We start from the raw sequence: 47299 nt of genomic DNA on the forward strand, positions 1-47299 counted from the left end.
ATTTAGGTTCTGGCGCCGAGAGGTGTGAGAGTTCAAGTCTCTCCGACCGCACCATCATTAAATAGAACCCAGCTTTTTAGCTGGGTTTTGTTTTATCTGGAATATGCAAATCTGCTAGCCAAGTCACCAAGTATTCTCTTCTATAACCTCACTTTTAATACGATTTTATAAGACAATGTCAGCTCCATTTTCTAATTGAGTATGACTAGCCTATGAAAGCCCTCCCCTTAACGATCGGTTGCTACACAGATACGCCAAGTAAAAGCCAAGGTGTTTATCAAACTCAGTTAGATCTAGAAACAGGAAAACTATTACCTCTAGAGCTGATCATCAAATGTACTAACCCCTCTTTTGTTACTGTAACAAAGACTGGGATCTATACTGCATCGGAAGTTGACCAGCAAAAACAGCCCCAGCTCATTCATATACCTAATGTTGATTCACAGCTAACGCCCAATGCGAGCCTCATCTCGGGAGATCACCCTTGTCACGTCGCGATAGATCCACACAATAAGTTTGCTATCACGTCGCAATACTCATCAGGCACATTCGATATTTTTAGCTTAAGTATCAATGGCAGCATCGATAAGCGACTCAAAACAATCAAGATGGTTGGATCCGGGCCGAACAAAGAGAGACAAACAAGCCCACACGCCCATCAATGTCTGTTCCTACAAAACTCACCACAGTTTGTGACTGTCGATCTCGGCACCGATCGCATCAACTTCTATTGCTTTGATGAAGAGCAAGAAGAGTTCCTTGATGAGCCAATGCAGTCTATTAAGGTGCCCGCCGGCAATGGACCTCGTCATTTAATCTTTAACAGAGCTGAAGACAGAGCCTATGTGGTCTGTGAACTCTCTGAAACGTTACTGATTTTGGAAAAGGTTTTAGGCATTTGGAATGTAGTGGAAGAGATTGATGCATTGCCTAATATGGAGAAGGGAGAAGCCGCAGCAGCGATTAAGCTATCCCCTGATGAGCAATTCCTTTATGTGTCATGTCGACACCAATCAAGAATCAGCAGCTTCAAAGTCGACTCTGAGACTCACAGGCTGACTTTCATTGAAAGCTACGACACTGAAGGCAAATTCCCAAGAGACTTCCATATAACGAACGATGGAAAATGGCTTATAGCCGCCAACCAGCACTCCAACAACATCACCTCATTCAAGCGAGATAATGAGGACGGTTCTTTGGTTTATACAGGCTACTCGTTAGAGCTAGATGCGCCTGTTTGTGTGACGCAACAGCGATAGTAATCACCAGATACAAAAAAGGAGAGCATCAGCTCTCCTCTTCTTTTGCAACCAATTAAACTAGCTACTTAAAGACCCAAGGCGTATTTCAATACTTGAGTTTTAATCGGCCCAGAGTTCTCTGCGAGTTTTAGTGCGGCATTACGCACAAACTTGAGCGGACCAATGTCGTTGCTGAATGTCTTGTAGAAGAAATCCATGCCACTCTGCATCATTAGGTTGTCGCCTCTTCTCATCACTTCATAGCGTCTTGCTACAGACTGATTCAATTCACCCTTTTCTTTGGTGACATTCAACAGTACTGATACATCTTTGAAGCCTAAGTTAACACCCTGTCCAGCCAAAGGGTTGATCGTATGCGCAGAGTCCCCGACTAAAATACAGTTATTCTTCGAGTATGATTGAGCATGACGTCGTGTCAGAGGAAAAGAACCCGAATTCAAGACTTTGATATCACCTAACTCTTTAGGAAAGTGAGTAAGTACTTCGTTGCGTAGTTTTTCAGGAGTCATTGCTGACAGTTGCTTAATACGCAGTGGAGAGTCATACCAAACTAACGAGCCTTGCCCGACTTCTTGACCGTCAGAGGTTAGAGAACACAAAGGCAAAAATGAACGAGGACCACTTGGTAGAAATTGCTGCCAAGTAATATCTTGCTGAGGTTGTTCTGTTTCTACATTGATAAGCATACAGTGTTGTCGATAATCCCAAGCCGTAATGCCAATTCCAGCTTGTTGACGAACGGCTGAATTCGCACCATCAGCACCAACCACCCACTTCGCAGATAACTCAACCCCAGATTGAAGCTTAACGATATTGGTTTCACCAAACTCAATCACATCGAGCTTTTCTGGACATAACAGTTCGAGATTGTCGTAGGCATCAAATTGAGACCATAAACCTAATTGAATGAGTCTGTTCTCAACGATATAGCCCAAACGAGGAAGGTCTAGTGATGCAGCATCAAACCGAGTACGACACTCTGGATGCTCCCACGTCTCTAAACGCTTATAAGAACACACTCGCATCGCTGCAATACTTTGCCATGCACCAAGATCTTCAAGCAAATCGACCGATGCTTGAGAAATCGCTGACACACGAATGTCCATCGCTTGTGACTCATCAAAAGCTTGTGGGGCAAAACCTTCGATCACCGCAACACTCAGACCTTGCTTTGCAAAACCGATTGCTGTTGCTGCGCCAACCATGCCGCCACCGACTACTACAATATCGTAACTGTTCATATTTTGTACTTATCAGTTTGATTCTTTGACTGTTTTTGATTGTACTTTTTCATAACTAACTTGTAACCAAAAACCTTATTCGAAAAAAGGGTTATCCCTTATGGCATATGGCGTTAACGATAATAAAAACCACTACATAAGAGATTTGTTCAGACTACTAGTCAGTCGGTTTTGAAACCAGTACAATACGCCGCTTGCCGCTAGAGCCTGTCATAAAATTGAATACCGAATTATGACAAACGGGGCTAGCGGATGAATAATGGGCGATTTGCTCCCTTAAATTAAACTAACGATCGAGCGAACATATAATGAGTAAGAAACTGCTAATTAAAACTTGGGGCTGTCAGATGAATGAATATGATTCATCAAAAATGGCCGACCTGCTTAACGCTGCAAATGGCTATGAGCTAACTGAAGTACCTGAGGAAGCAGACGTACTACTATTGAATACTTGTTCTATCCGCGAAAAAGCGCAAGAAAAAGTATTCCACCAGCTTGGTCGTTGGAAAACGCTTAAAGATAAAAAAGAAGGTGTGGTGATCGGTGTGGGTGGCTGCGTAGCGACTCAAGAAGGTGATCACATTCGTCAACGTGCACCTTACGTAGACGTTATCTTTGGCCCACAAACATTACACCGTTTGCCTGAGATGATTAAGTCATCACTGTCTAACGAAAAGCCAGTAATGGACATCTCTTTCCCAGAGATCGAAAAGTTCGATAACCTGCCCGAGCCAAAAGCTGAAGGCGCGACGGCGTTCGTTTCTATCATGGAAGGTTGTTCTAAATACTGTACTTACTGCGTTGTACCATACACACGTGGTGAAGAAGTTAGCCGTCCAATGGATGATGTCCTTTTCGAAGTTGCTCAACTTGCCGAGCAAGGCGTGCGTGAAGTTAACCTGCTAGGTCAAAACGTAAACGCATACCGCGGTCCAACTCACGAAGGTGATATCTGTTCATTCGCAGAACTGCTTCGTCTTGTTGCTTCTATCGACGGTATCGACCGTATTCGTTTCACAACAAGCCACCCGCTTGAGTTTGGTGACGACATCATTGAAGTTTACAAAGACACACCAGAATTAGTGAGCTTCCTTCACCTACCAGTACAAAGTGGTAGTGACCGTATTCTTACGATGATGAAGCGTCCACATACGGCTATCGAGTACAAATCTATTATCCGTAAACTGCGTAAAGCTCGTCCTGACATTCAAATCAGCTCTGACTTTATTGTTGGTTTCCCTGGTGAGTCTAAGCAAGACTTCCAAGATACAATGAAGCTAATTAAAGAAGTTGATTTCGATATGAGCTTCAGCTTTGTTTTCTCTCCTCGTCCAGGTACGCCAGCGGCAGATTACCCATGTGATGTACCAGCACAAGAGAAGAAAGATCGTCTATACGAACTGCAACAAACGGTAAACACACAAGCTATGCGCTTCTCTCGTCTAATGTTAGGCACAGAGCAACGTATCCTTGTTGAAGGCCCATCAAGAAAGAACCTAATGGAACTTCGCGGCCGTACAGAAAACAGCCGTGTTGTGAACTTCGAAGGTTCTGCAGACCTAATCGGTCAATTCGTAGATGTGAAGATCACTGAGGTTTACACCAACTCACTACGTGGTGAGCTAGTTCGCACAGAAAAAGACATGGGTCTACGCGTTGTTATGACTCCAGCAGAAATGATGGAAAAAACAAAACGTGAAGACGAGCTAGGTGTAGCAACATTTACACCATAGGCAATACAACTGTTTGAGCACAAAGCGCAAACACAAAGCTTGAAATTACCTAACTAAGTGACCATCTTAGAAATAGGGATATCACCATCAGAAGCCCGGTCTAAATCGGGCTTTTTGCTCTTTGTTTTATTTAAGAGTGAGTGGCACAAAATGAGAGGCTAATTTGAGCAATAAAATCGTTACCTTAGAGATAAATCTAGAGCCAGCAGACAACAAGCGCTTGGCAAGTTTATGCGGACCATTTGACGACAACATCAAGCACCTTGAGCGTCGTCTGGGCGTTGAGATTAATTACCGTAGCAACTTTTTCACGATTGTCGGTAAGCCTCACACTACAGCCGCAGCTTTAGACATCATCAAACACCTCTATGTTGAAACGGCTCCAGTTAAAGGCAACATAATCGATATCGAACCAGAGCAAATACATCTGGCGATCACCGAGTCAGGCATTTTGGAGCAACACGTCGAGTCTGAAATTGACTACGGCAAAGAAGTGACCATTAAGACTAAAAAAGGCGTTATCAAACCTCGAACGCCAAACCAAGCACAATACCTAATGAACATGGTGACTCATGACATCACCTTTGGTATTGGGCCAGCAGGTACAGGTAAAACCTATTTAGCCGTTGCTGCAGCAGTTGATGCACTTGAACGCCAAGAGGTTCGCCGAATCCTACTGACTCGCCCTGCTGTTGAAGCTGGTGAGAAGCTTGGTTTCCTACCGGGTGATTTAAGCCAGAAAGTCGACCCATATTTACGTCCACTTTACGATGCGCTGTTTGAGATGCTTGGCTTTGAACGAGTTGAGAAGCTGATTGAACGTAACGTAATTGAAGTTGCGCCACTGGCTTACATGCGTGGTCGTACATTGAATGATGCGTTTATCATTCTTGATGAGAGTCAAAACACCACGGTAGAACAGATGAAGATGTTCTTAACCCGTATCGGTTTTAACTCACGCGCTGTGATCACTGGTGATATTACGCAAATCGATTTACCTCGTGGTGCAAAGTCAGGCTTACGCCATGCGACTGAAGTCCTCAATGAAGTCGATGACATTAGTTTTAACTTCTTCATGTCTGAAGACGTCGTTCGTCACCCTGTGGTTGCTCGTATCGTCAACGCATACGAGAAGTGGGAAGCAAAAGACCAGAAAGAGCGCAAAGAGTTTGAAAAGCGTAAACGTGAAGAGCGTGAAGCCAAACTTCTTGAGGCTCAGCAGTCAGTTACGACACAATTAGCAACACAAAATAGTTCTGTAATTGCAGAACAAGGTGATAAATAGATGTCTATTGAACTAGACCTGCAATTAGCGGTCGAAAATGAGCAAGGTCTTCCAACTGAGCAAGATATTCAGCTTTGGTTGGACAAGACCATTCCTCAGTTTCAAGAGAATGCTGAGTTGACGGTTCGTATCGTTGATACGCAAGAAAGCCACCAGCTCAATCATGAATATCGTGGAAAAGACAAGCCAACTAACGTGTTGTCTTTTCCATTCGAGGCTCCTCCAGGGATCGAGTTAGATTTACTGGGCGACCTCATTATCTGCCGCCAAGTTGTCGAAAAAGAAGCAGAAGAGCAAAGTAAGCCTCTGCTAGCACACTGGGCTCATATGGTTGTACATGGCAGTCTGCATCTGCTAGGTTATGATCATATCGAAGATGATGAAGCTGAAGAGATGGAGTCACTCGAGACAGAAATCATGCAATCTATGGGGTTTGAAGACCCTTACATTCTAGAAAAGTAAATTGATTCTAGTAAAGTAGGTTGCAGAGAAACAATAACTCATCGAACCTGTGATTTTCGCAGGAATCTGAGTTGTAACGTGTGCTATCACACTTCTGATAGCGTTATTTTTTGAGAAATCATGAACGAAGGTAACCCCCCCACTTCTGAGGGAAGTAAAAAATCTGAAGGTCCGAGTAGAAAGTCCTTCTTTGAACGCCTAGGCCAACTATTTCAAGGTGAAGTAAAAGATCGCCAAGAGCTCGTAGATGTAATCCGCGACTCAGAAATTAATGACCTAATTGACCACGACACACGCGACATGCTCGAGGGTGTTATGGAAATTTCAGAGATGCGAGTACGCGATATCATGCTGCCTCGCTCTCAAATGGTTACAGTTGAACGCACCGATGATCTAGATACATTGATTGCGCTCATTACTGATGCTCAACACTCTCGCTACCCAGTGATCAGTGAAGATAAAGACCATGTTGAAGGCATTCTATTAGCGAAGGACCTACTTAAGTATTTGGGTTCAGAAAGTGCCCCATTTGATATCGAACAAGTGATTCGCCCTGTCGTAGTTGTTCCTGAAAGTAAGCGAGTTGATCGCCTGCTTAAGGAATTCCAAGAAGAGCGTTACCACATGTCTATCGTTGTCGATGAGTTTGGCGGAGTTTCTGGCCTGGTAACCATTGAAGATATCCTCGAAGAAATCGTTGGTGAAATTGAAGACGAGTTCGACGATGAAGAAGAGCTAGATATTCGTAAGCTGAGTAAGCATACCTTCTCTGTAAAAGCTTTAACCACTATTGAAGAGTTCAACGATACGTTTAACACTGCCTTTAGTGACGATGAAGTGGATACGGTAGGCGGCATGGTTATGACAGCACTCGGTCACCTGCCGGTTCGTGGCGAAATTGTAGAAATCGAAAACTACCATTTCAAAATAACATCAGCAGATAACCGTCGTGTGATTCAGCTACAGGTAACCATTCCTGACGAACAGCCTCTTCCGACTATCGAAGAATAACAACTTCTCTCTAAAGAGATGACAGAAATTAGATGACTAAGACATTTATTCATCGCCTATTACGGCCGCTTGCGGCCGTTTTTGTTGGCGCTATAACCACCCTTTCATTCGCTCCATACTCTATATGGCCTCTTGCTATTCTCAGCCCAGCTTTGTTGCTGTTACTGATCCACAATCGCTCTCCTAAAAGTGCGCTTTGGATTGGCTACGCATGGGGTTTAGGTCAATTCACCACAGGTATCAGTTGGGTATACGTCAGCATCGATCACTTTGGCGGCATGCCACTGGCAGCCAACCTGTTTTTGATGGCACTGCTCATTGGCTACCTAGCGGTTTATTCCGGCCTATTTGCCTGGAGTTTGAACAAGTTCTTCCCTGCCAATAATCTAAGCCGATTTTTCCTTGCAGCTCCTGCATTGTGGTTAATCAGTGATTGGCTGCGTGGCTGGGTAATGACGGGCTTCCCTTGGCTTTGGCTTGGCTACAGCCAAATCGATTCGCCATTGGGGTCATTTGCACCGATTGGCGGTGTCGAGTTAATTACTCTAGTGATCATTGTTTCAGCCTCTGCATTCGCTTATGCGATTGTTAACCGGGCCTGGAGTATCGCTATCATTCCCGCCGTCGTATTTAGCGCAGGTTTTGGTATTCGAAATATCGATTGGGTCACGCCTAACCCTGAAAAAACAACATCAGTGGTATTGATTCAAGGTAATGTCGATCAAGATAGCAAATGGCTGCCGAGTCATCGCTGGCCGACCATGATGAAGTACACCGATTTAAGCAGAGAAAATTGGGACGCGGATATCATCATCTGGCCTGAAGCCGCTATCCCTGCGTTTGAGGTAGAGATTCCTTCTTTCCTACGTAACTTAGATAGCGCAGCGAAGATGAATGACAGCTCGATCATCACTGGTGTGCTTAATCAGTCTGAAGATAAGAAATACTACAACAGTATTCTTTCTCTCGGTGTGAATCCATACGGTGAATACAGCTACGATCCAGACGAACGCTACCATAAACATCACCTATTGCCGTTTGGTGAGTTTGTGCCGTTTGAAGATATCTTGCGCCCATTAGCACCTTTCTTTAACTTGCCAATGTCATCATTCAGCCGTGGCGATTTTGTTCAACCCAACATAGTGGCAAATGGTCGTCACTTAGCGCCTGCGTTGTGTTATGAGATAGTCTTTAATGATCAAGTTAGACAGAACGTAACCGACGAGACTGACTTTATTTTAACGCTCTCTAACGATGCGTGGTTTGGTCGTTCGATTGGCCCTCTGCAACATATGGAAATTGCACAGATGCGTGCTCTGGAGCTTGGTAAGCCGGTTATTCGCTCGACCAACAACGGTGTGACGGCAGTTACTGATTACAAAGGCAATATAATCAAGCAAGTGCCTCAGTTTGAAACGGCAGTGTTAAAAGCTGAACTCATTTCAACGGATGGTCAAACGCCTTATCACACAGTAGGTACTTGGCCACTGTATATCTGGGCGATGCTCAGCTTGGTGATTGGTTGGGTAATTAGAAAGCCAAAAAGCTAGATTCGACGAAAAGTGATTTGAGGGTTGACTGATTGGGTCAACCCTTTTTCATTGCTGTGGTTTTACGTTGATACGCTATGGTTCAGAAGCTTACGGTTTAAGGGCTTTACGACTAAACCCTTTAGAACCACATTTAATACATGGGATGATATTAGTTGGGTGGTTATATTCGGTTTGATGACCACACTCGTCACATACTAAGGTTCCCAAGCCAATGACTTCACCCGCTTGATACAAGCCTTGGTGTTCTAAGTCTTGGAACAGTTCAACCCATTCCACCTTAGTACGATCAGTAATATCCAACAGCCCTTGCCAAATAGAGTCCGCAATCATCAAATAGAATGGACCGCTTTTACTCTCTTCATAGCTTTCGGAAAACTCTTTTAAGTCCGACTTCACGTAGGCTGAGATCAATGAAAGCTCATCTTTAGTCATATCATTAGCTGCTTTCGCAAACTTGCCCGACGTTTCGATTTTGTTGTTGAGCTCTTCAGGACTATGCTTCAGCGTTTCAATCACCTCTTCGACGACTTCTTCATAGAGCGCTTTTTTCTTCGGCATAACAACCTCCTTAAGATAACCAACCTTTTAGTGAGCAAACGGATGCGCTGCAATGCACTCCCGCTTACAAACAAATGCAATTCATACTCTTAAGTATAGCTGTCCTTAGTAATTCGGTTGAATTTACGCAATCAACCACGCTGCAACTGCAAGTATGAAGGGTATAACTATTGTTGTACTCAGCTCCTTTAGGTATTCTATGACGATCTGTAAGATTCTGTTCTAACCGAACTCACAAATTCCAAGATAACCGGATACCATCGATGCAAGAACAATATAACCCGCAAGAGATTGAACAAAAGGTTCAACAACACTGGGATAACAGCGAAACTTTCGTTGTAAGTGAAGACCCAAACAAAGAAAAATTCTACTGTCTTTCTATGTTCCCTTACCCAAGTGGCCGACTGCACATGGGTCACGTGCGTAACTACACCATCGGTGATGTGGTATCTCGTTTCCAACGTCTACAAGGCAAAAACGTAATGCAACCAATCGGTTGGGATGCATTCGGCCTACCAGCAGAAAACGCGGCTGTAAAAAACAACACAGCGCCTGCACCATGGACTTACGAAAACATTGAGTACATGAAAAACCAGCTTAAGCTTCTTGGCTTTGGTTACGACTGGAACCGTGAATTCGCGACGTGTACTCCAGAGTACTACCGTTGGGAACAAGAGTTCTTCACTAAGCTTTACGAGAAAGGCCTGGTTTACAAGAAGACCTCTTCTGTTAACTGGTGTCCAAACGACCAAACTGTACTAGCAAACGAGCAAGTAGAAGACGGTTGCTGTTGGCGTTGTGACACTCCAGTAGAACAAAAGAAGATTCCACAGTGGTTCATTAAGATTACTGAGTACGCTCAAGAGCTGCTAGACGACCTAGACAACCTTGAAGGTTGGCCTGAAATGGTTAAGACCATGCAGCGCAACTGGATTGGCCGCTCAGAAGGTGTTGAGTTATCTTTCGCTGTTAACGGCGAAGAAGCACCACTAGAAGTGTACACAACACGTCCTGATACACTAATGGGTGTTTCTTACGTTGGTATCGCTGCAGGTCACCCTCTTGCAGAGAAAGCATCGAAGAACAACCCAGAGCTTGCTGCATTCGTTGAAGAGTGTCGTAACACTAAAGTTGCTGAAGCTGAACTAGCAACGATGGAAAAGAAAGGTATGGATACAGGCCTAACGGCTATCCACCCTCTTAACGGTCGTGTTGTTCCTGTATACGTAGCAAACTTCGTACTTATGGATTACGGCACAGGTGCGGTAATGGCGGTTCCTGCTCACGATCAACGTGACTACGAGTTCGCAACTAAGTACGGCATCGATATCATCCCAGTAATCAAGCCTGAAGACGGTTCTGAGTTAGATGTGTCTGAAGCGGCTTACACTGAGAAGGGTGTACTGTTCGATTCTGGTGAATTCGATGGTCTTGCTTTCCAAGAAGCATTCGATGCAATCGCTGCGAAGCTTGAAGCAGAAGGCAAAGGTAAGAAGACAGTAAACTTCCGTCTACGCGACTGGGGTGTATCTCGTCAGCGTTACTGGGGTGCTCCAATCCCAATGGTAACCACTGAAGACGGTGAAGTTCACCCAGTACCAGCAGACCAACTGCCTGTTATTCTTCCAGAAGACGTAGTTATGGATGGCGTAACGAGCCCAATCAAGGCCGACAAGTCTTGGGCTGAGACAACATTCAACGGTGAGCCTGCTCTACGTGAGACAGACACATTCGATACGTTTATGGAATCTTCTTGGTACTACGCACGTTACTGTTCTCCACAAGCAGACGACATTCTAGACCCAGAGAAAGCAAACTACTGGCTACCAGTTGACCAATACGTTGGTGGTATCGAGCACGCTTGTATGCACCTCCTTTACTCTCGTTTCTTCCATAAGCTTCTACGTGATGCTGGTTACGTGACGTCTGACGAACCGTTCAAGCAACTACTGTGTCAAGGCATGGTTCTGGCTGACGCGTTCTATCACGAAAACGAAAAAGGCACCAAAGAGTGGATTGCACCGACTGACGTAACGGTTGAACGTGACGGTAAAGGTCGCATCGAAAAAGCAGTCGACGATCAAGGTCGTGAAGTTGAACACTCAGGCATGATCAAAATGTCTAAGTCTAAGAACAACGGTATCGACCCACAAGAGATGGTAGACAAGTACGGCGCTGATACAGTACGTCTATTCATGATGTTTGCATCACCTGCAGACATGACGCTTGAGTGGCAAGAGTCTGGCGTTGAAGGTGCTAACCGCTTCCTTAAACGTGTTTGGAAATTGGTTCACGCTCACTCTTCTAAGGGTGCTGCTGAGTCTGTTGATGCTTCTGCGCTATCTGGCGACCAAAAAGCACTTCGTCGTGATATCCACAAGACTATCGCCAAAGTAACGGACGATATTGGCCGCCGCCAAACGTTCAACACGGCAATCGCTGCAATCATGGAACTGATGAACAAGCTGGCGAAAGCTCCTCAAGAATCTGTACAAGATCGTGCAATCCTTGATGAAGCGCTAAAAGCGGTAGTACGCATGCTTTACCCAATGACTCCGCACATCTCTTACGAAATGTGGATTGCACTTGGTGAATCAAACGTAGACTCAGCAACATGGCCAACTTTCGATGAGAAAGCGCTAGTTGAAGACGAGAAAACTATCGTTGTCATGATCAACGGTAAGCTACGTGCGAAACTAACAGTTGCAGCTGATGCAACAGAAGAGCAAGTTCGTGAACTTGGTCTAAACGATGAGAACGCTAAGAAGTTCCTAGATGGCTTAACTATCCGTAAAGTTATCTTCGTACCAGGTAAGCTTCTAAACATCGTTGCTAACTAATTTCGTTAGCACAATGCAATTGCTAAAGAATTAACGAACTTAATTCATCAAAAGCAGTCTGTAGACAGGGTAACTAATTACCCTGTCTACTTATTTAAGCGCTTTAGACTCGAGCCTAACAACTAGAACGAATTAAAGCCTTTAAATAAGTATTCTACCTTCATGAGAGCCATCAAATAATGCGCCTGATTTCACTATCTTCATTGAAAGTTACTGTTGTTGTTTTAACCGTCAGCCTATTAAGTGCGTGTGGTTTCCACCTGCGTGGTGATTACTCCGTACCAGAAGAACTCAACAAGATCTCCGTAACCAGTTACGACCAATACAGTACGTTTACACGTATGATGAAAGGTCAACTGCGTATGAATGATGTAGAAATTGTACCACCGGCTGAGAATACCCCTAACCTGCACATTATTAGTGAGAGCGTAGGTGAGCGAACTCTGTCTCTATACCAAAACACTCGTGCAGCAGAGAAAGAACTGACATTCCGCGCTTCATACCGCGTAACTGTCCCGGATCTAGGCTCAAAGACGTTCTCAACCAGCGTAACCCGTAGTTACCTAGATAACCCGCTAACTGCACTTGCGAAGTCGGTTGAACGAGACATGATCGAAGATGAGATGCGTAAGTTGGCAACAAGCCAAATCCTTCGTCAGATGGCTCGACTAAAAGCGAACATTGCAGCTGATAGCATGGATCTAGATGCACTAGAACACGTTCAAGTGAAAGAGCTTGAAAAGCAATACAACATCAAGAATGTTGAAATTGACGACGTTGAGATCGTACCTGCTTCAGAAGAACAACCAACACTTAGCGATTCGGCTGAGTAATAGGTTTATTTGATGCGTATTTTTGCTGACCGCTTATCAGAGCAACTGGCTAAACAGTTGAGTAATGTTTACCTAATTTTTGGTAACGAACCTCTACTGCTGCAAGAGAGCCGAGAAGCGATTCAAAAGGCTGCAAAACAACAAGGCTTTGAAGAACGTCACCGCTTTGCGATTGATAGCAGTCTCGACTGGAATCAAGTCTACGACTGCACTCAAGCACTGAGCCTATTCTCTAGCCGTCAGGTCATCGAGCTTGAACTGCCAGAGTCAGGCGTCAATGCCGCAATAGCGAAAGAGCTACTCGCAATCTCCGAGCATATCCACAGTGACATCTTGTTAATCTTGGTAGGCACTAAGCTAACCAAAGCTCAAGAAAGCGCTAAGTGGTTTAAGGCACTTTCGAATCAGGGTCACTGGGTCAGCTGCCTAACGCCAGATGTCAGCCGATTACCTCAGTTTGTCCAAGCACGCTGCCGTCAAATCGGTTTAACACCAGATCCTGAAGCGATTCAAATGCTGGCGCAATGGCATGAGGGTAATCTATTTGCTCTGACCCAAAGCCTAGAAAAACTGGCTCTCCAATACCCAGATGGAAAGCTCACATTAGTACGCTTAGAAGAATCGCTGAGTCGTCACAACCATTTTACTCCATTCCATTGGAGTGATGCGTTATTAGCAGGCAAAGGCAACCGAGCACAACGAATCCTGCGTCAGCTAGAAGCCGAAGGTGTCGAACCCGTCATTTTATTGCGTAGCATACAACGTGAGCTTGCTCTGCTGTTACAGATGCAGCAACAAATGAAGCAGATGCCGATTGGTCAGGTCTTCGAGAAACACCGTATCTGGCAATCTAAAAAACCTCTTTATAACGCCGCGCTAACAAGAGTTTCGATTTCTCAATTACACTCTTTATTCGCGTTGCTCACTCAAGCTGAATTGATGACAAAAACTCAATATGAGCAGTCGCCTTGGCCACTAATTCATCAGTTAAGCGTAGAGTTTTGTATCCCTTCAGCTTCAATACCATTTCACGCATAAAAGCGTGGTATATTCTAGGGTCGACAGCCCCTAAAAAGCTAAATTCAGATTAAAGGAACACCCCGTGTTACGTGAAGAACTAAAAGATTTTCTTGCAGACAAAGCCGACGACATGAAAGCCGAATCGATTGTAACTATCGATGTAGAAGGCAAATCAAGTGTTACTGATTACATGATTGTTTGTACTGGCACCTCTAAGCGCCATGTTGCTTCTATTGCACAGCATGTTGCTGATGAAGTACGTAAAGCAGGTATGCAGCCACTAGGCATGGACGGCCAGCAAGAAGGTGAATGGGTTGTTCTAGATATGGGCACAAGCATGCTTCACGTTATGCAAGAAGAACACCGTGAACTGTACCAACTAGAAAAACTTTGGGGCTAAGCTTTGAAGATCCAATTAATCGCAGTTGGCACAAAAATGCCGAAGTGGGTTGAAGAAGGCTTTAAAGAATATAAACGCCGCTTCCCTCATGATATGCCATTAGAGCTCATTGAAATTACTGCGGGAAAGCGCGGTAAAAATGCAGATATTGCACGCATTCTTCAAAAAGAAGGCGAAGCAATGTTGGCAGCAGTTCCAAAAGGCAACCGCATTGTCACGCTTGATATCCCGGGAAAAAAGTGGGACACCCCACAACTGGCAGAGCAATTGGAAAGTTGGAAGTTGGATGGACGCGACGTTTCTATCCTTATCGGCGGGCCTGAAGGATTAGCACCTGCATGTAAAGCGGCTGCAGACCAAAGTTGGTCTCTGTCTGCGCTTACTCTCCCTCACCCATTAGTACGCGTTATCATGGCTGAAAGCTTGTATCGAGCTTGGAGCATCACTGCTAACCACCCTTATCATCGAGAATAAGCGTTAATGTTACGTAAACGTAGCCAAATCCGTGATTACAAAGCAGAAGCACGACTATTTACTAATCGTGCTTTTGTTGCGTTTGCGGGGATCATAGTCATGATATCGATGTTGGTTGTTAACCTGTACAACATTCAGGTCAATCAATATCAAGACTATAAAACCCGCTCTAACGATAACCGCATCAAGGTCGTTCCAATCGCCCCTAACCGTGGTTTGATTTACGATCGCAACGGTGTACTTCTTGCCGAAAATCGCCCGGTTTTCAACCTAGAAATCACACCAGAAAAAATCAAAGATATGGATGACACGCTCGTCCGTCTACAAGAATTAATCGAGATCCCGCCAGAGCGTATTGAACGATTTGATCGTGAACGTCGCAATTCACGACGCTTCAAGTCAGTACCTATTCTGAATCAACTTACCGAAGAACAGGTTGCGATCTTCTCTGTAAATCAGCATAAGTTCCCAGGTGTTGAAGTTACAGGTACGCTAAAACGTTTCTACCCTTATGGTGATGTGTTAACTCACGTGATTGGCTACGTATCGCGCATCAATGACCGTGATATGCAGCGCTTGGTTCGTGAAGAGAAAGACGCCAATTACCAAGCCACTCGCGACATCGGTAAACTTGGTATTGAGCGCTACTACGAAGACATGCTTCACGGTACCGCTGGCTATCAAGAAGTTGAAGTAAACAGCCGTGGACGAGTGATACGTACCCTTAAGTTTGTACCTTCGGTTCCGGGTAAAGATATCGTGCTCAACTTGGATATCAAGCTACAACTATACGTACATAAGTTACTGGATGGCCGCCGTGGTTCAGCTATCGTTCTCGACCCGAAAGACAATGGCGTGTTAGCTATGGTATCTAGCCCAAGTTACGACCCAAATGCATTCGTACATGGTATTTCGTCTAAAGGTTATAACGCCCTACTTCAAGACAAAGACCGCCCTTTGGTTAACCGTGCAACGCTAGGTATTTATCCACCAGCATCGACGATCAAGCCATTCATTGCTGTTGCGGCTCTGCAAGAAGGTGTGATTACACCCAATACAACGCGTAATGACCCAGGTTATTGGAAGATCCCTAATTCAAAAACAAGACCATTCCGAGACTGGTTACGTTGGGGACACGGCGTCGTTGATATAGAGAAAGCGATTGAAGAGTCAGTGGATACTTTCTTTTACCAAATTGCTTATGATCTCGGCATTGATCGCATATCTAAATGGATGATGATGTTCGGCTTCGGTGATTATACTGGCATCGATATTTATGAAGAGAGCAAAGCTAATATGCCAACTCGTGATTGGAAGATGGCAAGACACCGTGTGCCTTGGTACCAAGGTGACACCATCCCAGTTGGCATTGGCCAAGGCTACTGGACTGCAACACCCATGCAGATTGCAAAAGCCACATCAGTTTTGGTCAATGAAGGTGAAGTAACCGCACCTCACCTACTTCGTTCAACCATTGATAACGGCCGTCCATTCGATGAGCAAGTAATGTCGGACATTGAAACTTACCCACCTCTAACCGGGGTTAAGAAGAAATATTGGGATATCGCTCAGGAAGGTATGAGGCTGGCTAACCACGGTAAGAAAGGTACGGCAAGACGTTCATTCCAGAAAATGTCTTACCAAACCGCTGGTAAATCGGGTACCGCGCAGGTATTCGGCTTAAAAGAAGATGAAGAGTACAACGCGGATGAAATCGCAGAGCACTTACGCGATCACGCCCTCTTTACGGGTTACGCGCCTTTTGAAGATCCTGAAGCCGTCGTGACTATCGTTCTAGAGAACGCAGGTGGCGGTTCGTCTAACGGCGGCCCGGTAGTAAGAAGGATTTTAGACCATATTATCCTTGCAGAAGATTATCAAAGTGAGCCAATTAAATAATGAAACTTGATCCTTCAACTGGACGAAATAGAGCCCTATTCGAAAGGCTGCATATCGACCTGCCGCTTTTGCTTGGCATTCTGGTTTTAATGGGCTTTGCCCTGCTGATCATGTACAGCGCAAGCGGACAAAGCCTTGCGATGATGGACCGCCAGGCGATGCGCATGGCTCTGTCTTTAGGTGTGATGATCTTCCTAGCGCAAATCTCACCTCGCACTTATGAAACCTTGGCACCACTGCTGTTTGCAGGTGGTGTCATCTTGCTATTAGGCGTGTTGTTCTTTGGTGAAGCCTCTAAAGGTGCCCAGCGTTGGTTAAACTTCGGCTTTGTTCGATTCCAACCCTCAGAGCTATTAAAGCTCGCGGTGCCTTTGATGCTGGCACGATTTATCGGTAAGCGCTCACTTCCACCAACATTCCAAACATTAGCGATCTCGCTAGTGATGGTGTTTGTACCGACGATTCTAATCGCAAAGCAACCTGACCTAGGTACATCTATCCTTATCGCCGCATCTGGTATCTTCGTGATATTCCTGGCAGGTATCAGTTGGAAAATCATTGCTAGCGCGGCAATCGCGTTGGGGGCATTTATCCCAATCTTATGGTTCTTCCTGATGCGTGAATATCAAAAAGTACGTGTAAGAACCCTTTTTGATCCTGAATCAGATCCATTAGGTGCGGGTTACCACATCATTCAAAGTAAGATTGCGATAGGTTCGGGTGGTATATCTGGAAAAGGTTGGCTGCAAGGCACTCAATCTCAACTGGAGTTCATCCCAGAGCGTCATACCGACTTCATTTTTGCGGTCATTGCCGAAGAATGGGGGATGATTGGTATATTGTTCTTGCTTGCTATCTACCTGTTTATTATTGGACGTGGCTTGGTGCTTGCGAGCCAAGCTCAAACCGCATTCGGTCGAATGATGGGGGGCAGTATTGTACTGAGCTTCTTCGTTTATATTTTTGTAAACATTGGCATGGTAAGTGGCATTCTACCTGTGGTTGGTGTTCCTCTTCCTCTAGTCAGTTATGGCGGTACTTCAATGGTAACCCTTATGGCTGGTTTTGGTATTTTAATGTCGATCCATACACACAGAAAAGCATTCTCAAAGGCGACCTAATCGATGTCTATTACAACGTTTCCAAAAAAAGCATCCTTGGTTGAAGAGCTGCCAATCAAAAAAATAGTCTCTATCTTAGGGCTAGCGATTTTAATCAATGGTTGTTCTTCAAAACAGCCAACAGGCCGCTACGATATTGATTCAGATATTGCACCAGATGCACCGATCTCAGTAGAGCATCTCGAGGATGCTCATCCTCAGTATGAACCTTATAGTTTAGGTGGTAACACGGATTACACTTTGCGTGGCGAAGACTACAAGATCGTAAAGAAGACCGAAGGGTTTACTGAGAAAGGCAAAGCCTCTTGGTACGGTAAAAAATTTCATGGTCACTTAACGTCTAATGGCGAGATCTACGACATGTATTCGATGTCTGCAGCGCACAAAACATTGCCAATTCCAAGTTATGTAAAAGTGACGAATACCGACAATAACAAAACGACGATTGTTCGTATCAATGACCGCGGCCCATTCCATGAAGGCCGAATCATTGACCTTAGTTATGCGGCAGCTTACAAGCTCGATGTGTTGAGAACCGGCACGGCAAATGTTGAGATTGAAGTCATTACTGTGGCTATGCCAACCGACGCAAATAAAAAGGCTGCTTTACCGCAATTTATTATTCAAGTCGCGACATCTCCACATGAAGATAGAACAGAGAAGTTAGCGAAAGATCTAGCCGAAAAGCTAGAAGTAGCAACGTTCTTGCAGCCAAATGATGACAACTACCGTCTGATGATTGGGCCATTTCATGACTATGCTCTGACTCAAGAGAAATTAGAACAAGTTAAGCTAATGGGTTACCCGTCAGCTTATATAAAAAAACACACCCTAACTCGCTAATTAATCTAACAGTTACTTCTGGTAATCAGCGCTCTGGTGTGACAGAGTGATTCTGTTAATATATGAATAGTTCACCAAATAATTGCATTCAAAATGATTAAATCTAATAAACTTGTTAAATCGATTTTTGCTACTTCTGTTGCTCTTTCTGCAACGATAGCTACATCGTCATTCGCCGCTCCTATTGTTGTTCCTGATGCACCTCAAATCGCCGCTAAAGGTTTTGTTCTGATGGATTACCATTCAGGCAAAGTACTAGCAGAGAAAGAGATGAATACTCAGCTTTCTCCAGCAAGTTTAACCAAGATGATGACGAGCTACGTGATCGGCCAAGAGCTCGATCGTGGCAACATCAACCTAAACGACGATGTTGTAATCAGTGAAAATGCTTGGGCTAAAAACTTCCCAGATTCATCTAAGATGTTTGTTGAAGTTGGCACTACGGTTAAAGTTGAAGAACTGAACCGCGGTATCATCATTCAATCAGGTAACGATGCATGTGTTGCTATGGCTGAACACATCGCTGGCTCTGAAGATGCATTCGTTGACCTAATGAACGCTTGGGCAAGCTCTATCGGCATGAAAGACACGCACTTTGCTAACGTGCACGGTCTAGACAACCCGAACCTATACTCAACGCCTTACGATATGGCGCTACTTGGTCAGGCACTGATTCGCGACGTACCAGACGAGTACCGTATCTACTCACAGAAGAAATTTACATACAACGGCATCACCCAATACAACCGTAACGGTCTGTTATGGGATAAGAGCATGAACGTTGATGGCATCAAAACGGGTCACACAAGCAATGCAGGTTACAGCCTAGTAAGCTCAGCGACAGAAGGCAAAATGCGCCTAGTTGCTGTAGTTATGGGCACCAAGAATGCGAATGCTCGTAAAACAGAAAGCAAAAAACTGCTTAGCTACGGCTTCCGCTTCTTTGAAACAGTGGCACCACACACAGCCGGTGAAACTTTCGTAGAAGAGAAGATCTGGATGGGTAGCAAGGACACAGTTGCACTAGGTGTAGACGAAGATACGTTCGTGACGCTTCCTCGTGGTCAAGCTAAGAACCTGAAGGCAAGCTTTGTTCTTGAGAAAGAGCTAGAAGCGCCAATCAGCAAAGGGGATGTGGTTGGTAAACTATTCTACCAAGTAGACGGTGAAGACGTTGCTGAATACCCACTACTAGCACTTGAAGATGTAGACCAAGGCAGCCTATTTAGCCGTCTATGGGACTACCTAGTTCTTCTGTTCAAGGGTTTATTCTAAACAAGCCAAAGGTTTGTTCTAGGTAAAACCTAAGCTTGTTGTATAGCTAAACTAATGAGTAAGTTCATGATTTACTCATTAGCGAACCAAAAGCCGCCATGTGCGGCTTTTGTTGATCTTGAGTTCGGTGATATTTACACGTAATATTCCGCCTTATTACTCGTGTCTGTTGACCGAACACGCTTTTTATCGACATTTCGCCAATTTGCGAGAGTCTAGCCTTTTGGAGCTAATCATGAACATCAATTCTGATGCAAAACTAAAAGACCTCTTAGAGTTCCCTTGTTCATTCACTTACAAAGTAATGGGCCACGCTAAGCCAGAACTGACTGAGCTAGTACTAGAAGTGATCCAGCGTCATGCTCCTGGTGACTACAGCCCAACGCTAAAACCGAGTGCGAAAGGTAACTACCACTCTGTTTCTATCAATATTACTGCGACTTCAATTGAACAAGTAGAAACTCTTTATAAAGAACTGGGCGAGATCGAAATCGTTCGTATGGTTCTGTAGTAATCTCCGATTACACATGAAAAACAGCGGCTTATTGCCGCTGTTTTTGTTTAAAGCACCCTATCTAGCTCAAATTCATTCAACTTAATTTTCAATAAATACAAAGAAAGTTGAAAAACCTTGCAGTCCGTCTGTAGTTAGAATCATGTTTCGCGTTTATAATGCGTTCACTTTATTAATCCTTGAGGGAGTGCAGCTTTGCAAAATAAGCTAATCGTAAAAAAATTAGGCCGTCAGGATTACGAACCTGTATGGAAAGCCATGCATAAGTTCACAGACGAACGCACGGAAGAAGACGTAGACCAAGTTTGGTTGGTTGAACACAACCCTGTCTTCACTCAAGGACAAGCAGGTAAAGCTGAGCATGTATTAAATGCCGGTGATATCCCTGTAATACAAAGCGATCGCGGTGGCCAAGTGACTTATCACGGCCCAGGCCAATTAGTGGCTTACTTTCTGATTAACATCCGCCGCAAGAAATTCGGAGTGCGTGATTTGGTTACTCATATCGAGAACCTCGTAATCAATACTCTGAAAGCTTACAATATAGATTCAGCTGCCCGACCTGACGCTCCTGGTGTTTATGTCGATGGCAAGAAAATCTGTTCACTCGGATTACGTATTCGACGTGGCTGCTCGTTCCACGGGCTAGCACTCAACGTCGATATGGACCTGTCTCCATTCCTACGTATTAACCCATGTGGTTACCAAGGTATGGAAATGGCGCAGGTAAGCCAACTCGGCGGACCAAGTGAACTAGAAAACGTTGAGCAACAGTTAATACAAGAGCTCGTAGAGCTACTCGGCTATGACCAAGTAGACATTCAAGCCACCAGTAACATTACAGCAGAAGCATAAAATCATGAGCAAACCAATCCAAATGGAAAAAGGCGTTAAATATCGTGACGCTGACAAAATGGCATTAATTCCCGTAAAGAATATGCCTGCTGAACAGAAAGAAGTTCTACGTAAACCTGAATGGATGAAGATTAAACTTCCTTCAGACAGCCATCGTATTCAAGAAATCAAATCAGCAATGCGCAAAAACAACCTGCACTCAGTTTGTGAAGAAGCGTCTTGCCCTAACCTAGCCGAGTGTTTCAACCACGGTACGGCAACGTTTATGATTCTTGGCGCTATCTGTACTCGTCGCTGCCCGTTCTGTGATGTTGCCCATGGTCGTCCTGTTGCTCCTGAAGCTGAAGAGCCGAAGAAACTGGCTAAGACGATTAAAGACATGAAACTGAAGTACGTTGTAATCACTTCAGTTGACCGTGATGACTTGCGTGACGGCGGTGCTCAGCACTTTGCTGACTGTAACCGTGAGATTCGCGAACTAAACCCAAATATTCGTATCGAAACTCTGGTTCCAGACTTCCGCGGTCGTATGGACGTTGCACTTGATCTAATGAAAGACAACCCGCCAGATGTTTTCAACCACAACCTAGAGACAGCGCCACGTCTATACCGTAAAGCGCGTCCAGGTGCGAACTACAAGTGGTCTCTTGATCTACTGAAGAAATTCAAAGAGCAGCACCCTGATATCCCAACAAAATCAGGTGTGATGATGGGTCTTGGTGAGACAAAAGAAGAGATCGTTCAAGTACTGAAAGACCTTCGTGAACATGGTGTGACGATGCTGACACTAGGCCAATACCTAGCACCAAGCCGTCACCACTTACCAGTAGAACGCTACGTGCCGCCTTCTGAGTTCGATGAGCTGAAAGAGATTGCTCTAGAGCTAGGCTTCACTCACGCAGCGTGTGGCCCGTTTGTACGTTCTTCTTACCATGCAGACTTGCAAGCTCAAGGTATGGAAATCAAGTAATCACGATTGCTGAACGAATACTACAAAGGCGCTGAATATTATGTTCAGCGCCTTTTTTCTATCTTGTTCGTGCTGCTATAGCTTTATATTAAAACAACAAAGCCACTCTTATGAGTGGCCTTGTGCTTAATATTTCAAGTTCTGAGGAGGTAATTTCAAAAAGCCCTGAAAGGGTTCTGCATTAACCGAAAGAAGCCCAGATAACCGTTGCCACCAATATTGGGCACACAAACTTCACATACATTGGCCAAACCTTGCCAAACCAGCCCAACTGGAAATCAGGACAGCCTTGCTCAAGCTCTTTCACTTTTGAAGCTCGGCTCCATACCCAACCACCAAACACACAGAACATCAGTGCAGCGACTGGTTGAAGATACTGAGTTGCAATCATCGCTACCATGCCAAACATCGCAGCAAAGTTGTAAACAATCACCACACTAAACAGCGCGATAGCACCACCAATCACCCAGCTTGTTGGCGTTCGTCTAGTATTGAAACGCTCACTCACTAGCGCAACCGGGCCTTCAAGCATCGAAATCGAAGAAGTCAGTGCAGCAATCGTTAGTAGTAAGAAGAACACAATCGCAAAGATCTGACCAAGCACACCTAAACTATCAAACATCAACGGCAGAACCGTGAATACTAGAGTGTCAGAGCTTAATAGTGAGCCGTCTTCAGCGTAGATTTGAACGCCTTTTTGCATCGCAACAAACATTGCTGGCATCACCACTAATCCAGCAATAAAAGCGACAGCGGTATCCACCAGAGTCACGTTCATCGCCATTTTTGGTAGGTTCTCTTTCTTGCTTAAGTAAGAGCCATAAACCAACATCGAGCAACCACCAATGGTGAGTGAGAAGAAACCCTGCCCCATTGCCGCCAGAATCAGTTTTCTATCCCACACTTTCTCAAAGTCTGGGACTAGGTAATGTTTTAGACCTTCCATCGCGCCAGATTGCGTCATGATGTAAATAAACAATAAGCCAAATAAAACAAACAGCGCAGGCATCAAACGAGTCGACCATTTCTCAATGCCTTGCTTAACACCGCCCTGCACAATCAATATAGTCAGTACATAAAATGCGACGGTACCAAATACGTTGCGCTCAACACTGAAGCCTTTAAACCAATCAGCAATCGCTTCTAGGCCGATAAGATCAGCGACTGCACCAATTAGGAAGCAGATCAACCAACCACCAACAATACTGTAAAACGCCAACACAGCGCTTGGTACACTCAGTCCAATCCAACCGACAAACTCACCGACTTTCTTACCTAGCGGATTAGTCGTTAGTGAACGCATACTATCAACGGGGTTGGCTTGACCATGACGACCAATCGCCATTTCAACCACCAGCATCGGGAACGCAACCACGAAGATCATGATCAAATAGACTAAAAGGAAAGCGCCACCACCATTGCTGGCAACTTGAGTCGGGAAACCCCAAATATTACCCAAGCCAACCGCTGCACCAGCCGCTGCTAAAATAAAACCTAAACGAGAGCTAAAGTGCTCTCTTGAAGAGGAAGATTGTTGGTCCATATCGCCCGCATTAAAAATCAGTGAACTAGTTGAGAAGTACAGTAATAAAAAGCAATGATAGGCACAACCAATAAATGAACAATTCTCTGATTTTTACAATCAATGCGCTATTTGGAACCACAAAATTAACAAACAACCAGTCTTATCGTTCAATTATAAGAAACAAAACGAAGTAGTAGGCTTAAGAAGAAAATGGATTGAGATAAATACTCGCCGTGTGGTTCCATTTATACAAACAAAAAGAGCACCAACCGGTGCTCTTGCTATCCATCACTAGACTCGAATTAAATTGTGAATACTTGATAGTCTTTTAGGTTCGGAATGATTTCATGCAACTCTTGTTCTTGTTCCGCCATCTCATCAAGAGAATCACAAAACTCACTCGCTTCTTCTTGTACTTGTTGAGAGTGTTCTTTCATTCGCTCTTCAACTTTCAGCTTTAATTCAGCCATGCTGTCAGCCAATTCAGTCAGGTTTAGGCCACCGTCTTGTTTCATTTTTTCTGACATCGCATTAAAAGCGCTAGAGATAAATTCTTGGTTAAAGATTTCTTTCGCCTTCTCGAAATCTTCAGACCAGCCATTGGCCATCGAATCAAAGCTTTCTGCTGGTAACACTAACTCGCCATCTTTGTAGTAACGCGCTTCCAGTTCTGCAAAGTAGGTTTTCATTGATTCTTTTACGTTATCAAATGACTCAGGTGAATCCAGGCTAGCCGCGATATCATCAATCACGTCATTAGCTAGCGCTAAGCTATCGTTCGCCATTTGTTTCGCTCGAGGTAAGTACTCACTCATGTTTTCGCGATATTTCTCAATCGCCGCTTGTTGGTCGGCATCAAGCTCAACCTTCTCACCATGAATATAGAGGTCGTTGTTATCATCAAAAACGGCCGTATCACCATTCACTTGATGGATTTCGACTTTTTGGTCATCGATTCGTAGCTCATTTTTCAAATCAACTCGACACTGAGCAGCAAACGTTGGCAGGCTCACAACTGCGATAACCGCTGTTAGTGATGCAATTAATACATTGTTTTTCATAACATCCTCTCATCAATCTGACAAATTACTATACCCTTGGATTATGCTTCTTTGTCAGAGAAACGTTTTATATCTATTAGTCAGTTAGTCGATAGAGATAACTTCGTAGCAAAACTGTTTATCTGCGACCTTAAATTCAATCTCATCGCCAACTTCTTTACCCATTAGAGCCTGACCGAAAGGTGCATTTGCCGTCACAATAGCTACTTCCTTGTCATTCCACGTGACAGAAAGTCCGCCGACTCTCGGCCCCATAAAGAAATGTTTATATTGATCATGCTCGTCAATGACCACAACGTAGCTGCTCACCGTAATTCGCTCACTGTCGCGCAACACTAAGTTACGATAACACTGAATGTCGTCTTCACACTCTTGCACCCTCACCGCTTGACCATGGGCGAGATACGAAGCTTCTAGTGCCAATGTATCGTACTTATGCTCAGGCACTGTCTCTTCATCTGTCGCAGCGTCAATCGCGCGTTGAGTCGCAGATTGTGCGATACGTAATCGGGATTCGAGTTGCTCTATGATTATTTGGCGAAGCTCAGACTTATTCATACTATTGGGGTGCTTTTCTATAGGAGCTACAGAATAGAATTAGGTACAATCAGGTGCAAGACATTTGATTCATCAAGCGACGCTATCATGAATAGGCGCCCGCTTTAGCATCAATACGACACTTAATAACTCAGGTAGAACATAAATGATTGAGCAGAAGCTAAAACAAGTATTCGGATTCGACTCACTGCGTAATGGGCAAAAGCAAGTCATTAATAACGTTCTATCTGGTCACTCGACTGCCGCGATATTCCCGACAGGCTCAGGTAAATCTCTGTGCTATCAATTACCAGCATTAGAGTTGCCGCACTTAACCTTGGTGATATCGCCACTGTTAGCTTTAATGAAAGACCAACTCGCTTTCCTGCATAGCAAAGGTATTAGCGCAGCCGCAATCGAATCAAGCCAAGACAGACAAACCACACAACAGGTTATGCAGTCGGTACGTAACGGTGACACCAAGATACTGATGATCTCCGTTGAGCGCTTGAAGAACGAACGCTTTCGTCAGTTTATCTCTCAAGTGCCGATCTCGTTACTGGTGGTAGATGAAGCGCACTGTATTTCAGAATGGGGACACAACTTCAGACCCGATTACCTGAAGCTTCCTCAATACCAAAAACAGCTCAATATTCCTCAGGTTCTGCTACTGACAGCCACCGCGACGACATCTGTTATCCAAGATATGAAGTCAAAGTTTGAAATTGATGAAGAGCGCGTTGTGGTTACGGGCTTCTATCGTCAAAACCTCGATCTGTCGATTCAACCTTGTGAACAAACCAGCAAGCTAGAAACCTTGTGCAATGTGGTTAACCAAGCTTCTCTCGCTCCGACTATTGTTTATGTCACCCTTCAACAAACAGCTGAGATGGTGGCTCAGCAGCTTCGAAACGCTGGCGTTAATGCTGTGGCTTACCATGCCGGTCTTAAGCCTGAAAATAGAGATGCTATTCAACATCAATTCATGAATGATGAAGTGAGCTGTATCGTGGCAACCATTGCGTTTGGTATGGGCGTAGATAAATCTAACATCCGCCGAGTAATTCACTTTGACCTACCAAAATCGATCGAAAACTACTCGCAAGAGATCGGCAGAGCTGGCCGAGATGGGCAAGCGTCTGAATGTATTTTACTGGCTAACAAACATGGTTTGAGCACACTCGAGAACTTCGTTTTTGGTGATACGCCAGACAACATATCGATCCAAGCGGTATTAAAAGAGATTTACGAAAATCAAAACATTGGCGCTTCTGGCTCGAATCAATGGGAGATCATGCTTAACCAACTATCACGTGAATCCAACATTCGTCAGTTACCGCTAAAAACTCTGCTGGTGTATCTCGAAATTGAAGGCGTGATCGAGCCTAAGTACAGTTACTTCGCAGACTACAAATTTAAGTTCATTCGCCCGAAACAACAAATCACCGAACAGTTCCAAAGTGAACGTCGTCAATTTGTCGAAGCGATCTTCCAATGTTCACCTCAAGCTAGAGTGTGGTGCCAAGTCGACTTCGATGCGCTTTGGACACACTTCCAAGCCGATCGTCAGCGTGTGATTGCGGCTATCGACTACTTCAATGAACAAGGTTGGATTGAACTAGAAAGCAAGCAGATCACCGATGTCTACGCGATCCACAATACTTCTGAAGATATGATGCAACTGTCAGAGCGTCTAACTGAGTTGTTTAAAGCAAAAGAAAACAGCGAGATAAACCGCCTTAACCAGATGCTGAACTTCTTTGAGGCGGATACTTGCCTAAGCTCACGCCTTGCGAGTTATTTTGCCGATGATAAAGCACCAACAACCTGCGGCCATTGCTCTGTATGTCGAGGAGAAGTGGCAATCTTACCAACCGTTGATGTTGAACCTGTTGATGATGAGACGGTGATGACATGGATACATGAGTTCATTTCCAACAGCCAACAACTGATTACCGACGAGGCAATTACTCGCTTCTTATGTGGAATTGCCACCCCGCTTTCAACCAAACTCAAAGCCAGTAAAATGGTCGGTTACGGTAAGCTAGAGCAGCAACCGTTCAGTGATACCTTAGCGCTAGTTAAACAACTTCCTAGGTAAACTAATTTCCTTGTTTAGAAAAAACCGGCTAGGCTGTGAAGTCTAGTCGGTATTTAAACACCAACACTTCAAGTAGCACCTCTAAGACTAAACTCTCAGCGCCTTTCCCTAAAAGAAACTCAACTGACGCATTTGGTCTTTGGGTTGCAGCATTACGCTTAAACCAAGCAGGCGTATTTCTCGCCCCTTTTGTCTTTTCAGTATTTCACTTAGAAGTTCTTTGAAGTGTTCACGATCGAGAGAGGCGTGGATGTGCTCAATCGTGGTTTGTTGAAAATCGGCGAACTTGAGCTTAATACCCTGTTTGATGATCGCTTTGCTTGGGCTAGCTTTTTCTAAGCGAGTTTCGAGTTCAGGAAACAGCTTATCTTCGATTACCTGCCAACATTCTGCGTAGGTTGAAATGTTTTGGGTGAAGGTGCGCTCTACACCTACCGATTTTCGCTCGCGCTCGATGATAACTTCTCGATCATCAATGCCATGACTGCGCTTCCAGAGTGATGCACCTTGACGGCCAAACTTGAGTAGCAGGTCTCGATAGTCAGACTCTTTGATATCCTTACAAGTAAAGAAACCTGCTTGATGCAGCTTTTCTATGCTCACTTTGCCGACACCGGGAATCTTTTCAAGTGGTAGCTCATCGATCACTGATTGCACGTCTTGTGGAGGGATAACAAACTGACCATTGGGCTTATTCAGATCCGAGGCTACTTTGGCCAAGAATTTAATCGGCGCAATTCCTGCAGAAGCGGTCAGGTTAAGCTCATTCCAGATATCACGGCGAATCGACTCGGCAATAAGTGTTGCTGAACCGTGGCACTGCTTAGAATCGGTGACATCAAGGAAAGCTTCATCCAAGGAAAGAGGCTCAATGATTGATGTGTATCGAGAGAAGATTTCGCGGATTTTTTTAGATATCTCAACATAGACCGACATTCTTCCCGGCACAACCAACAGATTAGGACAAAGCTGTAGGGCTTTTCCTGTCGGCATTGCAGAGCGAACACCAAACTTGCGGGCTTCATAATTACAGGTACTCAAAACACCGCGTTGCTTTTCATGCCCACCAACAGCTAACGGGCGATTTCGGTAAGCAGGGTTATCACGCATTTCTACAGCCGCGTAAAAACAATCCATATCGACATGAATTATTTTTCTTACTTTCTCTTCACCCGCGCTACACATCTAGGAATTACTCGACCTTACAACTGTATCTATAAACAGTATAATCCAATTATTATCAGATTTAAAACGATCTCGAGTCCAGCTAAAGAGGTTTCGCTTCAATAGCCATGAGCTCTTCTGATACTATTGTTAACGAGTATTTAGTCTATAAGTAGGGATCGCTTGTGAGTGAAAAAATACTAGTGGTGGAAGATAGCCGAGCATTTCGCAACTACCTTTACCAACAGCTGAAAAATAGCGGTTATGAGGTAGCAGTTGCTGAATCGATTGCAGAAGCAAAGAACATCTTGGAACAAGAGACGGATTTCTTGTGTGCCGTATTGGATTACTGCTTACCTGACGGGCAAGACGGTGAGATCATAGATCTCGTCTTAGGCTATCAACAGAAAATAATTGTTCTGACCGGGATGTTCGACAATCAACTGCGAGAGCAAGTCCTAGCCAAAGGCGTTATCGATTACATACTTAAAGACAGTATGTCATCAGTAAGCTACCTACTCCCTCTGGTTCAAAGAATTTCGAATAATCGCCACCACAAAGCATTGGTAGTCGATGATTCAGCGGTCGTTCGCCGTTACATAGCTCAACTTCTAGAACACCAATATATCCAAACAATCCAAGCCGAAGATGGCGAACAAGCATTAAAGCTTCTTCATAACGACCCCGATATTACATTCGTTGTTACAGACCATGATATGCCGAAGAAAGACGGTATAGCGATGATCCGTGAGATTCGACGCGATCACGACAGAAACCAGTTGGCTATTCTAGGATTATCGGGTAGTGATGATCGTACTATGACAGCGCGATTCCTTAAAGCCGGTGCCAACGATTTCCTTTACAAGCCTTTTAACCAAGAAGAGTTTTTCTGTCGAATCCATCAACTGCTTGATATGAAAGAAGCGGCCAATGAGCTGTTTCGACATGCCAACGAGGATGCTCTTACAGGCTTATGGAATCGTCGCTACCTGTTCAATCATCCTTGTAAAGGCTGCGATCAACGAAACATCGCGATGATGGATATCGACTTCTTTAAGAAAGTGAATGATACCTTTGGCCACGATGGTGGTGATGCCGTGCTGATCGATGTAGGGAAAATTATCAAAGATCATTTCAAAGACGATGTCGCTGTGCGCTTTGGTGGCGAAGAGTTTTGTATTCAGTCATGCGGTGCATTTGAGAGCTTTGTTGACAACTTAGAGTCCATGAGAGAAGCAATTGAAAGCCACGTTGTTGAGCATGACTCTCAAAAAATCAAGGTAAGTATCAGTATCGGCGTAACCGATTTAGACGCGAAGTTAGATGAACAGATCAAAGCCGCTGATGAGCTTCTTTATACGGCAAAAGAGCAAGGTAGAAACCAACTAGTGTTTGCGCGCAACAGCATGCAAATCGAACAATAGTCATTCGGTTTTGTTTCCATCGTTAATCAGCCAAGGTAAATGACTAAGCCTTAAAACCAAAAAAGCTCAAGACGATAATCTTGAGCTTTTCAATTTAAGGGCATAGATAACTCTACCCCTTATGACTGTCACCAATTAAGCGATACGGTCTTTACTCCAAGCCGCTTCTTTTTGTTGACGCTCAGCCAGCTTCTCTTCACGGTAAGCTTCACGTGCTTCACGCTTCTTACGCGCGTCACAAGGTTCAGGGCAGTTACATACTTTATCAATACCAACAGCACCCAAACCGCCACAGCTACCTTTCACAACTTTCTTTTGGATAATGTAGCCAATTGACATCGCTGCGATTACTGCAAGAAAAACACCAAATGTAATCAGAAATGTATTCATAATTATCTCGCTTACCTTATTTACCTAAGTATGGCTTAAATGCTTCAGAAGCAATTTCTTTAAAGCCATCTGCTGTTTTTACCACCATGAACACTGGGATGTTATGTTGGTTTGCGACTTCCATTCCTTTTTCCTCACCTAAGACCATAAGGCCCGTAGATAAGCCGTCTGCAGTCATTGAAGACGGGTTTAAAACAGTCACAGAAACCACTTTATGATGAAGAGGCTTTCCTGTTTCTGGGTTGATAATGTGTGAGTAACGAACACCATCACGCTCAAAATAGTTGCGGTAGTCACCAGACGTTGCGATCGCCATATCGCCAGGTTCGATGATCTCTTGAATGTTGCGCTCGTCAATACTTGGCTTTTCGATGGCAATACGCCAACCTACACTTTCGCGGTTAAGACCTTTCAAACGGATTTCACCGCCTACTTCTACCATGTAGTTGTGAATACCAATTGAATCAAGGTAATCAGCAACAACATCAACGCCCCAACCTTTTGCAATGGTTGACAGGTCGACGTACAAATTAGGCAAATCTTTAGTTAGCTTGTTGCCTTCAACGCTCAAGTGGTGAATACCGACTTTAGCTTTACGAGCAGCAAGCTCTTCATCTGATGGAACTACTTCCGGACGCGCTTCAGGACCAAAACCCCAAAGATTAACTAATGGACCAACCGTAACGTCCAACGCTCCTTCAGTAAGACCGTTCAAACGAATGGCTTCTTTCACAACAATAGCGGTTTGTTCAGATACTTCGAATGCGTCCGCACCTTTGTGTTGGTTGAAACGGCTCAGCTCTGAATCTTCACGGTAAGTCGACATTTGATCATTCACTTCTTCAAGTAGACGATCGATCTCAGTATGAACTTCATTAGACTCGGGAAATTCATCACTATTGATGTATTTAATATTGTAACTGGTGCCCATAGTCGGGCCACTTAAATGCACTTGCTCTCTTGCCTGCTCACAGCCCGCAAGAAAAATCAAAGAAGTTAATGCAACAAGCCAAATTCTCACTTGCTTACTCCTGTCTAATGTTGAGGATTTATATAAGGAAAAATAAGAGTAAAAAATAGGTATTTTGAATGCCTTACTCTTTCTTATATAAGCCAGTATGTTGTCAAAAATAGTCTTAGAAAAACAAATGGCTGACTCGTGAGAGTCAGCCATAATATCAATCACTTAAATGGATTAACCACCGAAGTCATCTAGTAGGATGTTTTCATCTTCTACACCAAGATCTTTCAGCATGCCGATAACAGCCGCGTTCATCATTGGTGGACCACACATGTAGTACTCACAGTCTTCAGGAGCTTCGTGATCCTTCAGGTAGTTTTCGTACAGTACGTTGTGGATGAAACCTGTGTAACCGTCCCAGTTGTCCTCTGGTTGAGGATCAGACAGAGCACAGTGCCACACGAAGTTCTCGTTTGCAGCCGCTAGGCCATCGAAATCTTCAATGTAGAACATCTCACGCTTAGAACGTGCACCGTACCAGTAAGACATCTTACGAGTAGAGTTAAGACGCTTAAGTTGGTCGAAGATATGTGAACGCATTGGCGCCATACCTGCACCACCACCGATGAATACCATTTCATTGTCTGTGTCTTTAGCAAAGAACTCACCAAATGGACCAGAAATAGTACATTTGTCGCCTTCTTTAAGAGACCAGATGTATGAAGACATCACACCAGGAGCTACGTCAGGGTTGTTTGGCGGCGGAGTTGCGATACGCACGTTAAGCTTGATGATGCCTTTCTCTTCTGGGTATGAAGCCATAGAGTAAGCACGGATCGAATGCTCTTTAACGATAGACTCGTAACGGAACAAGTTGAACTTATCCCAGTCACCACGGTATTCCTCAGGAATATCGTAATCTGCGTATTTCACGTGATGTGGTTCAGCTTCAATCTGAATGTAACCACCCGCGCGGAACGGAACTTCTTCGCCTTCAGGGATCGCTAGAGCAAGTTCTTTGATGAAAGTAGCTTCGTTGTTATTCGAGATAACAGTACATTCCCACTTTTTAACACCAAAGATATCTTCGTCTAGTTCAATCTCCATGTCAGTTTTCATAGCAACTTGACATGCAAGACGTTCGCCTTCGCGAGCTTCACCTTTTGTGATGTGATCAAGTTCAGTCGGAAGGATGTCGCCACCGCCAGACTTAACTTTCACACGACACTGACCACAAGAGCCACCGCCGCCACAAGCAGAAGATACGAAGATACCAGCGCCAGCTAGGGCACCAAGTAGCTTGCTACCAGGTTGAGTAACGATCGCCTTTTCAGGGTCGCCGTTTACAGCAATAGTGATGTCACCTGATGGTACTAGCTTAGACTTAGCGAAAAGAATCACTAGTACTAGAGCCAATACAATAATGGTAAACATCGCTACGCCAAGAATAATGCTTTGCATTTGTTATTCCTTATTACTGGGTGCTTACCCTACAGTTGAACACCAGAGAAAGACATAAAGCCTAACGCCATCAGACCAACAGTAATGAACGTGATACCAAGGCCACGAAGACCTGGAGGTACGTCAGAGTACTTCATCTTCTCACGGATACCCGCAAGAGCAACGATAGCTAACATCCAACCCACACCAGAACCGAAGCCGTAAACAACAGATTCAGCAAAGTTGTAGTCACGAGTTACCATGAAAGATACACCACCAAAGATTGCACAGTTAACTGTGATCAGTGGGAGGAAGATACCTAGTGCGTTGTACAAAGGTGGGAAGAAACGGTCTAGAACCATCTCTAGGATTTGTACAAGTGCCGCGATAACACCGATGAATGCGATGAAGTTAAGGAAACTTAAATCGACACCTTCAACAAGCGCATTTTCTTTCAGGATGTGCGTGTAAACAAGGTTGTTTACAGGAACAGCGATTGTAAGTACTACAACTACCGCAACACCAAGACCAAAAGAAGTTTTAACTTTCTTAGATACCGCTAGGAATGTACACATACCTAGGAAGAAAGAAAGCGCCATGTTTTCGATGAAAATCGATTTAACTAGCAGACTAATATAATGTTCCATGACTACCTTACCCCTTCGCTTCTACTTGTTCTGGTTTGAACACACGAATTGCCCAAATCAAGAAACCAATTAGGAAGAATGCAGAAGGTGCTAGAAGCATCAAGCCGTTTGGCTGATACCAACCACCGTTGCTCACTAGAGGTAGTACTTCCATACCAAATAGTTTGCCAGAGCCTAGAAGCTCACGGAAGAAACCAACAGTGATAAGAACGAAACCGTAACCAAGACCGTTACCAAGACCATCGATTAGAGATGGGATTGGCGCAGACTTCATTGCGAATGCTTCAGCACGACCCATTACAATACAGTTAGTAATGATTAGGCCTACGAATACAGATAGCTGCTTAGAGATATCGTATAGGTATGCTTTAAGCACTTGGTCTACCACGATTACTAATGATGCGATAATTGCCATCTGAACGATGATACGCACACTGTTAGGAATGTGGTTACGGATCAAAGAAACGAAGAAGTTAGACAGAGCAGTAACGAACATTACCGCGATAGTCATAACAAATGCTGTTTCTAGCTTAGTGGTTACCGCAAGAGCAGAACACACACCAAGAACCTGTAGCGCGATTGGGTTGTTGTCCAACACCGGCGCTAAGATGCTCTTTTTAATTTCTTTTGCACTAGACATTAGTTCAGACCTCCGTCACGAACTTTTGCTAGGAACGGACCAAAGCCCATATCACCTAACCAGAAGTCAAATGTATGTTGAACACCAACGCTAGTCAGTGTTGCACCAGAAAGGCCATCTACACCGTGCTCAGAACCTTGAGGAGCGCCACCTTTAACAACCTGAATAGCAGGTTTGTGGTTTTCGTCGAATAATTTCTTACCAACGAATTGAGCGCGCCAAGTTGGGTTCTCAACTTCACCACCAAGTCCAGGAGTTTCACCTTGCTCGTAGTAAGTGATACCAGAAACAGTGTTGCCATCAGTTTCTACCGCAACGAATGCATACATCATTGACCATAGACCGTTACCGTGAACAGGGATGATAACTTTAGAAGTTTCAGCGCCATCTTTCACAAGGTATACAGTACCCGTGTTAGCACGACGAAGGATCTTAGCGATGTCATCTTCAGCTGAAAGCTTGATTGACTGAGCTGGATCTTTTGCCGCTTTACGTTGGTCGTATGCAGCAGCATCGCCGTCAACGAAATCGCCAGTAGCGAAATCAACTAGACGAGGTTCAATGTTCTCTGCGTACAGTTCAGGGATATTACCCGCAAGTTCAATGCCCGCAACTTCAAGGATCTTAGTTTGCTGATCCAGAACCGCGTTAGCTTGTTGCTTAGGTTTAAGAACAACTGCAGCTGTTGAAACGATGATTGAGCACACTAGGCTCAATGCGATAACAACAAACAGCGTCTTTTTAATGCTATCGTTATTACTTGCCATAGCGCGCTAGTCTCCGCTTAATGTTCTTCTCGATTACAACGTGGTCAAACAGAGGAGCAAATAGGTTTGCGAATAGAATCGCAAGCATCATGCCTTCTGGGTATGCAGGGTTAACTACACGAATCATTACACACATTGCGCCGATTAGGATGCCGTACCACCACTTACCTTTGTTGGTAAATGAAGCTGATACTGGGTCAGTCGCCATGAAGAACATACCGAATGCGAAGCCACCTAGAACTAGGTGCCAGTGCCAAGGCATGCTGAACATTGCGTTAGTATCAGAACCGATCACGTTAAACAGCGTAGACACAGCAATCATACCGATCATTACACCAGCAATGATGCGCCATGAAGCGATACGCATGTAAACGATCATCGCTGCACCAATCATAAGTGCTAGAGTCGATACTTCACCGATAGAACCTGGGATGTTACCAATGAATGCGTCCATCCAAGTGATTGCTTCACCAGATGTTACGTTCATTAGTGCGCTACCGCCGCCTTGAGCCCATTGGCTAAGAGCAGTTGCACCAGAGAAACCATCTGCAGCAGTCCAAACTACGTCACCTGAAATCTGTGCAGGATATGCAAAGAATAGGAACGCACGACCAGCAAGTGCAGGGTTCAGGAAGTTACGACCCGTACCACCGAAGATCTCTTTAGCGACTACAACACCGAAGGTAATACCTAGTGCTGCTTGCCATAGAGGAAGTGTTGGCGGAACGATAAGCGCGAATAAGATAGAAGTAACAAAGAAACCTTCGTTTACTTCGTGCTTACGCACCATACAGAACAGAACTTCCCAGAAACCACCAACGATGAATACCGTTGCGTAGATAGGTAGGAAGTATGTCGCACCAAGTAGCATCTTGCTGCCAACACCTGCATCGGCTCCTAAGGAGGCTCCAAGCATTTCGGTTAGCCAGTAGTGCCAGTTACCACTGATAACAGATGCTAGTTCAGCGCCTGCGTACATATGGTTAAGTGCTGCGATAGCTTGGCCACCCGCGTTGTACATACCCCAGAACATTGCTGGGAATACCGCGAACCAAACCATGATCATGATACGTTTTAAATCAACGCTATCACGAACGTGCGAGCTTTTCTTTGTAATAAGACCTGGCGTGTAGAACACTGTCGCTGCTGCTTCGTAAAGCGCAAACCACTTCTCGTGTTTACCACCTGGCTCAAAATGATGCTCGATGTCTTCAAGAAACTTTTTAAGGCCCATGAAAATTACCCTTCCTTCTCAATCGTATCTAGGCATTCACGAAGTAGTTGACCGTACTCGTACTTACCTGGACATACAAAGGTACACAATGCTACATCTTCTTCGTCTAGCTCTAGCGCACCTAGTGCTTGAGCACTATCAATGTCGCCTGCACATAGATCACGAAGCAGCAATGTAGGTTCCATATCTAGAGGCATTACGCGCTCGTAGTTACCAATTGGAACCATTGAGCGGTCACTACCGTTTGTCGTCGTTGTCATGTTGAACAACTGACCTTTAAACAGGTGACCAAGGAATGAACGAGTAACAGAGAACTTGTTCTTACCAGGCATAGCCCAGCCGAATAGCTCTTTATCACGACCTTCACGTAGAACAGAAACTTGCTGATGGTAACGACCAAGGAAAGCATGTGGACCTGTTGCTTCAGTACCCGTAAGTACAGAACCAGAAATCACACGAACTTCGCCTGGCATTAACTCGCTGTCTGTCAACTCTTCAAGGCTAGCACCAATTTGAGTACGAACTAGACGTGGGTTGTTCACCACTGGACCAGCCAGAGAAACAACACGCTCAGAGTAAATCTCACCAGTAAGGAAAAGCTTACCGAATGCGATAACATCTTGGTAGTTAATGCTCCACGCTACATTTTGTGCATTTACCGGATATAGGTAATGCATATGCGTGCCTGCAAGACCTGCAGGGTGTGGGCCATCAAAAACATGTTCTTCAACGTTAGACTGAGCTGAACGAGGTAAGCTAGTACCTTTTTTACAAACGTACACTTTACCGTTAGTCAGAGTTGAAAGAAGATCTAAACCAGCAACGAAAGCATCAGACTGCTCGTTAATGATTAATTCTGGCTCAGCTGCTAGCGGATTAGTATCCATAGCAGTAACGAAAATAGCCTGAGTTTCAGAATCAACTGCTGGAACCTTGCTGAACGGACGAGTTCGCAAAGCGGTCCATGCGCCAGACTCAACTAACTGAGCTTTAACCGTATCACGGTCAAGGCCTACTAGTTGGTTAGCTTCATAGCTATTGAACGTGATTTGCTCATTGCCTGCTACTTCAATCACTACTGATTGAAGAACACGCTTAGCACCACGGTTCACTTCAATAACTTTACCGCTTGCTGGAGAAGTAAATACAACACCTGGGTTCTTTTTATCTGCAAAAAGAACTTGGCCTTTCTTCACTTCATCACCAACGCGAGCATGCATCGTAGGACGCATACCAACGTACTCTTCGCCAAGCAAGGCGACTTTAGTGATGGACTTACCATCATTAATCACCTGGGATGGAGTTCCTGCGATAGGAAGATCCAAACCCTTCTTTATTGTAATCATACGCACTTGCACTACTTTATCGGGAAAAAGATTCTTTTAATTGCGTAAATTCGGGACGTTTTAAAATCGCCCTTAGACACGACATTACAGTGTCCGGTTTTGGTAAATTTGAGATACCAAAATCGCAACATTACATTAATAAACTCATCACAAAGATTATGTGAGATTTATCAGGTGCCGTATTCTAGCATTTTTTGACAACTTGATGCCATGACCAATAACTTGAATACGGCCTTTATTTGGTGAGATTTGAAGCATATGGACTCTCAAATATGTATAAATTTGACGAGCCGCACAGATAAAATGGCTTTTGAAACGTGTTTTAAACAAGAGATTAATACTCTGTCACAAACTATTATTTTAAGATTTATGTTGAAACACTGTTAATAAAAACATTACTCATTGTAGGTATATTTAGTCGTTCAAATTGCCATCAGTTTGAGTGATATAACAACGAAAAACACATAGGTTTGGCGACAAAAAAGGCGGCATAGCCACCTCTTCTATATTCGTAAGCTTTCTTACTTACCGCCACCCATGCACATCGGGCTATCTGGCACGTTATCGAGCTGCTTCATCCATTCATCTTTTGTATAAGTGTGAATGGACAATGCGTGAATATTGTTCGCTAACTCTTCTGAAAGTGCTTTATTTACCGCTCGATGACGAGCAATAAGGCGCAATCCTTCAAACACATCACTGACAACAATCACTTTAAAATGACTCTCAGAACCGGCCGGAACATTGTGCATATAGCTCTCATTGACCACGTTTAGATGACTTGGTGAAAACTCATTGTGCAATTTTGTTTCGATAACTTCTTGGATCATTGTGATTCCTTAATATCGTATTGGCATTATCCGTGGGCTGAGTATAAACCCTAACAGGTCGAGTGTCTGAGTATTTCATAGCGAATGGCATAGGTTTGGTTGAGTTTTTTCTATCTTGTTCAGCCTGCATTTGAGACAATATCTTTGTTATTTCTTACATAAGTATCTCAAGCAATGAAAACCGAACTTACCCTTCACGACAGAACTTTGACCTTACATCGTTTCCCGAAACGTTCAAATGAAACCCTTCAAGCTTGGGATGCGGGCGACGAATACCTGATCAGTCATGTCGAAGAGATGAACCTTGAACCTGGCAAACATATCCTGATCATGAACGACAGCTTCGGTGCCCTATCGACTTGGTTCTCGAAAGATCATGATGTCACTATGATGAGCGACTCATTTATCTCTCACCGTGGCGCCCTGAAAAACTTGCAGCGCAATCAAAGTAACCGAGTGAACTTCTTGAACACAATGGATGATATGCCACACGGTATCGATCTTGTGATCATGCAGCTGCCAAAAACAAATCGTCACCTAATCTGGCAATTGAGCCAGCTACGCCAAGCATTGCCTGAAGGCTGCCAAGTGATTGGCGTCAACAAGGTAAAAGAGATTCACACCTCTACGCTTAACCTGTTCGAAAAGTACCTAGGCGAAACCAAAACATCACTAGCGAAGAAAAAACACCGCTTAGTATTTTCGTCTCCAAACTGCCAGCCTATTCAAACAGTAGAGCCATTTGTTGAATGGGATGTAGACGGTGAAGATATCCGATTGAAAAATTTACCAAATGTTTACTCAGGGGAAGCACTCGATCAAGGCGCTCGCTATATGCTAGAGCACATCCCACAAGATCCTGAGCTGCGTCATATCATCGATCTAGGCTGTGGCAACGGTGTATTGAGTGTAAAAGCAGGGCAATTGAACCCACAAGCTCGTATCACCTGTGTGGATGAAAGCTTTATGGCGGTGGAATCGGCGCGCCAAAACGTCAAGGATAACCTTGGTGAAGAAGGCAACTTCCAGTTCATCGCCAATAACTGTTTAGATGGCTTCAAGAAAAACAGCACCTACTTAGTGATGTGTAATCCTCCATTCCATCAGCAACAAGCGATTACGGATCACATTGCGTGGCAAATGTTCTGTGATGCAAAGCATGTTCTTAGCAATGGAGGCAAATTAATTGTTATTGGCAACCGACACCTCGGATACGATGTCAAACTAGCAAGACTATTTGGTGAAGCTAACGTTGAAACGCTTGAACTAAACCAAAAATTTGAGATATTACAAGCAACAAGAGAACCTGCGAATTTTAATAAATAAGCAGAAACGACTTCACAAGAATTTAAGATACCGAGCTTCTGGTGTGAATTTAGAAAGGATAAAGGAATGAAAAAACTGATTTTGGCTGCTTCTATTATGGCTTTGACAGCATGTTCAGCCCCTCAGCAAGAACAGATCAATGTAATGCCAGAAGCTTCACTAAGCTCAAGCAACCTTGTACAAGGCAAAACATACACACTAACCAGTAAAGATGTTCGTGCCGCTCAATATGTTGCATTGGTTGATAGTGGCCGTTCAAACATTCAGCCAATTCACGCTAAGCAAAACATGCGTATTTCTCTAGAAAACGCTGTGGCTCAACAGTTAGAGTCTCAAGGTTTTCGTGCAAGCGTAAACAGTGAAAACTCAATTGTTTTAGAGATTCAAGAAGCACTCGTTACCGTAGAACACACCATTATGGAAAACAAAATGGACGGTAAAGTAACGCTTGAAGTTACCGCGGAAACGCCTGAAGGCAAACTAGTTAAAACATTCAACGGTACTGCAACACGCACTGGTGCATTGAGCGCATCAAACGACGACATCTCTATGGTTCTTAATGACGTAATCAACTTGGTTCTTACTGAGATCGCTAACGACCAAGAGCTACAAACTTATATGAAGGAACGTTTCTAATGGGTCGTATTTTATCTTCTATCGCATTAATGCTAGTGAGTGTGAGCGTTTGGGCTGGTCCTAAAGTAAACGTGGAAACAACATTAGGCGACTTCACTATCGAGCTTAACCAAGAGCAAGCACCGGTTAGCGCGGAGAACTTCCTAAAATACGTGGCAGACGGCAGCTACGAAGGCACTATCTTCCACCGTGTTATTCCTGGCTTTATGGCGCAAGGTGGCGGCTTCGATCAAGAGATGAATCAACAAGCAACTTACGCTCCTATCAAGAATGAAGGCAGCAATGGCCTGAAAAACGATACAGCAACAATCGCTATGGCTCGTACCAATGCGCCAGATTCTGCAACTCGTCAGTTCTTCATTAACTTCTCTGATAATGACTTCTTGAACGCAAAAGGTGGCAACCCAGGCTACGCTGTATTCGGCAAAGTAACTGAAGGTTTTGATGTTGTTCAAAAGATGGCAACGATTCCAACCAAGCGAATGGGCCGCATGTCAGACATCCCAGTCGACCCAATCGTCATCACTAAAGTGACCCTTCTTAAGTAATCCAATCTAACGCCCTTATTTCTTAAGGGCGTTTTTCTACACAAGGACGCCCTATGTCATCAGGCACTCCCTCTCTTTCTTGGATGCAGACTTTCCGCAGCTACCTAGATAAACGCCTACTTTGGGTGTTTATGCTCGGCTGTTCGAGTGGCTTCCCATGGGTTCTTATTGGATCCAACATGTCTGGTTGGCTAAAAGATGCAGGTTTAACACGAGCAGCCATTGGCTACTTTGGTAGTGTGTTTGCCGTGTATGCGATTAACTTTCTATGGGCACCATTGGTCGACCGAGTAAAACTGCCGGTGCTTCACGCAATACTCGGCCAGCGCCGCAGTTGGATCTTTTTCTGCCAAACCATTGTTTTAGTCGGCACCTTATTCATCGCAGGCGTCAATCCCGCAGAGAACTTGGCGTTTACTTCAATGTTGGCGCTCGCTATTGCCATTGCCTCAGCCACGCAAGACATCGCGATTGATGCATTTCGTATTGATACCTTCCCAAAATCCGAAGCATCAAAGCTGCCGCAAGCTTCTGCAATGGCAGTGATGGGTTGGTGGACGGGGTATTCTCTACCAGGCTACCTTGCCTTTATTAACGCAGACTCAATCGGTTGGAATGGTGTGTATTACGGAATGGCAGGCGTCGTTGTCGTACTAATGTTGTTTACGCTTTTTGTCGGAGAGCCAAACACACAGCGCGAAGCCCTACAAGAACAGGCTCAGCAACGTCACAATAAAGTTGTCGGTTCGAAAGTCGTGGCTTGGCTCAGTGTTACCGTGTTAGAACCGTTTTATGACTTCTTCAAACGAAACGGAGTTCAAGTTGCCATCACCCTACTTCTGTTCGTATTCCTATTTAAGATAGGTGAAGCCTTCCTAGGTCGCATGTCGATCACCTTCTATAAAGAGATAGGTTTCAGTAACGAACAGATAGGCCACTATTCGAAGTTAATTGGTTGGGGAGCAACCATATTCTTCACTTTAGTAGGCAGTGTCTTCAATGTGAAATTCGGTATTGTACGCGGACTGATGATTGGCGGTGTGGCAATGGCAGCCAGTAATCTAATGTTTGCGTGGATCGCTCAGACAGGCCCAAGTGAAACCTTGTTCTTGGCAACGATTATTGTCGATAACTTCACGACCGCCTTTTCAACAGTAGCTTTTGTCTCTTTCTTAACGTTATTAACTGGACAGGCCTTCTCTGCAACCCAATATGCATTACTCGCATCCTTGGGTAACTTCGGTCGAACAACACTGGCTTCATTTAGTGGTGAATTGGTCGATTACCTCAATGATTGGTCAACCTTCTTTATACTGACCGCACTTATGGTGATTCCAAGTTTGATCATGCTCTACTCGTTACGCCACTTTTTCACGGATTTATTAGAGAAAGCCAAAACTAACCAAGAATAGAGTCAAAGAAAACAAATAAGAAGAGGGTAGCATTGAGCTACCCTCTTCTACGTTCTGTCTTCAGATCTAGTCTGTTGTTTCACTGACAATTAGGTTAAAACCCGTACCCATCGAATCATCAATCGCCACGACTTGATACACCACACCATCAGCTAAGGTTGCGGGCGCAGAATCAATCGCCACAACCGATGGTTGTCCCGCTACCGTTATCGTCACAAAGTAAGATCCCGCTGCCACATAAATGCCATTCGCATAATCTTTGAATTTCACATCACTTAACGCCGGAGTGCTACCAGAGATACCTACGTCTTCTGTTAAGTAGATGTCCACCGATGCCGCAATTGGGTTAGCAGCAGCATGGGTAATGTTTAATACCGCACTGGTCGCCACCGGACGACGGTTCTCAGGAACAACCAAAGGTTCCAAATTCAGTGGATTTACTGTCCCTACCGCATAGATGCTGTAATCCATGCCGGCAAATACAGCGACACCATCCGCATCAATTAATGCATTAGTTGTAGTGCCGTCAGCAAAGATGTCAATGTCATAACTTCCTGCAGCTAAATCGATAAATCCACGGATTTCCTTGAACATCAAATCAGCAAGAGGTGCAAATGCAGCTCCGTTCACAAACGGATCTACGTCCGGGGCGCCATCAACAAGATGACCGACTCTTACTTCTGCAGTTTCTGCCATGTCATAGATTAACGATGATCCACTACCGTCCATCACCATCAATTTTACTGGGGAAGCGCTATTGGAGTCAGCTCTTGGCACAGCCGCAATCGTTAGCTCGCTGCCGCCAGACAGAGTGATTTCTCCAGAGTCAAAAGCAATAGCACTGCCGCTCACGGTTTCTAATCTCACACGATATTGTCCTGCAGGGATATTGAGTACGTCAGTAAAATCTTTATAAGCTAAAGTCCCTAACGGTGCGCCCAATGGATCACTCGGCCCTGTCACATATAGGTTTACATCGCCAACTCCTGTTGCCGCGTGTACTACTTGCACATCTAAACTTGAACTTGTTGCCGTTCCTGCAGCAGGGCGAGTAACAACCAAAGCCTCTACAGGATTGTTGGATCCATCGGCGTCGCCTACAACCATCACGGTGTAATCTAAGTCACCGCTTAAATCGAATTGGCTTTGAGGGATAACAGTGGCCACTTCGTCACCTGGGAGTTGGACATCGACTTGAAGAGTTGTCTGTCCTTGACCTACGGAGGCGTATCCGGATGCTTGAGCATAATCGACATCGCTCCAACGAGCCTGACTATTGACTAGAACATTAGCTAAAGGAGCATCTGGCGATGCATGTACAGCTTGTAGTTGAGTTGTTGATTCATCGTCGTCATCACACCCAACAAGAAATAGGGCTGAAATTGCTACAGCGAGTATAGGTGAATATTTCATTGGTCTTCTCTCCAAAAAAGTTAGACCAGTTCGTCACACAAATGATTAGTCCAATAACTAATCTTTAAAAAGTATTTCAAAATCTAGTGCAGTGAACTGTCTTTAATTCTCCGTGATTCAAAAAGTAGCTAGGTTCAAATCCCTAGGCAGTCATCACATGAGTTGTCCATCAATTGATTCCAACTCCATTACGCTGTTGGTCAAAAATAGATCAAAGACAAGATTAAGAGGTGGTTTGAATGAGTCATTTTTTAAGAGAAAACGCTTAGAAAGGAATACTGTTGATTTTGATATGCATGTCACTCTAATTAGTAGAATCGTTTGCTTAGCGCAGTATTTCACCTATTTATCCACAAAATAATCGAATTTCACAAAATCAATAGAATTGGAGGTGCATCAAGATGCATTGCTACCTTAAAGTTCCATCATTTAGATCATTAGTGTGATCAACCTCACCTTAATAATTGTAGTTTTCACTCTGTCTCACTTTTATTTGAGAACAAAATCGCTATTATGCTCGGCATTCGGACATCATAAACACGCACGGATTAGCGGGTTACTTATTTCAAACATAGAGAGTTCCATTATGCGTAAATCACTTTTAACTCTTGGCCTACTTGCAGCAACTTCTGCTCCAGTAATGGCAGCGGATTATTCTGACGGCGACATCCATAAAAACGATTACAAATGGATGCAATTCAACCTTATGGGTGCATTTGATGAGCTTCCAGGTGAATCATCACATGATTACCTAGAAATGGAATTCGGTGGCCGCTCGGGAATCTTCGACCTATATGGCTATGTTGATGTATTTAACCTACTTTCGGATCCAGGTAGCGATAAAGCAGACAGCCAAGCAAAAATGTTCATGAAGTTTGCTCCACGTATGTCTCTTGACGGACTAACAGGTAAAGACCTTTCATTTGGTCCAGTACAAGAACTTTACGTTGCATCTGAAATTACGTGGGACGGCGTTAACACAACTGACACAACTTTTGGTGTTAACCAACAAAAAATCGGTCTAGGTTCTGACGTAATGGTTCCTTGGTTAGGCAAAATTGGCTTAAACCTTTACGGTAACTACGATTCAAACATTAAAGACTGGAACGGTTTCCAAATCTCGACTAACTGGTTCAAACCATTCTACTTCTTCGAGAACGGTTCATTCATCTCTTACCAAGGTTACATTGATTGGCAATTTGCGATGGAAGACGAGTACAGCGCAGAAAGCAGCGGCGGCGCAATGTTTAACGGTATCTACTGGCACTCAGACCGTTATGCTGTAGGTTACGGTCTTAAAGCTTACGAAACTATTTACGGTCTAGAAGACGGTGGATTCGCAGGTAAAACTTCAGGTGTGAGCCACTACCTAGCAGTAACTTACAAGTTCTAATAGAACTTCTAAGAAAGTTTCCAAAATGGCACCCTCGGGTGCCATTTTTTATTGCTTTCATTTAATGCCTCGCTATCCTTGCAGCATCACTTTCTTATCTCGGTATTGCTGTGAACATCACTATTGTTGGACCTGGAGCTATCGGCTCTTTATGGGCGATTAAATTGCTTCAAGCTGGTCATAATGTCTCTTTGTGGAGTCGCTCCCCTGAAACCTCAATTAACCTAACACTTGATGAGCAAACTTCACTTCCCTTCAGTAACAACAATATCGAAAAGCTATCAGCGAGTGATTTGGTTATCTTCACAGTCAAAGCTTGGCAAGTAGAAGAAGCCACCACTCCGTTACTTCAATATGTCGACTCTGACACCATTCTCATGTTCATGCATAACGGAATGGGCGCGGTCGACAACATTGCCACTCAAATTAATGCTCACCCGATAGTATTGGCGACCACCACCCAAGCAGCCTTTAAACCCGATCGTAACAATGTATCTCACACAGGAATAGGACAAACCCAGCTAGGTGCTTTTAACCAAACGGGTCAACAGTGCACGTTTTTGGTTGATGTATTGGATGATGCTCTCCCCGCTGTGAGTTGGAACCCACAAATAGAAACCGCGCTTTGGGCTAAACTCGCCATCAATTGTGCTATCAATCCACTTACTGGGTTGGAACAAATCAAGAATGGTGAACTTGCAGACCAAAGGTTTGAGGGTATTTTAAGTTCTATCGTTGAAGAGCTAACACAAGTTATGCAGGCCGAAGAGATCACTTGTTCATTCGACGGATTAGAAGCAAGTGTCAAGCAGGTCATCCAAGCCACGGCGCAGAACAACTCATCCATGAAGCAGGATATGTTTTACCAACGCAAGACAGAGATCGACTTCATCACTGGACACCTAATAAAAACAGCGCTTAAGCATCAGATAGAAGTTCCCGTTAACCAAAAGCTGTTCGATCAAGTCAAAGAGCAAGAAAATAGCTGGAATCATCAAGATTAGTCAGCAACGGTCAACAAGTCGCGATAAAATAACAATACCGCTAAGCATAACGCTGGCACCAATTTCCAAGATTTTAGGTAAGAATAGATGCTTGATATCAATCACATCCGAGAGCAGTTTCCTGCGCTATCACAAACTATCAATCAGCAACCACTGATCTATTTAGACAGCGCGGCAACGACACAAAAACCTCAGGTAGTTATTGATGCCATTAGCCAATATTACTCCAAACAAAATGCCAATGTTCACCGTGGTAGCCATAGCTTAACAGCGAACGCGACCAGTCAGTTTGAAGCTGCCAGAGATAAGGTCGCTCAGTTTATCGGGGCAAGCTCTTCAAAAGAGATCATCTGGACTCGTGGTGCCACCGAGGCGCTCAATTTAATTGCTCAAACTTACGCAAGAAGTATTCTTCAGCCTGGCGATGAGATCTTAGTGAGTGAAATGGAGCATCACGCTAACATAGTTCCTTGGCAAATTGTGGCAGAACAAACCGGGGCCAAAGTCGTTAAAGCACCGATGACATCGGATTGCGAATTTGACCTACTCGCGTTTGATACGCTTTTAAATGAACGAACCAAGATTGTTGCATTAGCTCAGATAACCAACGTAACGGGTTCTCGTCAGCCGATTGAAGCCGTCATAGAGAAAGCACATAAGATGAATGCAATTGTGGTAGTCGATGGCGCACAAGGTATCGTTCATGAATCGGTTGATGTTGCTGCTTTAGGCGCTGATTTCTACGTATTCTCAGGTCATAAACTCTATGCCCCTGCGGGCATCGGTGTGCTTTACGGCAAGCTTGAATTGTTAGAAGCGATGCCACCTTGGCATGGTGGTGGCAAAATGGTCGAGCGCGTCTCTTTCTCTGGCACTACTTTTTCAGAACTGCCTGGCAAATTCGAAGCGGGCACGCCAAATGTGGCAGGAGCCATAGCACTAAGCACCGCAATAGAATGGTTAAGTGGTTTTGTACAACAAGATGTCGAAAATCATATCCACCAACTACAACACGAGACTTATCTTGCGCTCAGTAAACTGGATGACATTCAGATTTTAGGGTATCAACCTAACGCAAGTGTGATTACTTTTGTGATGGATGGTGTTCACCATCAAGATATAGCGACTCTACTGGATCAGCAAGGTATCGCAGTACGTGCAGGACATCATTGTGCTCACCCATTAATGGATGCACTTAATGTGAAAGGAACGGTTCGAATCTCATTTGGTATTTACAACAACATGGATGATGTTGTAAAGCTCGGAGCGGCGATAGAAAAAGCCGTTGATATGCTTTAGCGAGTAGCGAGTAGCGAGTAGCGAGTAGCGAGTAGCGAGTAGCGAGTAGCGA

Annotated in this window: 43 protein-coding genes; 27 read left to right on the top strand and 16 right to left on the bottom strand. The window is 44.3% G+C overall.

The window, feature by feature from the left end; all coding sequences use genetic code 11:
• Nucleotides 1–212: 212 nt before the first annotated feature.
• On the top strand, nt 213–1259 hold the full coding sequence (locus AB6E85_RS23375; protein ID WP_372144415.1) for a lactonase family protein: 1047 nt from the start codon (nt 213–215) through the stop codon (nt 1257–1259).
• Between the two features lie 68 nt (nt 1260–1327).
• On the opposite strand, the gene AB6E85_RS23380 is transcribed toward AB6E85_RS23375, so the two are convergent.
• Nucleotides 1328–2503, bottom strand: a complete 1176-nt coding sequence (locus AB6E85_RS23380) for a 2-octaprenyl-3-methyl-6-methoxy-1,4-benzoquinol hydroxylase (RefSeq protein ID WP_048607939.1) — start codon at nt 2501–2503, stop codon at nt 1328–1330.
• A 308-nt stretch (nt 2504–2811) separates the two neighbouring features.
• Between AB6E85_RS23380 and miaB the strand changes: the two genes are divergently transcribed.
• From miaB to lnt, 5 genes are all read left to right on the top strand, one after another.
• Entirely contained in the window at nt 2812–4236 is a 1425-nt protein-coding gene (gene miaB / locus AB6E85_RS23385; RefSeq protein ID WP_012603385.1) for a tRNA (N6-isopentenyl adenosine(37)-C2)-methylthiotransferase MiaB, read from the top strand.
• Between the two features lie 163 nt (nt 4237–4399).
• Nucleotides 4400–5521, top strand: coding sequence for a PhoH family protein (locus AB6E85_RS23390; protein ID WP_372144418.1), 1122 nt, complete (start codon nt 4400–4402; stop codon nt 5519–5521).
• Nucleotides 5522–5983, top strand: a complete 462-nt coding sequence (gene ybeY / locus AB6E85_RS23395; RefSeq protein WP_012603383.1) for an rRNA maturation RNase YbeY — start codon at nt 5522–5524, stop codon at nt 5981–5983.
• A gap of 120 nt (nt 5984–6103) precedes the next feature.
• Nucleotides 6104–6994 (top strand): CNNM family magnesium/cobalt transport protein CorC, encoded by an 891-nt coding sequence (corC, locus tag AB6E85_RS23400; protein WP_012603382.1) that lies wholly within the window; start codon nt 6104–6106, stop codon nt 6992–6994.
• Between the two features lie 32 nt (nt 6995–7026).
• On the top strand, nt 7027–8544 hold the full coding sequence (lnt, locus tag AB6E85_RS23405) for an apolipoprotein N-acyltransferase (RefSeq protein WP_050633689.1): 1518 nt from the start codon (nt 7027–7029) through the stop codon (nt 8542–8544).
• Between the two features lie 90 nt (nt 8545–8634).
• On the opposite strand, the gene AB6E85_RS23410 is transcribed toward lnt, so the two are convergent.
• Entirely contained in the window at nt 8635–9105 is a 471-nt protein-coding gene (locus tag AB6E85_RS23410; RefSeq protein ID WP_017062329.1) for a zinc ribbon-containing protein, read from the bottom strand.
• Nucleotides 9106–9368: 263 nt separating this feature from the next.
• Here AB6E85_RS23410 and leuS point away from each other — a divergent pair, with 263 nt between their 5' ends.
• The 12 genes from leuS (at nt 9369) to lipA (ending at nt 22149) form a co-directional block, all read left to right on the top strand.
• Nucleotides 9369–11945: a leucine--tRNA ligase gene (leuS, locus tag AB6E85_RS23415; RefSeq protein WP_017068503.1), complete on the top strand. Its 2577-nt coding sequence runs from the start codon at nt 9369–9371 to the stop codon at nt 11943–11945.
• A 179-nt stretch (nt 11946–12124) separates the two neighbouring features.
• Nucleotides 12125–12778, top strand: a complete 654-nt coding sequence (lptE, locus tag AB6E85_RS23420) for an LPS assembly lipoprotein LptE (RefSeq protein ID WP_372144420.1) — start codon at nt 12125–12127, stop codon at nt 12776–12778.
• Between the two features lie 12 nt (nt 12779–12790).
• Nucleotides 12791–13816, top strand: coding sequence for a DNA polymerase III subunit delta (holA, locus tag AB6E85_RS23425; protein WP_048607954.1), 1026 nt, complete (start codon nt 12791–12793; stop codon nt 13814–13816).
• A 64-nt stretch (nt 13817–13880) separates the two neighbouring features.
• The gene (gene rsfS / locus AB6E85_RS23430) at nt 13881–14198 is read left to right on the top strand and encodes a ribosome silencing factor (RefSeq protein WP_004735247.1); all 318 of its coding nucleotides are present in this window, start codon (nt 13881–13883) and stop codon (nt 14196–14198) included.
• A gap of 3 nt (nt 14199–14201) precedes the next feature.
• On the top strand, nt 14202–14672 hold the full coding sequence (rlmH, locus tag AB6E85_RS23435; protein WP_004735246.1) for a 23S rRNA (pseudouridine(1915)-N(3))-methyltransferase RlmH: 471 nt from the start codon (nt 14202–14204) through the stop codon (nt 14670–14672).
• A gap of 6 nt (nt 14673–14678) precedes the next feature.
• Nucleotides 14679–16571, top strand: a complete 1893-nt coding sequence (gene mrdA, locus AB6E85_RS23440) for a penicillin-binding protein 2 (protein WP_372144422.1) — start codon at nt 14679–14681, stop codon at nt 16569–16571.
• Complete coding sequence (gene rodA / locus AB6E85_RS23445) at nt 16571–17692, top strand: rod shape-determining protein RodA (protein WP_048607962.1); 1122 nt, start codon at nt 16571–16573, stop codon at nt 17690–17692. The genes mrdA and rodA overlap by 1 nt, the downstream gene beginning before the upstream one ends.
• A 3-nt stretch (nt 17693–17695) precedes the next feature.
• Nucleotides 17696–18535, top strand: coding sequence for a septal ring lytic transglycosylase RlpA family protein (locus tag AB6E85_RS23450; protein ID WP_019820805.1), 840 nt, complete (start codon nt 17696–17698; stop codon nt 18533–18535).
• A 93-nt stretch (nt 18536–18628) separates the two neighbouring features.
• Entirely contained in the window at nt 18629–19810 is a 1182-nt protein-coding gene (locus AB6E85_RS23455; RefSeq protein WP_017062336.1) for a serine hydrolase, read from the top strand.
• A gap of 232 nt (nt 19811–20042) precedes the next feature.
• Nucleotides 20043–20321 (top strand): DUF493 family protein YbeD, encoded by a 279-nt coding sequence (gene ybeD / locus AB6E85_RS23460; RefSeq protein WP_026084358.1) that lies wholly within the window; start codon nt 20043–20045, stop codon nt 20319–20321.
• A 198-nt stretch (nt 20322–20519) separates the two neighbouring features.
• Nucleotides 20520–21179, top strand: coding sequence for a lipoyl(octanoyl) transferase LipB (gene lipB / locus AB6E85_RS23465; protein WP_004737632.1), 660 nt, complete (start codon nt 20520–20522; stop codon nt 21177–21179).
• A 4-nt stretch (nt 21180–21183) separates the two neighbouring features.
• Nucleotides 21184–22149 carry a lipoyl synthase gene (gene lipA / locus AB6E85_RS23470; RefSeq protein ID WP_017059920.1) on the top strand — a complete coding sequence of 322 codons (966 nt, stop codon included), beginning with the start codon at nt 21184–21186 and terminating at the stop codon, nt 22147–22149.
• A gap of 181 nt (nt 22150–22330) precedes the next feature.
• Here the strand turns inward: lipA and AB6E85_RS23475 are convergent, their stop codons facing one another.
• The 3 genes from AB6E85_RS23475 to AB6E85_RS23485 form a co-directional block, all read right to left on the bottom strand.
• Entirely contained in the window at nt 22331–23692 is a 1362-nt protein-coding gene (locus tag AB6E85_RS23475) for a sodium-dependent transporter (RefSeq protein ID WP_372144423.1), read from the bottom strand.
• 284 nt (nt 23693–23976) lie between these two features.
• Nucleotides 23977–24735: a YggN family protein gene (locus AB6E85_RS23480; RefSeq protein WP_248339429.1), complete on the bottom strand. Its 759-nt coding sequence runs from the start codon at nt 24733–24735 to the stop codon at nt 23977–23979.
• Nucleotides 24736–24819: 84 nt separating this feature from the next.
• Nucleotides 24820–25293 carry a GreA/GreB family elongation factor gene (locus tag AB6E85_RS23485; protein WP_048607969.1) on the bottom strand — a complete coding sequence of 158 codons (474 nt, stop codon included), beginning with the start codon at nt 25291–25293 and terminating at the stop codon, nt 24820–24822.
• A gap of 145 nt (nt 25294–25438) precedes the next feature.
• On the opposite strand from AB6E85_RS23485, the gene AB6E85_RS23490 reads away from it, so the two are divergent.
• On the top strand, nt 25439–27373 hold the full coding sequence (locus AB6E85_RS23490) for an ATP-dependent DNA helicase RecQ (protein ID WP_372144425.1): 1935 nt from the start codon (nt 25439–25441) through the stop codon (nt 27371–27373).
• Between the two features lie 108 nt (nt 27374–27481).
• On the opposite strand, the gene dinB is transcribed toward AB6E85_RS23490, so the two are convergent.
• Nucleotides 27482–28558, bottom strand: coding sequence for a DNA polymerase IV (gene dinB / locus AB6E85_RS23495; protein WP_372144427.1), 1077 nt, complete (start codon nt 28556–28558; stop codon nt 27482–27484).
• A gap of 164 nt (nt 28559–28722) precedes the next feature.
• Here dinB and AB6E85_RS23500 point away from each other — a divergent pair, with 164 nt between their 5' ends.
• Nucleotides 28723–29961: a response regulator gene (locus tag AB6E85_RS23500; protein ID WP_050644382.1), complete on the top strand. Its 1239-nt coding sequence runs from the start codon at nt 28723–28725 to the stop codon at nt 29959–29961.
• Between the two features lie 135 nt (nt 29962–30096).
• Here AB6E85_RS23500 and nqrM read toward each other — a convergent pair whose 3' ends face one another.
• The 9 genes from nqrM to bolA form a co-directional block, all read right to left on the bottom strand.
• Nucleotides 30097–30351 (bottom strand): (Na+)-NQR maturation NqrM, encoded by a 255-nt coding sequence (nqrM, locus tag AB6E85_RS23505; protein WP_009848378.1) that lies wholly within the window; start codon nt 30349–30351, stop codon nt 30097–30099.
• A gap of 16 nt (nt 30352–30367) precedes the next feature.
• Entirely contained in the window at nt 30368–31372 is a 1005-nt protein-coding gene (locus AB6E85_RS23510) for an FAD:protein FMN transferase (RefSeq protein ID WP_372144429.1), read from the bottom strand.
• Between the two features lie 174 nt (nt 31373–31546).
• Nucleotides 31547–32773 (bottom strand): NADH:ubiquinone reductase (Na(+)-transporting) subunit F, encoded by a 1227-nt coding sequence (gene nqrF / locus AB6E85_RS23515; RefSeq protein WP_017631923.1) that lies wholly within the window; start codon nt 32771–32773, stop codon nt 31547–31549.
• A 29-nt stretch (nt 32774–32802) separates the two neighbouring features.
• Nucleotides 32803–33399, bottom strand: coding sequence for an NADH:ubiquinone reductase (Na(+)-transporting) subunit E (nqrE, locus tag AB6E85_RS23520; protein WP_009848375.1), 597 nt, complete (start codon nt 33397–33399; stop codon nt 32803–32805).
• A gap of 7 nt (nt 33400–33406) precedes the next feature.
• Nucleotides 33407–34039 carry an NADH:ubiquinone reductase (Na(+)-transporting) subunit D gene (locus AB6E85_RS23525; protein WP_008223083.1) on the bottom strand — a complete coding sequence of 211 codons (633 nt, stop codon included), beginning with the start codon at nt 34037–34039 and terminating at the stop codon, nt 33407–33409.
• Complete coding sequence (locus AB6E85_RS23530) at nt 34039–34806, bottom strand: Na(+)-translocating NADH-quinone reductase subunit C (RefSeq protein ID WP_019823841.1); 768 nt, start codon at nt 34804–34806, stop codon at nt 34039–34041. Before AB6E85_RS23530 ends, AB6E85_RS23525 begins: the two co-directional genes overlap by 1 nt.
• Nucleotides 34796–36040 carry an NADH:ubiquinone reductase (Na(+)-transporting) subunit B gene (locus AB6E85_RS23535; RefSeq protein ID WP_017067139.1) on the bottom strand — a complete coding sequence of 415 codons (1245 nt, stop codon included), beginning with the start codon at nt 36038–36040 and terminating at the stop codon, nt 34796–34798. The genes AB6E85_RS23530 and AB6E85_RS23535 overlap by 11 nt, the downstream gene beginning before the upstream one ends.
• A gap of 5 nt (nt 36041–36045) precedes the next feature.
• A complete protein-coding gene (locus AB6E85_RS23540; protein ID WP_032549021.1) occupies nt 36046–37386 on the bottom strand; it encodes a Na(+)-translocating NADH-quinone reductase subunit A in 1341 nt (446 codons plus the stop codon).
• A gap of 521 nt (nt 37387–37907) precedes the next feature.
• Nucleotides 37908–38216, bottom strand: a complete 309-nt coding sequence (gene bolA / locus AB6E85_RS23545; RefSeq protein WP_017064186.1) for a transcriptional regulator BolA — start codon at nt 38214–38216, stop codon at nt 37908–37910.
• 174 nt (nt 38217–38390) lie between these two features.
• On the opposite strand from bolA, the gene AB6E85_RS23550 reads away from it, so the two are divergent.
• From AB6E85_RS23550 to AB6E85_RS23565, 4 genes are all read left to right on the top strand, one after another.
• The gene (locus AB6E85_RS23550) at nt 38391–39542 is read left to right on the top strand and encodes a methyltransferase (RefSeq protein WP_372144431.1); all 1152 of its coding nucleotides are present in this window, start codon (nt 38391–38393) and stop codon (nt 39540–39542) included.
• 66 nt (nt 39543–39608) lie between these two features.
• Nucleotides 39609–40178: a YajG family lipoprotein gene (locus AB6E85_RS23555; RefSeq protein ID WP_017059907.1), complete on the top strand. Its 570-nt coding sequence runs from the start codon at nt 39609–39611 to the stop codon at nt 40176–40178.
• Nucleotides 40178–40726 (top strand): peptidylprolyl isomerase, encoded by a 549-nt coding sequence (locus AB6E85_RS23560; RefSeq protein ID WP_019823852.1) that lies wholly within the window; start codon nt 40178–40180, stop codon nt 40724–40726. The genes AB6E85_RS23555 and AB6E85_RS23560 overlap by 1 nt, the downstream gene beginning before the upstream one ends.
• A 53-nt stretch (nt 40727–40779) precedes the next feature.
• On the top strand, nt 40780–42138 hold the full coding sequence (locus tag AB6E85_RS23565) for an AmpG family muropeptide MFS transporter (RefSeq protein WP_372144433.1): 1359 nt from the start codon (nt 40780–40782) through the stop codon (nt 42136–42138).
• 66 nt (nt 42139–42204) lie between these two features.
• Here the strand turns inward: AB6E85_RS23565 and AB6E85_RS23570 are convergent, their stop codons facing one another.
• A complete protein-coding gene (locus tag AB6E85_RS23570) occupies nt 42205–43551 on the bottom strand; it encodes a DUF4397 domain-containing protein (protein ID WP_372144435.1) in 1347 nt (448 codons plus the stop codon).
• Between the two features lie 586 nt (nt 43552–44137).
• On the opposite strand from AB6E85_RS23570, the gene AB6E85_RS23575 reads away from it, so the two are divergent.
• The 3 genes from AB6E85_RS23575 (at nt 44138) to csdA (ending at nt 47247) form a co-directional block, all read left to right on the top strand.
• Nucleotides 44138–44944, top strand: coding sequence for an outer membrane protein OmpK (locus tag AB6E85_RS23575; RefSeq protein WP_248402506.1), 807 nt, complete (start codon nt 44138–44140; stop codon nt 44942–44944).
• Between the two features lie 110 nt (nt 44945–45054).
• Nucleotides 45055–45948, top strand: a complete 894-nt coding sequence (panE, locus tag AB6E85_RS23580; protein WP_372144437.1) for a 2-dehydropantoate 2-reductase — start codon at nt 45055–45057, stop codon at nt 45946–45948.
• Between the two features lie 87 nt (nt 45949–46035).
• On the top strand, nt 46036–47247 hold the full coding sequence (gene csdA / locus AB6E85_RS23585; protein WP_372144439.1) for a cysteine desulfurase CsdA: 1212 nt from the start codon (nt 46036–46038) through the stop codon (nt 47245–47247).
• The last annotated feature ends 52 nt before the right edge of the window (nt 47248–47299 follow it).

The organism is Vibrio sp. 10N.247.311.51, from assembly GCF_041467855.1.
Classification (GTDB): Bacteria; Pseudomonadota; Gammaproteobacteria; order Enterobacterales; family Vibrionaceae; genus Vibrio; species Vibrio coralliirubri.

Coding starts and splice junctions, on each gene's coding strand:
- ybeY (WP_012603383.1), top strand. CDS start 5,522: ATGTCTATTGAACTAGACCTGCAATTAGCGGTCGAAAATGAGCAAGGT.
- lipA (WP_017059920.1), top strand. CDS start 21,184: ATGAGCAAACCAATCCAAATGGAAAAAGGCGTTAAATATCGTGACGCT.
- AB6E85_RS23535 (WP_017067139.1), bottom strand. CDS start 36,040: ATGGGCCTTAAAAAGTTTCTTGAAGACATCGAGCATCATTTTGAGCCA.
- AB6E85_RS23455 (WP_017062336.1), top strand. CDS start 18,629: ATGATTAAATCTAATAAACTTGTTAAATCGATTTTTGCTACTTCTGTT.
- corC (WP_012603382.1), top strand. CDS start 6,104: ATGAACGAAGGTAACCCCCCCACTTCTGAGGGAAGTAAAAAATCTGAA.
- AB6E85_RS23570 (WP_372144435.1), bottom strand. CDS start 43,551: ATGAAATATTCACCTATACTCGCTGTAGCAATTTCAGCCCTATTTCTT.
- AB6E85_RS23555 (WP_017059907.1), top strand. CDS start 39,609: ATGAAAAAACTGATTTTGGCTGCTTCTATTATGGCTTTGACAGCATGT.
- leuS (WP_017068503.1), top strand. CDS start 9,369: ATGCAAGAACAATATAACCCGCAAGAGATTGAACAAAAGGTTCAACAA.
- AB6E85_RS23560 (WP_019823852.1), top strand. CDS start 40,178: ATGGGTCGTATTTTATCTTCTATCGCATTAATGCTAGTGAGTGTGAGC.
- AB6E85_RS23450 (WP_019820805.1), top strand. CDS start 17,696: ATGTCTATTACAACGTTTCCAAAAAAAGCATCCTTGGTTGAAGAGCTG.
- dinB (WP_372144427.1), bottom strand. CDS start 28,558: ATGTGTAGCGCGGGTGAAGAGAAAGTAAGAAAAATAATTCATGTCGAT.
- AB6E85_RS23530 (WP_019823841.1), bottom strand. CDS start 34,806: ATGGCAAGTAATAACGATAGCATTAAAAAGACGCTGTTTGTTGTTATC.
- AB6E85_RS23475 (WP_372144423.1), bottom strand. CDS start 23,692: ATGGACCAACAATCTTCCTCTTCAAGAGAGCACTTTAGCTCTCGTTTA.
- holA (WP_048607954.1), top strand. CDS start 12,791: ATGCGTATTTTTGCTGACCGCTTATCAGAGCAACTGGCTAAACAGTTG.
- AB6E85_RS23575 (WP_248402506.1), top strand. CDS start 44,138: ATGCGTAAATCACTTTTAACTCTTGGCCTACTTGCAGCAACTTCTGCT.
- AB6E85_RS23380 (WP_048607939.1), bottom strand. CDS start 2,503: ATGAACAGTTACGATATTGTAGTAGTCGGTGGCGGCATGGTTGGCGCA.
- miaB (WP_012603385.1), top strand. CDS start 2,812: ATGAGTAAGAAACTGCTAATTAAAACTTGGGGCTGTCAGATGAATGAA.
- AB6E85_RS23485 (WP_048607969.1), bottom strand. CDS start 25,293: ATGAATAAGTCTGAGCTTCGCCAAATAATCATAGAGCAACTCGAATCC.
- AB6E85_RS23550 (WP_372144431.1), top strand. CDS start 38,391: ATGAAAACCGAACTTACCCTTCACGACAGAACTTTGACCTTACATCGT.
- AB6E85_RS23490 (WP_372144425.1), top strand. CDS start 25,439: ATGATTGAGCAGAAGCTAAAACAAGTATTCGGATTCGACTCACTGCGT.
- AB6E85_RS23375 (WP_372144415.1), top strand. CDS start 213: ATGAAAGCCCTCCCCTTAACGATCGGTTGCTACACAGATACGCCAAGT.
- AB6E85_RS23410 (WP_017062329.1), bottom strand. CDS start 9,105: ATGCCGAAGAAAAAAGCGCTCTATGAAGAAGTCGTCGAAGAGGTGATT.
- AB6E85_RS23565 (WP_372144433.1), top strand. CDS start 40,780: ATGTCATCAGGCACTCCCTCTCTTTCTTGGATGCAGACTTTCCGCAGC.
- rodA (WP_048607962.1), top strand. CDS start 16,571: ATGAAACTTGATCCTTCAACTGGACGAAATAGAGCCCTATTCGAAAGG.
- nqrM (WP_009848378.1), bottom strand. CDS start 30,351: ATGAATACATTTCTGATTACATTTGGTGTTTTTCTTGCAGTAATCGCA.
- nqrE (WP_009848375.1), bottom strand. CDS start 33,399: ATGGAACATTATATTAGTCTGCTAGTTAAATCGATTTTCATCGAAAAC.
- bolA (WP_017064186.1), bottom strand. CDS start 38,216: ATGATCCAAGAAGTTATCGAAACAAAATTGCACAATGAGTTTTCACCA.
- mrdA (WP_372144422.1), top strand. CDS start 14,679: ATGTTACGTAAACGTAGCCAAATCCGTGATTACAAAGCAGAAGCACGA.
- nqrF (WP_017631923.1), bottom strand. CDS start 32,773: ATGCAAAGCATTATTCTTGGCGTAGCGATGTTTACCATTATTGTATTG.
- lptE (WP_372144420.1), top strand. CDS start 12,125: ATGCGCCTGATTTCACTATCTTCATTGAAAGTTACTGTTGTTGTTTTA.
- AB6E85_RS23525 (WP_008223083.1), bottom strand. CDS start 34,039: ATGTCTAGTGCAAAAGAAATTAAAAAGAGCATCTTAGCGCCGGTGTTG.
- csdA (WP_372144439.1), top strand. CDS start 46,036: ATGCTTGATATCAATCACATCCGAGAGCAGTTTCCTGCGCTATCACAA.
- AB6E85_RS23540 (WP_032549021.1), bottom strand. CDS start 37,386: ATGATTACAATAAAGAAGGGTTTGGATCTTCCTATCGCAGGAACTCCA.
- lnt (WP_050633689.1), top strand. CDS start 7,027: ATGACTAAGACATTTATTCATCGCCTATTACGGCCGCTTGCGGCCGTT.
- AB6E85_RS23480 (WP_248339429.1), bottom strand. CDS start 24,735: ATGAAAAACAATGTATTAATTGCATCACTAACAGCGGTTATCGCAGTT.